The sequence below is a fragment of the Pantoea sp. RIT-PI-b genome (assembly GCF_001187905.1).
GTDB lineage: Bacteria > Pseudomonadota > Gammaproteobacteria > Enterobacterales > Enterobacteriaceae > Pantoea > Pantoea nemavictus.
Window position 1 is genome coordinate 57,672 of sequence record NZ_LGIS01000020.1, and the last position, 56,170, is coordinate 113,841.

Here is a 56,170-nt window from a genome sequence, read left to right on the forward strand (position 1 = left end):
CCGGCAACGCACACCCCGCGTGACCGTGCCATCAGCCTGCTGCAATCGGTTGGACTCGGCGCGGAACATCTTAACCAATGGCCGGCGCGCATGTCGGGCGGCCAGCGTCAGCGCGTGGCGATTGCCCGCGCCATCGCCACCCATCCGCAGGTCATCGTGCTGGATGAGGCGGTCTCGGCGTTGGACGTCACCATTCAGGCGCAGATTCTTGATCTGCTTAGCGATCTGCAGGCGCAGCTTGGCGTCAGCTATCTGTTTATCTCGCACGACCTCGGCGTCATTCATCACATGAGCGATCGCGTGCTGGTGATGCAAAACGGCCTGGCCGTCGAGCAGGGCGCCGCCGATGAGGTGTTCTATCGCCCGCGCCATCCCTATACCCAAAAGTTACTTGCCTCGCTGCCTCGTCTGGCCGCGCGGGAAATCGCCTAACTTTGCTACTGGAGCGAACATGTCACGCGAACTGATTTATAACGGATTTTTGCACCTCACGCCCAACCACCACAGCCACGGCTACTGGCGCACGCCGGAAGGCCAGGTGCAGTACGGGTACAACCAGCTTGATGCCTACGTGAAGACGGTGAAAACCCTGGAGAAAGGGCTGTTTGATACCTTGTTCATTGCCGATGTGGTGGGGGTGTATGACATCGAGTATGGCGATGGCAAAACCACCATCAGCGCTGGCACGCAGTTCCCCGAACCCGATCCAATCACCATCCTCTCGGCGCTGGGTCTGGCCACGGAGAACCTGGGACTGGTGGTGACCAGCAACGTGATTCAGGCGCATCCGTTCTCGTTTGCGCGCCAGATCTCCTCGCTGGATGAGTTTACCCGCGGGCGCATTGGCTGGAATATCGTCACTTCGTATCTCTCCAACGGCTTTCGCAACTACGGCTATCAAGACATTGTGCCGCACGACGAGCGCTACGAGTGGGCGCAAGAGTATCTGGATGTGGCGTACAAACTGTGGGAGCTGTCGTGGGAAGAGGGCGCGGTGCTGCACGATCCCGCCACTAATCGCTTTTTCGATGCCGATAAGATTCACAAAATTAACCACGTCGGTAAGCGCTATCGCGTGGAGGGGCCGCATATTGTTGAGCCGTCGCCGCAGCGCAGCCCGGTGTTCTTCCAGGCCGGCAACTCCGACGCTGGACGACGCTTTGCCGCACGCAATGCCGAAGTCACTTTCCTGCCGTCACAAACGCCGGATACCGCGCGCAAAGATATCGCCATCCTGAATCAGGATGTGGTGGATTACGGTCGCCAACCGGAAGATTTGAAAAAGCTGGTGATGCTGTCAACCGTAATCGGATCCACCGAGGAGGAGGCGAAGCGCAAGCAGCAATATCTGTTCGACAACATCGATATCAACGCGCTGCAAGGGTTCTACAGCGGCGGTTCCGGCATCGATCTGGCCAATATCGATCCCGACACGCCGCTGACTGAGCTCAGCCGTCGCGAGGCGTTCAGCCAGCATATGCGCTCTAAATTCCGTATCGCGGTAGATGCGGATTACGGCCAGGGCCGCGTACTGACGTGGCGTGAATACCTGATCCAGCACGCGTTGCTGCCGGGCCGTTTTGCCGGTACGCCCGAGCAGATTGCCGATCGCGTGCAGCAATTTGCGGACGCCGGTGTTGATGGCTTTAACGTGGTGCCCGTTACCACGCTCGGCTGGTGGGATGAGTGGGTCGAGCATGTGGTGCCGGTGCTGCAGAAGCGCGGTCTGGCGCAGACGGCGTATAAGCCAGGCACGCTGCGCGAGAAGATTTTCGGCAAAGAGAGCCGGCTGCCCGCGTCGCATCCGCAAAGGAAGTTGACGTTGGGTTGAGTGGTGGCTTTAGTCAAAATGTGCTGGCTATCCCCTCCTGTCCGTGCTGGCTGTCCCCCTCCTCGGTCCTCCCCCACAAGTGGGGGAGGAAGATGCTGCTATATGTGAGTTCTGTAGCTGCACGTGGCTGCGTCTCCTTCCCCCAGTTGTGGGGGAGTAAGATGCTGCTATATGTGAGTTCTGTAGCTGCACGTGGCGGCGTCTCCTTCCCCCCCCGGGGGGGGAAGGCCGGGATGGGGGACAGCCAGCACGGACCGAGGAGGGGGACAGCAGCACTATCCATTCATGGCGACCGCTAATTAATGAATCCTACTCATAGAGCCAATCCTCTTTCAGGCCATTATCTTCACTATCCCATCCGCTACTATGGGCGAATTCGATCTCTCTGGAATTCAACATGGATCACGCCTCAACGCGTTCGCAATCCTTCACCGTCAAATCAAGCGGTTTGCCCTTTATCCTTATTCTCAGTGCGTTGATGGCGATCACCTCGTTATCCACGGATATCTATCTGCCCGCCATGCCGCTGATGGCGCAAGAGCTGCACGGCGACGCTGAGCTGACCATTACCGGATTTCTCATCGGCTTCTGTATTGCCCAGCTCATCTGGGGACCGCTCAGCGATCATTTTGGCCGCAAAGTGCCGCTGTTTATCGGATTGGTGCTATTTGTGATGGGTTCTGTCGGCTGTGCGCTCTCCAGCGACATCACGCAGATTGTGTTCTGGCGGGTGTTTCAGGCGCTGGGTGCCTGTACCGGGCCGATGCTGGCACGCGCGATGATCCGCGATCTTTTTGCCCGCACCCGCGCTGCGCAGATGCTCTCCACGCTGATGGTGGTGATGGCGATTGCACCGATTGCCGGGCCGCTGCTGGGCGGGCAGATGATCAAAGTCACCTCGTGGCACACGATTTTTTGGCTGCTGGCGGCCATCGGCTGCGTCATGTTGGTGCTGATGTGCTGGTTGCCCGAAACCTTACCGGCGGACAAGCGGATAAAGGCGTCGCTTACCGGGGCGTTTAGCAACTATCTTGCCCTGCTGAAAAACCGCCATTTCATGCGCTTTACGCTGTGCGTGGCGTTCTACTACGTGGCGGCTTACGCCTTTATTACCGGCTCGCCGTTTGTCTACATCACCTATTTCGGCATTGATGCGCAGCATTATGGCTGGCTGTTCGCGCTGAATGTGGTGGGGTTAATGGCGGTAAGCATGGTGAACCGACGTTTGGTGCACCGCTATCCGCTGGAATCCCTGCTCAAAATGGCGGTGACCACCGCCACCCTCGCTGCGTTAATTTTGGCGCTGAGCGCCAAACTGGACTTCGGCGGCATCCTGATGATTATTCTGCCGGTGTTTGTGTTCTTCTCGATGAACGGCATTATCGCGGCAACTTCCACGGCGGCCGCCATGGATACCGTGCCCAATATGGCGGGTTCCGCCTCAGCGCTCATCGGCTCGCTGCAATACGGCAGCGGCATTATCTCGTCGTTGCTGCTGGCGCTACTCAGCGATGGCACGCCCTGGACCATGGCGTGGATTATCGCGCTGTTTACCGTGGCAAGCGCGGTGATGGCGCTCAGCGCCGCCACGGTAAAATCTCACGGTTAAATGTTTTGGTCGAAGAACGGATCGAGTTGGCCCATCGCCTGATCGACATAACGCGGTACCCAATACGTCTCGATGTGCGTTGCGCCTTCAATCAGATACAGCTTTTTGTTGGTGGTGCCGGTGGCTTTGCTAAACGCACTTTGCGTCATGTACAGCGAATCAGCTTTGCTGCCCGCCATCATCAGCACCGGCTGATTAATCAGGTCCATGTTGCTTTGAGCGTCAAAGCGCATCAAATCCAGCAGGCTGCTGGTGGTGTAGCGGAAGGTTGAATTCGGATGTGCATGGGTTTTCCAGTAGTACTCGTAGCCCTGGCGATAGAGATCGAACGGCAGTTTAGCGATCTGCTCATCTGTCAGATTGGCATCGCCGGAGTAGGTGACTTCACCAGTGGTGGCTTCTTTGCTGCGTGCCTCGGTTGCTGCCCGCAGGCGATCCTGAATCGTCGCGAGCTGTGAATCCTGATAGCCGTTACGCCGCACCTGGCCGGAATCAAACATGCTCAGGGTGGCCAACGCTTTAAAACGTTTATCGGTCTGCGCGGCTTTGAGGGCATAGCCGCCGCCACCGCAGATACCCAGTAAACCGATGCGTTTCGCATCCACGCCGGGATAGCGACTCAGGTAATCCGCCATGCCGTGAATATCTTCGATACGGTTAGCCGGTTTATCTACGCTGCGCGGCATGCCGCCACTGGCACCTTGATAGGCGGCATCGGCGGTGATGGTGATGTAACCGTGCTCGGCAAGACGCTGCGCGTAGAGGCCGGCAACTTGCTCTTTCACCCCGCCGTTAGGATGAGCGACCACGATGGCCGGATAGTGTTTCGCCGGGTCGTAATTGGCGGGCGTATAGACGTTGGCAGCGATTTGCAGCCCGTGCAGATCATACTTCACCGGATGGATGTTGACCTTGCCCGCCACGTTTTGCGTGATGGCGCCGTGATAAACCAGGGGGAAAGGGCTCTGTGGGTCGTTAGCGGCCTGTGCACTTACGGACATTGCTGCGATCAGCAGGGCATGGATAGCAGTGAGTTTCATCTTCGCTCCCGGAGAAAAGTCGCGGCCTGCAAAGTGGGCTCGCGAGAGTGATATCGTCGGGTGAGCTTAAGGCGCCCAGGCTGTCAGCATCATGACCAGAAAATAACAACCCTGTCAGTTTCACCGGTGCGTTGGCTGACAGCGTTGTCAGCAAATTGTCAGGTTACTGTTGGTAAGCTGCCGGCAAAATACCGTTCAAAGGTTTACATAAGGAAGCCCCCGCGATGCGCATATTGTTGGTTGAAGACGAAGAGAAGACCTCGACTTACCTGAGCCGGGCGTTGGGTGAATCGGGTTTTACCGTTGATGTCTCAGCCGACGGCGCAGAAGGCCTGCACTTTGCGCTGGAGTTCGATTATGACGCGGTGATTCTTGATGTGATGCTGCCGGGTATCGACGGTTACCGCGTGCTTGAAGGGATTCGTAGCAGCAAACAGACGCCGGTGCTGATGCTCTCGGCGCGCGGCTCGGTGGATGAGCGGGTAAAAGGGCTGCGGCTGGGGGCGGATGATTATCTGCCCAAACCCTTTTCGCTGATTGAGCTGGTGGCGCGCATTCAGGCGCTGGTGCGCCGTCGCAGCAGCGATGGCGCCGACATCACGCAACTGCAAATCCATGACCTGCATCTCGATCTGCTGGCGCGGCGGGTTTTTCGCCACGGCAATCGGCTTGAGCTGACGGCAAAAGAGTTCGCGCTGCTCAGCCTGCTGGCGCGGCATCAGGGGGAAATATTGTCGAAAATGATGATCGCCGAGCAGGTGTGGGACATGAATTTCGACAGCGATGCCAACGTGGTGGAGGTGGCCATTAAGCGGTTACGCGCCAAAATTGATGCACCTTTTACTATTAAGCTGCTGCACACCGTGCGCGGCATGGGTTACGTGCTGGAAGTGCGGGAGCCTCACCATGATTAAACGTTCCATTTCGGTACGTCTCGCACTGATGTTCGTGCTGAGCATTGTGCTGATCGTGTCGACCATCGGCTTGCTGCTGCGCTCTTCACTGCATGACTCATTGCAAAAGCAGATGCATAACGAACTGCTGTTTCGTGAATCCTTAATGAGTCCGTGGATCACGGCGCGCACCTCAGACGAAGGCTGGGCGACGTTGTCCCGTAAATTTACCGATTTAACCAGCGCCGAAGGCGAACGCGTGCGTTACTGGATTTTGAGCGATGATGCGCGTTTTAGCCTCGGCGGCGCGCCGCCGTTGGGCGTGGATTGGGCTTCCTTGCAGGAAGGGTTTAACAAAGTGCCTGGCGCAACGGATGCCGCCTGCTCACTGTTCCTGCTGGTCAAAACCCTTGCGGCTCGCGGTGAGCGACCCGCGTTGCGCTACGTGGTGGCCATCGACTCAACGCCTTACATGGGTACGCTTGATGCTTTCACGCGTACCTTGCTGATCGTTTCGTCCATCGGCGTATTTATCGTGGCGCTACTGGGCTATGCCGTATCCCGTATTGGTTTGCGTCCGGTTGGTGCACTGAGCCAGCAGGCGCATCAGTTGGCACCGGGCGATCATACGCAGCGACTGGATACCGCCAGGTTACCGGATGAGCTGCAGCCGCTGGCTGCCGCCTTTAATGGTGTGCTAGAGCGGCAGGCGATTGCCTGGCGGCAGCTGGAGAGTTTCAATGCTGATGTCGCACATGAATTGCGCACGCCGCTCACCAATTTGATTGGTCAGACGCAGCTCGGGCTAGCGCGCCGACGCTCGCCGGCGGAGTTGGAGGATCTACTTGGCTCCAACCTCGAAGAGCTGGAACGCATGACCTCTATCGTCAACGACATGCTATTCCTGTCGCATGCGCATGCCGGGGAACACGCCTCACAGCTGACGCGCGTTTCCCTGCGCGCAGAGACGGTGAAAACCGCCGAATATGTTGAACCCTCCTTCGCCGAAAAACAGTTGAAATTGCAGATCGAAGGCGATGTTTGGGTGCATATCGACCGCCGCTTATTCCACCGTTCGCTGGCGAACCTGCTGGAGAACAGTGCGCGACATGCGGCACCGCACAGCACCATTAACGTTAACTTCAGTGAAAACGCCGGTCAGGCGGTGGTTGCGGTCACCAATCCCGGCGCCGCCATCGCGCCCGAACATCTGCATCGACTGTTTGAACGTTTTTATCGGGTTGACTCTGCGCGCGCCAAAAGTACCACCCATCACGGGCTGGGGTTATCGATTGTGCGCGCGGTCGCCATCATGCATCGCGGTGATGTGTTCGCGCGCAGTGAAGGTGGAATGAATACCTTTGGGCTGACCTTTGCCTTAACGCCTGAGCGTAAGCCGCTGTCAGCTGCCGCTCGCGATGTCGCAGCGATCAAAACTGACAGCATTGTCAGCAACCCGTCAGCATGACGACATCTGCGCCTCGTTAGAATCGATGCCTCGCAGCATCCACGTTCAATAAATAAAGGACGCATTGCATGACAGCAAAATCGGGCTTTCTGGGGCTATTACTGCCCCTTGCTTTCTCATCTTTTGCTGCCGAGCCGGTAGTAAAGATTACACCTGCCGGCAGCCAAGCGGCGCTTTCGGGTCCGCCGCAACATTTTACCGGCCAGGTACGCGTTGATCCGCTGTTTATGGCGGATGACCAGATCAATGCTTCGGCTGCCTATGTCACCTTCGAACCGGGTGCGCGATCGGCCTGGCATACCCATCCCGCCGGTCAGCGCCTGATTGTCACCTCGGGCGTAGGGTTAACCCAGCAGGAGGGGCAGCCGGTGCGCACTATTCGCGTTGGCGATGTGGTGTCGTGCCCGCCGGGCATCAAGCACTGGCACGGTGCCAGCGCCGAGAGTGCCATGACGCACCTCGCGGTGACCGGCAGAGTGGATGGCAAAAGTGTGAGCTGGCTGGAGAAAGTGACTGATGAACAATACCGTGCCGATTAAGTCCTTCGCCTTCGCCATACTCATGCTTTTTGCCGGTAACCTGACAACCTATGCTGCAACTCACCAGGGAGTAAAACCTGCAATGAATGAGTCATCGAATCAGTCCGAAACCCTCTCCGCACGACAACAAGCCATTCCTCTGATGGCGGTATTTATGGCAACCAGCAATATGGAAAAACTGGATGCCGCGCTGAATCAGGGGCTGGATGCTGGCTTGACGGTCAGTGAAGCCAAAGAAATTCTGGTGCAGCTGTATGCCTATACCGGATTTCCGCGCAGTCTCAATGCGCTGAGCGCGTTGATGAAAGTGACCGAAGCGCGTAAGCAGCGCGGCATCAAGGATGAACCGGGTAAAGAGCCGGTGCAGCCCATTCCGGTGGGGGATGCGCTGCGTCAGCTAGGCACCGCTAACCAAACCAAAATTTCTGGCGCGCCAGTGCAAGGTCCGCTGTTTGATTTTGCGCCGGTGATCAACCAGTTCCTGCAAAGTCATCTATTTGGCGATATTTTTGCCCGTGACAACCTTGACTGGCAAAGCCGCGAACTGGCGACGGTAGGTGCCTTAGCCGCCACGCCGGGTATTGAAGCGCAGCTGCTATCGCATACCCGTGCCAGTTTGCGAGTAGGGCTAACGCGTGGGCAGCTGCAGCATCTGGCGCAAATTTTACGTGCCAGCGGGGAAGAGCAGGCCGCTGCGCGCGCGGAAGCCGCACTGCGCGCGGCACAAGATACGCCATAAATTTCATGTCAGAGGAGCGAAGTCATGTCAGATGCGCATGATGCTAACCGCAGAGTGCTACTCAGCGCGCTGGCGGGCGCGGCGTTTTCCGCTGCCGTGCTTAAGCCGGCGTTGGCTAACACCGTGCCCGGGCAAAATAACCGCGCGACGCTGGTGGCGTATTTCTCCCGCAGTGGCAACACGCGGGTACTGGCAGGTGTTATTCATCGTCAACTCAAAAGCGATATTTTTGCCATTGAACCGGCAGTGGCCTATCCCGAGGACTATTTTCAAACGGTTGAGCTGGCGAAAAATCAGCGCGATCGGCAGGTGAAACCGGCGTTAAAAAACCGCGTTGCGGACTTTGATCGCTACCACACGATTTACCTGGGCTTTCCGATTTGGGGCACCACGGTGCCGCCGGTGGTGCAATCGTTTCTCAGCAGCCATGATTGCCGTAATAAACGCATCATTCCGTTTATTACCCACGGTGGTTACGGCATCGGCGACAGTGAAGCGATTCTCGCTACGCTGGCTGCGGCGGCGCAACGAGAAAAACCGCTGGTGCTGGAGTGCGATCAGGAGAGAAGAACCACCGAGACCGTCACCCATTGGTTAGCGACGGTTGGCAGCTAATACACAACATAAAAGAGGGACAGCGTGTGAAGAGAACGGTAAAAATCTGGGGTGTAGGTTTGCTGGTGGCGGGGTTTATCGCTACCAGCCACGCCGAACCGTTAGTGATTCAGGCACAAGGCAGCTTCGCTGCGGGCGGCACGGTGGTGACAGCGCCGGGACAATTTGATGCCAAAAAACCACTGGATGCAGCGGGCCAAACCTATCATGGCGACCACGCCGCGGTGTTTTATCAGATTCCGCAACATCCGCATAAATACCCCATCGTGATGCTGCATGGTGCCGGACAGTTCTCGCGTACCTGGGAAAGTACCCCGGATGGACGCGAAGGTTTTCAAAACATTTTCCTGCGTCGCGGATTTGCCACCTATCTGGTTGATCAACCGCGCCGGGGTGCGGCTGGTCGTAGCACGGTAGCCACCACCGTCACGCCAAAACCGGATGAACAGCTGTGGTTTAACCAATTCCGCCTGGGCGTATGGCCCACCTTCTTTAAAGGCGTGCAGTTCTCTCAGGATAAAGAGGCGCTGAACCAATACTTCCGCCAAATGACCCCTAATACCGGGCCGTTTGACGTCAACGTCATCTCCGATGCGATGTCCGCGGTTATCGACAAAAGCGGTCCCGCCATTCTGTTTACCCATTCACAGGGCGGCGGGCCTGGCTGGTATACCGCGATGAAAAACAGCAAGGTTAAAGCCATTGTCGCCTTTGAACCGGGCAGCGGCTTTGTGTTTCCCGAAAACGAATTACCGGCCCCGATGCCCAGCGCGTTCGATACGCTGAAAGGCGAGCCGGTAGCGCTGGACAAGTTTATGGCGCTGACCAAAATTCCGATTCTGATTTTCTATGGCGACAACATTCCGGATAAAGCGAGCAGCATGCCGGCGCAGGACAGTTGGCGGGTAAGGCTGGCGATGGCGCGCCAGTGGCGAGATGTGGTCAATAAACACGGTGGCGATGTGCAAGTGATCCATCTGCCGGAGATTGGCATTAAAGGAAATACGCATTTCCCGTTCTCCGATCTGAATAATGTGCAAATTGCCGACCAGGTTAGCGCGTTTTTCCAACAGAAGAATCTGCAGTAGCTGACCAGCAGGGTTGATTGATTCATGAATTGAGTTAATAAACCCTAGCTGATTACCGGGTCTAATCAAAACAATCCTCAGGCGTTATGCTTTCGGAAACTAACGAAAGGATAACGCCATGCAAAACATAAAACTGAATAACGGTCTCGAGATGCCGCTGCTGGGCTTTGGTGTGTTTCAGATGACCGATGCCGCGGAGTGTGAGCGCGCGGTGATTGATGCCATCGAAACCGGCTATCGGCTGATTGATACCGCCGCCTCATATCAAAACGAAACTCAGGTTGGCAATGCCATCAAGCAGAGCGGTGTGGCACGTGACGCACTGTTTGTCACCACCAAGCTGTGGCTGCAGGACACCAGCTACGAAGGCGCCAAAGCGCAGTTTGAGCGTTCGCTTAATCGTCTGCAGATGGACTATGTCGATCTCTATTTGATTCACCAACCCTACGGCGATGTGCATGGCGCCTGGCGTGCCATGGAAGAGCTGCATGCAGCCGGCAAAATCAAAGCCATTGGTGTCAGTAACTTCCAGCCGGATCGTCTGGCGGACCTGGTTGCGTTTAATAAGATTGTGCCGGCGGTGAACCAGATTGAAGTTAATCCCTTCAACCAGCAACTGCACGCGGTGCCGTGGATGAAGAGCCGCAACATTCAACCTGAAGCCTGGGCACCGTTTGCCGAAGGCAGAAACGGGTTGTTCCAGCATCCTGTCCTGACGGCGATTGGCGAGAAATATGGCAAAAGCGTCGGGCAGGTGGTGCTGCGCTGGATCTTCCAACGCGGCATTGTTTCGCTGGCCAAATCGGTACGCAAAGCGCGCATGGCAGAAAACATTAATGTGCTGGACTTTGCACTCAGTGACGCCGAAATGATGCAAATCACCGCGCTGGATAGCGCGACCAGCGCCTTCTTCTCGCACCGCGATCCAGCCATGGTTGAGTGGCTCACCGGCCGCAAACTCGATGTTTAATTACGCACCCTAAAACCTAATGGAGTGACACATGCAAAATCGTTATCTCGGCAACGCCAAACTCGAAGTTTCCGCGCTGGGTCTGGGCTGCATGGGGCTCAGCCATGGCTACGGTCCGGCCACAGACCGGCAGCAGGCGATTAAGTTAATTCACGCGGCAGTAGAGCGCGGCGTGACTTTTTTCGATACCGCGGAAGTGTACGGGCCGTATTTAAATGAAGAGGTCGTGGGTGAAGCTTTGCAGCCTTACCGTGACCAGGTGGTGATCGCCACAAAATTTGGCTTCACCTTTGGTGACGATAATAAGCAGCAAATATTGAACAGCCGTCCCGAGCATATCCGTCTGGCGGTTGAAGGTTCACTGCGCCGTCTGAAAACTGACGTGATTGATCTGCTGTATCAGCATCGCGTAGATCCTAATGTGCCGATTGAAGATGTGGCCGGCACGGTTAAGGATCTGATCAATGAAGGTAAGGTTAAACATTTCGGTTTATCGGAAGCGGGTGCCAATACCATTCGTCGCGCCCACGCCGTGCAACCGGTCACTGCGCTGCAAAGCGAATACTCAATGTGGTGGCGCGAGCCGGAGCAGGAGATTCTGCCGCTGCTAAACGAATTGGGTATTGGTTTCGTGCCGTTTAGCCCGCTAGGCAAAGGCTTTTTAACCGGTGCAATTAAATCAGGTACCACGTTTGGCGAGGATGATTTCCGCAGCAAAGTGCCACGTTTTGCCGCTGAAGCGCTGGCCGCCAATGAACAACTGGTGACCTTAGTGGCGCAGCTGGCGGCGGAGAAAGGCGTGACGTCGGCGCAGATCGCGCTGGCCTGGCTGCTGGCGCAGGCGCCGTGGATTGTGCCGATTCCGGGCACTACCAAGCTGCATCGTCTGGAAGAAAACCTCGGCGCCGCTGACATCGCGCTCTCCTCTGCCGAGTTAGTCAAACTGACGCAGGCTTTGGAAACCATCAAGGTGATCGGTGAACGTTATCCTGCTGCGCTGCAGGCGCGGGTAGGCGGTTAACCTCAACCACTTTGCGGCGCGTTCCTCGCGCCGCAAGCCATTCTTATGATGTATTTTCGATTGCATCGACGCTTTTTTATATTTGATGTTTTTTACTCATTGGGTATGCTCTGCGCAGTCAGGATCCTCCGGCCAGGGTTGGTTTAGACGGTGACAGAGAGCCCATGAAAAACAGTAATGACAAACAGTTAAGTGACGTGGTGATCGGTGATGCGGTGATTGAGTTATTCACTCACGATGCCGCAATTTCGCGTACTACGCTGATCGCCCAGTTAGAGAAGATGATTCAGGCGGGTGGAACGCCAGAGCGTATTCGCGTTGCCAGATTAGCCTTAGCAGAGGTTAACCGCAGCAGCCAATGCGATGAAGAAGAGTCAGACGAGGGTGTGATCAACATGTTGGCCAAACGCGCGGTGGCGGACGACAGCACCAAACACTGATTGAGGCATGCCGGACAGGGGTTGTCCGGCACGTTCGAGCGGTTTACCAACGGTATTTATTGGAATCTTCCCACTCTTTTACTTCTTTTTCCGCGCGGTCTTTTTCATAACCATAGCGTTCCTGAATTTTACCGACCAGCTGATCGCGTTTCCCTTCGACCACGGTCATATCATCATCAGTCAGGTCGCCCCATTTTTCCTTCACTTTTCCCTTGAACTGCTTCCAGTTGCCGCTAATACGATCTTCGTTCATTGTCGATCTCCCTATTTAGTCGTTACCGGTTACTGAATGATCACCGTTTGGCCGCATGCCAACGGATGTATTAATTCTGGCACAGAATTTGCGGTTTGCTGCGCTGCGGTGTGAGCTGACTCAAATATCTGATATTGAATAGTAGGGTGATTGCATAACCCTCTGTGATATAAGGTGTTATTCTCGCCTGGGTATACAGACTTGTCTCTGCTGGTATATAGTGAACGCCGAGAAGATTTTCAGTCAATTTTTGGAAACCCGCACTGCCTGATGTATCCGCTATGAGCAAAAAGTTAGCCACAGAAACGAAAAACCGCGAACGGGGCCGCCCAAGAGAATTTGATATCGAACAGGCTCTGGACAAAGCCATGATTGTTTTTCGGCAAAAGGGTTTTCATGCCGCTTCGCTGAGTGATTTGGGGGAGGCGATGGGGCTAACCGCGGGTAGCATTTACAAGGCTTTTAAAGATAAGCGCAGCCTGTTTTTACTGGTATTTGAGCGCTATCTTTCGGTGCGTAATGCCGACTTGCGCCAGCGGCTGGCGCAGTTCACCACCGGGCGCGAAAAACTTACCGAACTGCTGCAGTTCTATCTCGATTCTGCCCGTGCGGTTGAAGGCCGTACCGGTTGTCTGGTGGTGGGCAGTACGGTGGAGTTGCAGGTGCTGGATGAAGATCTGTCGCAGTTAGTGAGTGAAGCGGTGATCCGCAATAAAAACTTTCTCGCTTCTCTGCTGAAACTCGGCCAGGAAGATGGATCGGTCACACAGCATCTGGATATTGACAGCGCAGCGGGCTTGATACTCTGTATCGCCTTTGGCATGCGCGTAGTAGGCAAGATCACCGATGTAAAAGATGAACCCGCGACAATCAAGCTGGTGATGAAGCTGCTGGACTAAAATTTGTCTAATTAGGAGGTGGATACTTCCTAAATAAGCGAAGCGTGAAGCCGGAGGGCAAGTGAAAGACGAAGATTCAGACATTACGGAAGAGATTCGCGCATTGGTGGGGAGAGTGGTGACACGCATTCTCCGTCCTGATGAAGCGCTTACCGTTCAGGAACTGATTGGCGCGCTGTATCGCCTGAGTTTGCGCTCAACAGACAGCAAAACCAAAAGTGCCTGCGAGAAAGCCATTCGTATCCTGGCGAAAAAAATGCATTAATCCGGTCGCGCGTGCCGCGCCGTATTACTCCTCTCTGCGAAAGTCTGGCAATCCCTCGCCAAACAAAACCCGGGTGATTACAGCGGTCGATGCGCGGTTTCTTTCGCTTTCCACAGCGCGAACAGCGTAATCAGTAACGCCAGGCTGACGTACAGTGACACCCACAGCGTGCTACCCATCTCTTTGTAGAGCGAAGTAATGATCAGCGGAGCAAAACCGCCACCGATAATCCCCGCCAGCGTATAAGCCAGCGACGATCCGGCATAGCGCACATGGCTGGGGAACTGCTCCGTGACAAACGCCGCCTGCGGTCCGTACATCACCGCATGAATCAACAGCCCGCCAATCACCGCCAGCACAATCAGAATCGGCTGCGAGCTATCAAGCAATACAAAGAACACAAACGACCAGACGATGGCCAGCAGCGCACCGGCGATATACACCGGCCGACGGCCTAGCTTGTCGGAGAGCGCACCAAACATCGGTACGGTAATCGCATTGCCGATCGCGCCCAGCATGGTGGCCATTAACGCCAGCGGACGCGGCAGCTGCAGCACCGTGGTGACGTAAGTCAGGGTAAAAACCACCACCAGCGCATACAGCACATCCGAACCGATGCGTGAGCCGCCAGCAATCAACAGCTCGCGCGGATAGCGCACAAACACCTCTTTCAGCGGCGTATGGGTGGTTTTCTCTGCCTGCTGCATCGCCACAAAGGTCGGTGTCTCTTCAACGCCGCGACGCAGCCAGAGGCCAAACATCACCAGCAGCAAACTCAGCAGGAACGGAATGCGCCATCCCCATGCCTGGAACTGCTCGCCGCTCAAAGCCACCGTCACCAGCGTGATGAAGCCGGTGCCAATCAAGGTACCGCAAGATGGACCCACCTGGGCAAACGAAGCATTGCGACCGCGCTTATCCGCGTCGCCGTGCTCCATCGACAGCAGCACCGCGCCGGCCCATTCGCCGCCGAGGGCAATGCCCTGAATAAAGCGCAGCGCCACCAGCAGCACCGGACTCCAGATGCCCCACACCGCATAGCCCGGCAGCAAGCCCATTAGCGCGGTGGTCACACCCATAATCACCAGCGTGGTGATCAGCACCGCTTTTCGTCCGGCGATATCGCCAAGATGGCCGAAGATCAGGCCGCCCACCGGACGCGAAACGTAACCGACCGCATAGGTGGAAAACGCCAGAATAGTGCCGACCAGCGGATCGAAACTGGGGAAAAACACATGGTTAAACACCAGCGCCGCCATGATGTTGTAGACCGTAAAGTCATACCACTCCAGCGCCGTGCCAATCGAGCTGGCCGCTGCGAGGCGACCGGTTTTGGTGTGGCTGGCTGGCTCGCCAGTGGCGTGCTGCAATGTCGAATCGGTATTAGCCATGAGCCATCTCCTGTTTCGTTAACTGCCAGCTGAGGGCATAAAGTTGTACATCCGCGTTGAGGGTGGCAGCGGCAGCGGCAGCCAGCGTTTTGCACACCTGCGCATCGCGACAGGTCAGCAGCAGCATCGGCTGCATCGGGCGGCTTTCGCGGTTTTCGCGCGGCAGCGGTGAGCTCAGCGTGGTGTCGGGCGTCAGCAAACGTGAGGCGATGTAGCCCGGCGCGTGCTGCACGCTGTTTTGCCAATCGCCCAGCAATGCAACATCCGTACCGGCTGGCAACGTCAGCACCGCCAGATGGCTGCCGCTGCCTTGACCATGCTGGTGAGAGATGGCGCATACCCGGCGCATCGGGTTGATCATCTTGTTGAGGTTTTTCACCGACCATTCGGTCTGGCGCGTGAAGGCAGCGTGATAATCGGCGCTGGTAAAGGCTTCCAGCGATGCGGTCTCATACAGGCCGAGATACTTACGCTCGGCATCGATCGACTGATAGCGCGTGCCGCTGAGAAATCCAGCGATCGCCACGCGCTCTTCAACGTGCTCATGGTCATACCATTGGTTGAAATCCGCTTCATCTGCAGCATCGATATTGGTGGCGACAAACAGCATGCCGTGGGGTTGAGTCATGATCAGCTACTCCGTTTCAGGGTGGTTTCAAGCGCGGCAGCCCAGCTGAGTAATGCAGCATCGTTGCCATGGGTTGAGGACAGCATCAGGCCAACCGGCGCAGCGCCGGGTTGATGACAAGGCAGAGAAATTGAGCAGCCATCGAGCATGTTGATCACGCTGGTGTTGCGCAGCATCAGCATGTTGACCTGCATGTAACGCGCGGGGTCGTCGAGTTCGGCAAGGGTAGGGGCGATCAGCGGCACCGTCGGCATTAAGATGCCGTCGAACGGCGCCACGGCGTTTTCCACACGCTGCTGCCAGTCGGCGCGCAGCTGATAAAGCTCGGCGGCATCCGCGGCATTCAGCAAGCTGCCGCGTTTGATGCGCGTCAGAACCTGCGGATCGTAGGCGTCAGGCTGGGACAGCGCGTACGCCTGATGCCACTGCCAGGCTTCCCAGGCGGTAATGCCGCCGCGCGCGTTCATCGTATCCAGCTCCGCCAGCTCATCGAGCGGCAGTTCGGTTAGCTGCACACCCTGGGCGCGCAGCACCTCGAGCGCGCGTAGCCAGGCCGCACTGACGTGCTGGTCGAGCCCCGCCAGCACGCGCGTTTGTGGAATGACGAAATGCGCATCAGAGAGTTCACGCTGATCCATCACCAGCGGCTGCTCGGCAATTACGCTATCGAGCAGCCAGCAGCTGCGCACGTCGTGCGCAATCACGCCGATGCTGTCGAGCGACGCCGCCAGCGGCAGGGTACCGCGCTGGTCAATGCGGCTGGCGCTGGGTTTAAAGCCGGTTAATCCGCACAGCGCCGCAGGAATACGCACCGAACCGCCGGTATCGGTGCCGACCGCCGCCCGTCCCTTGCCTCCGGCCCCCGCCACCGCCGCGCCCGACGAGGATCCGCCCGGAATACGCTTCTCAGCACGCTGCCACGGATTGGCGGGCGTGCCGTAGTGCGGATTGATGCCGAGGCCGGGAAAGGCGAACTCGGTCATGTTGGTTTTGCCGCCGAGGGCCGCGCCGGCCTGTTGCAGCCGTTCAACCATGCTGGCGTTGGCTGCGGCCGGAGTGCCGTTGCTGAGTAAATGTGAGCCGGCGAGCGTCACTTCTCCGGCAACATCAAACAGATCTTTGATGCTGATCGGCAGGCCATCAATCGGGCTGCGCGCCTGACGCTGCTGCCAGCGCGCGCTGGCCTGTTCCGCCTGCTGCTGCGCCTCGGTGGCATATACGCGGGTAAAAACCCGCTGACCTTCGCCAGGTTCGGCGGCGATGGCACTCAGCGCATCCTGCGTCAGTTCTGCGGCAGAACCTTGTCCGGCGAGCAGCTGCTGGCTCGCTTGCCATAACGTCGTCATAAAGAATCCTTATCAGGCGATGACCGGCAACGCGCCGGTAATGTAGGTGTGTTCCAGCGTGCGATTCAGCACCGGATCGTGCAGTGCCATGCGGAATTCACTCGCTGGACGAATGCCGCCGATGGCGCTCAGCGTGCCGCACGACATGGCAAAGCCTTCCTCCACCTGGCGATCGGCGAAATAGCGCTGCAACAGATCGATTGGCGTGAGCAGCGATGACAGCGCACCCTGTTGATAGGTGACCCAATCGCCGTTCACTCTGATCCAGGCGCGCAGTTCCAGCTGGTCCCAATGCGCTTTCACCTCGGACATGCGCCAGGCATGACCGGCAACCGGCTTGATACACGCCTGTTTGGAAAGCGCCACGCTGAAGGTTTCCAGATGGCGATCGGTGTGATCGGAAATCAGCGAAACCCAGTATTCGCCGCGGTGGAAAAACACAAAGGGTTCGGCTTCGCCAGAGGTCTGTTCGCCGACCACTTCCAGCCGGGTTTGCTGAGTGAGCTGGTTAGTGGCGACGCGGTAAAACAGCGGCACTGCACCAGGAGCGGGCACGCCAAGTGCCTCCAGCTCCCTGATATGGTGCAGCACCGCAGCCTGATCGCGGCCAACCCAGCCGGCAATCACCAGCGCATTAACCTCTACATCCAGCACTGCGGCGTCTGCGTAATCAGTCGTGAAGCGTAATTGCATGGCTAAATCTCCAGAGTTGAAATGCGTGTGAAATTTCACAGTAATTTCAATCTAGCCATTTTCATGCCAGGTTTTTGTGTAAGATGTCTCAGTTACCTAATAAGGATGCGCGTGATGAGTAATGATATTGCTGAAAATGTGAGCTCGCCGACCCAGCCGAAGAGCCTTTCTCTCAACGAACGGGCGTATCTGGCGTTTAAGCACCGGCTGATCACGCTGCGTTACAAGCCCGGTGACTATCTGAATATCGCGCAGGTGATGGATGACCTTGAGATGGGCAGAACGCCGGTGAATCAGGCGGTGCATCGGCTGGAAACGGAAGGGTTACTGCAAATTATTCCACGCAAAGGGGTGATGGTTTCACCGCTATCGATTGATGATGCGCTGGAGTTAATTGAGGTGCGTTTAGTCAACGAGGCGCTGTGTTTGCGTTTGGCCTCGCAGCGCGTTAATCCGACGCAGATTGCTTATTTGCGCGCAATGAATCAGCGCATTGCCGACGCCAGCGCGGCGCGCGACCGGGAACAGATGATGTTGCTGGACCGCGAATTCCACCAGCTGCTGGCGGACATCGCTGCCAATGGACGCCTGGCCGATATCCTCAGCATCATCCATGCGCAGGCGCAGCGTTTCTGGGCGACAACGCTCTCCAGCGCTGCGCATATGAATGAAGTGATCGCCGAACATGAAGCGATTATCGCCGCGCTGGAGCAGGGCGATGCCGAGCTGGCCGAAGCCGCCGCGCGGGTGCACATCTATTCGTTTAAGCAGGCGCTGCTGAATAATTGACGGTGTTTGTGCGCGGATTATCGTTGAGATCAATACTCTGCCGCTTCTCCTGGCAAAGGCACTGAGAGTTCCATGCCCGCAACGCCGGCATAGAAAATAATCAGCTCGGCACTCTCATCGGTAGTGAATCCGCGATGCGCGATATCGATGGATTCATTAAATGCCTCGCCGGCACGGAAGGTTTTACTCTCACCGTTGTCTTTGTCCTCAATGGTGAGCGATCCCGACAAAATATAAGCGCTGTTAGGCATCGGATGGGTATGCCACGGTAACTCAGAGTGTGCAGGAATGGTCATCTTCATCACGGTAATTTCCGGCTTACCCGTCGGATAATTTTCTAATCGCTGACCATTCCAGGCATGCCCGCTCTGGAGCAAGATTTCCGCTGTATTGTGGTCGTAATTGTCAGAACGGCTCATTGGCGCTCCCGCGCATAAGTGAGTGCTAAATTTCTTATGCACAGGATAGTGGAAATTGGCGAGGCCGCTTATTCAGTCAAAAAGTGATTAATCGCTACGCGTTACCCGCAATCCTGCGGGTTAACTGTTGCTCGCTCAGTGAGCATCCCCACTGATCGCCTTACAGATTTGTCAGCGGGATTCAGGAATAGCTGAGATTTGATGAAATAAAAAAATCCACGCAATTGCGTGGATTTAAGGGTGTTTGTCAGCCAGAAGGAGATTCAATGAAATCTCATGCGACTGCTGCGGCCATTTAGACGTTGAACAGGAAGTTCATCACATCGCCATCTTTAACGATGTACTCTTTACCTTCTGAACGCATCTTGCCGGCTTCTTTCGCGCCTTGTTCGCCTTTAAAGGCAACAAAGTCATCAAAGGCGATGGTCTGCGCACGAATAAAGCCTTTCTCGAAGTCGGTATGGATTTTACCGGCTGCCTGCGGCGCAGTTGCACCAACCGGGATGGTCCATGCACGCACTTCTTTCACGCCAGCGGTGAAGTAAGTTTGCAGGTTCAGCAGTGCATAACCGGCGCGAATCACGCGGTTCAGGCCCGGCTCTTCCAGACCCAGTTCAGCCATGAACTCGTCGCGCTCGTCATCTTCCAGCTCGGCGATGTCCGACTCAACCGCAGCACACACCGGAACGACGACAGAACCTTCGGCTTCGGCAATGGCACGTACCTGATCGAGGTACGGATTGTTTTCGAAACCGTCTTCGTTGACGTTAGCGATGTACATGGTCGGTTTCAGCGTCAGGAAGCTGAGGTAGCGAATCGCCGCTTTCTCGTCAGCATCCAGCTTCAGTGCGCGCAGCATGCCGGCTTCAGACAGATGCGGCAGGCATTTTTCCAGCGCAGCCAGCTCAGCTTTAGCATCTTTGTCGCCGCCTTTGGCTTTCTTCTGGCAACGCTGAATAGCACGTTCGCAGGTGTCGAGATCCGACAGCGCCAGCTCGGTATTGATGACATCAATATCTTCCGCCGGGTTAACTTTGCCGGCAACGTGGATGATGTTGTCGTTCTCGAAGCAGCGCACCACGTGGCCGATGGCTTCGGTTTCACGGATGTTGGTCAGGAACTGGTTACCCAGGCCTTCACCTTTGGATGCGCCTTTTACCAAACCGGCGATATCGACGAATTCCATGGTGGTTGGCACCACGCGCTGTGGTTTAACAATCTCGCTCAGCTGATCGAGGCGCAGATCGGGCATTGGCACCACACCGGTGTTTGGCTCGATGGTGCAGAACGGAAAGTTGGCTGCTTCGATACCCGCTTTAGTCAGCGCGTTGAACAGGGTGGATTTACCGACGTTCGGCAGGCCCACAATACCGCATTTAAATCCCATGGTCTGATTACCTTTCTCACTGAGTGCGCAGCGCTGCAGAGCAGCGCCGACAGATTCAAAAAATTTCGCGCATTATACACAGAATTGCCCTGCGCGGCGCGGGAATTGGCCTTAGCCAGCCTTGAAGGCGTGCAGGCGGTTCATCGCCTTAATCTTGTCTTCTTTCAGCCACAGCTCGGTGCAGCGCACCGCTTCATCCACGGCATCGTCGATCAGCTTTTGTTCGCTGGCCGACGGTTTGCCCAGTACAAAACCGGTCACTTTATTGCGATCGCCCGGATGGCCGATACCGACGCGCAAACGGTGAAAATTATTGTTATTGCCCAGTTTGCTGATGATATCTTTCAGGCCGTTGTGACCGCCATGGCCGCCGCCTTGTTTGAACTTTGCCACGCCCGGCGGCAAATCCAGCTCATCGTGCGCCACCAGAATCTCCTCCGGCGCAATGCGATAAAACGTCGCCATCGCCGCTACGGCTTTGCCACTCAAATTCATAAAGGTGGTGGGCACCAGCAGGCGCACATCTTCGCCCGCCAATGACAAGCGCGCGGTATAGCCGAAGAATTTGGGTTCATCTTTTAACGACTGATTGTTACGGCTTGCCAGCAAATCCACATACCAGGCTCCGGCGTTATGGCGCGTTGCGGCGTACTCGGCGCCCGGATTGGCCAACCCTACAATCAGTTTAATGCTGCTCACGATGTTTATCCTGCCTTGCTGCGGAAAGGGCGATAGTTTACTGCCTGACGACACGGATGACAAAGGCCACAAACAGCAGATGATGCCGCTGTGTGACTAATCAATTTCTATCGAAATCAAGGCGCTGGCAGTAAAGATTTGTCAAAGGTTGTGAAGGATCTGTGATCCTGTACGCAACTTAACCGGTAGGTATTGCCTAAGCTTATGGCTAGTTAACCATATGTGCTGTTTTGCTTTTTATAAGGATGGAGGTGGATCATGAAACGTCAAAAATGCCGCGTGGTAGGTAATGGTTTGATGTGTCTGGGTTTACTGACGATGGTGCTCGGTGTCGGTTATTCCATTATTAATCAGCTCCCTTCACTTAACCTACCTCAATTTCTCGCGCACGGCGCCATGTTCAGCATCTTTGTTGGCGCGTTGCTGTGGCTGGTGGGTGCCCGCGTCAGCGGACGCGAAAGAGTTGAAGATCGTTATTACTGGTTGCGTCACTACGGCGACAAACGCTGCCGTCGCAATCACACTTCACACTAAGTGAGAGCGGTTTCCTGGCGTGGCTGTAACTGTGCAAGATAACGTTCGATACGGTTACGGCCGCTGGCTTTAGCGTGATACAGCGCTTCATCAGCCAGCGCCAGCAGCGGTGGAAAAGGTTGGCCGGGCTGCACAGCAGTGGCGAAACCAATACTTACGGTGTAGCGCACATCGTTAGGTTGCGATAGCTGCGTTGCCAATCGAATACGTTCACACACCCGCTGCGCCTGCTCGGCATCGCCTGGAATAATTGCCGCAAATTCCTCACCGCCCAGACGGGCAAAATGACCTTCCTCCGGCAATAACGCCTGTACCACCTGACAAAAATCGACTAAAACCTGGTCGCCTTGCTGATGCCCAAAGCGATCGTTGATGCTTTTGAAATGGTCCAGATCGAAGAGCACCGCGCTGTAAATAAATGGCTGTGACTGACGCGCGCTGCGCAGCACCATTTTATCGGCCTGTTCGAACAGCGCGCGGCGGTTCCACACGCTGGTGAGCGGATCGTGCATCGAGGCCAGCTTATGGGCGATTTGCGTGCGTTCATTGACCATCGCCAGAATGGTGAAGGTGAGGCCGATGACAAACAAAATCGATTCAAGAATCACATACACCGAGAAGCTGGAGCCGCCAATGGCGCCGCGTACCGGTGAAGCCACCGCATCATCGAGAAAGATGCGCGCCACGTGAAACAGCAGATGAATCCACAGCAGAATTTGCGCTGGCCAGAAGGTAACGGTTAACGACGCGCGTACGCGCCACAGCAAGCGGATTAGCGCTCCGGTATAGATGATGCACAACAGGCACACCACCAGCACGCGCTTCGGCTGGCTGTAATAAAACTCGGGGAACAGGCACAGAATGGCCCACAGCAATCCGCCGCCTAACCAGCTGAGTCCAAGGGGTTTTGCACAAAAAATACGGAAGGCATTCAGTAAATTACCGTAGGCAAGCAGTAGCATCACATTGCCAAGCGCCACCGGCAAAAAATGCAGACCAGCGCTGCGTAAACTGCTGAGAAGCACCGCGGCAAAGGTTAAAACCAGCGCCAGCGTGGTGCAGCCCAGCACGCGATCGTATTGCGCACCGACCCAGGCAAAAATCAAAATGATACTTAAAAACCCCAGCACATAGAGCTCGCAAACAAACAGTGTGTAAATGTCGAGAGTCATAGTGGTCGGAGCTCTTAGCTAAAGTGTGGAGAAAAATACCATTAATCATTGGACCGCTAAAGGGCAGCAATGCGCGTAGGCAGAAAAGAGTGGATGGCAGCGAGAATAGCGGATTTTAACGAAATTTATCGCGGAAATATCAGCGGGGAAAGTGGCTTAATCGGTGAGTAAAATGATGGCGGGCAGGCAAAGAAAAACCGGGCACAGGGCCCGGTTTCACACGATGAATTAATGCTCAAACATCGCGGAGATGGATTCTTCGTTGCTGATACGACGAATCGCTTCGGCCAACATGCCAGACAGCGTCAAAGTACGCACGTTTGGCAGTGATTTCATCTCTTCCGACAGCGGAATGGTATCGCAGACAATCACCTGGTCGATCACCGATTTACGCAGGTTTTCTACTGCATTACCGGAGAAGATGGGGTGAGTGGCATAAGCGAATACGCGTTTCGCGCCGCGCTCTTTCAGCGCTTCAGCCGCTTTGCACAGCGTACCGCCGGTGTCGATCATATCGTCGACCAGTACACAGTCACGGCCGGCAACGTCGCCGATGATGTGCATCACCTGAGAAACGTTCGCACGCGGGCGGCGTTTGTCGATGATAGCCATATCGGTGTCGTTGAGCAGTTTGGCGATAGCGCGAGCGCGCACTACGCCACCAATGTCTGGGGAAACGACAATCGGATTTTCCAGACCAATCTGCAGCATATCTTCCAGCAGAATTGGGCTACCAAATACGTTATCCACCGGAACATCAAAGAAGCCCTGGATCTGTTCAGCATGCAGGTCAACGGTGAGAACACGGTCAACGCCCACGCTTGAAAGGAAATCGGCAACCACTTTGGCGGTGATCGGCACACGAGCAGAACGCACACGGCGATCCTGACGCGCATAGCCAAAGTAAGGAATTACAGCAGTAATACGACCAGCAGAAGCCCGACGCAATGCGTCGACCATCACAACCAGCTCCATCAGATTATCATTGGTGGGGGCACAGGTGGACTGGATGATGAAAATATCACCACCGCGTACATTTTCGTTGATCTGTACACTTACTTCACCATCACTGAAACGGCCAACAGCGGCGTCTCCGAGGCTAGTGTAAAGGCGGTTGGCAATACGTTGTGCTAGTTCCGGGGTGGCGTTACCAGCAAATAGCTTCATATCAGGCACGAGAAGAACCTCAGGCTTGGCGTCCAGAGAATGAACGGCTCTAGAGTAACCGGCGAATACCAAAGAGCATGTTCATACGGGTGTGTTAATGCGCAACGTGCAGTATCTGGAACGTGTGACACTGTCACGGAAACGCTTATAGCCCAGAAAGTGTGCGCTGCAACGGCGAGATATTAAGCCCGCGCGCCACAAATCCGCAAATCCATTTCGGGGCAAGCTCCAGCACCTGACGTGCGGCGGACTCGGTGTCAAATTCAGCAAACACACAAGCTCCGGTCCCAGTCAGGCGCGACGGCGCGTATTCTAGCAGCCAGGAAAGCAGCTCATCAACCTTACGAAAACGTTTTCTTGCCACAGCCTCACAATCATTGTGAAAAGGACGCTGCAACAGTTCATCTAATGTGCGGATTGGTGAATCACGCGTCAGATCGGGATCGCGAAACAGATCGGGCGTGGCGATGCTAACGCCGGGATGCGCCACCAGATACCATTTTTCTTCAGGTGTCGCGGGTTGTAACTGTTCCCCAACGCCCTCGGCAAAGGCGGCGTGTCCGCGCACAAACACTGGCACATCCGCGCCCAGTTTGATGCCAATCGTTGCTAAGTCATCTACGCTCAACTGGGTGTGCCACAAATGGTTAAGCGCTACCAGCACCGTGGCGGCATCGGAAGAGCCACCCCCTAAACCGCCGCCCATTGGCAGCACTTTCTCCAGCGCAATGGTTGCACCGGCATGCACTGGCATGGTGCCGCGGGCGGCAGCGAACTGTTTCAGCGCCTGGGCGGCACGTACAATCAGGTTCTCTTCATCCGGCACGCCATCCAGCGGCGTCAGCAGCGTAATCTTGTCGCTGCTATCGGCTGCAATCTGTAACGTGTCGCCGTAATCAAGAAACTGAAACAGCGTTTGCAGGTTGTGATAGCCGTCTGGACGACGGCCGGTGATGTATAAAAACAGGTTCAGTTTTGCTGGCGCAGGCCACGTGGTGATCATTGGATGATCCAGCTATCCATGCGCAGTTTGATACGCTGACCGCCTTCAGTCAGCTCCAGATTCGCCGGCAGTGGCGGGTTAACCTTGCTGTCGTAATCCGAGATATTCACCTTCCACTGCTGGCCATTGCGGCTGTAGTTCAGGCTTTGCAGCTGATAGTGGCTGTTGAGCTGATAATCGCTGGCATCGCCGGGCAAGCCCATCATCCACTGACGCAGATTGGCGAGTGGGATATCCATGCCGGTAAGCTGAGAAATCATCTTCTCAGCATCGTTGCTCACGTAACGCTTGCCTTTATTATCGACGATCTGCACTACCGAGCCCTGCGCATCAAGCTGCAGTTCGGTGCTGCCGAGCGGATTGGTCAGCAGTAGGCGATAGCGATCGGCGGCGGTTTGCTGCCAGTTAAAGCGCGCATACACTTTTTGTTTATCCGAAAGATAAGCGAACGCACCGCGCGTCTGATATTGGCTGATTTTGGTTACAGCCTGCTGGTGCTGCTGCCATTGGGGTGACGTGGTGCTTGGGCCCGGACCTTGTGGTTTGTTAATGGTACATGCAGCCAGTAACACGCTGGCAAGGGGTAAAAGGCGCAGTAACTTGCGCGGGGGCAAATGCATCACGTGGTCATCTCCTCAGACACGTTTTTACTTCGTAACCGGTAACGCTAACCATCCGCAGGTAAGCCGTCAATGCTGTTATGGCAATAATTGCGCACGATCAGTTTAATCTTATTACAGTCATAGGCTTTGTATGGCTTTTCTTGACCTGTGGCATCTTGTAGAATGCGCAGCACAAAACCCTGACAACTATTGGGATATCCCAACCCGAATCACATGACGCTGCTTGCACTCGGAATCAACCACAAAACTGCACCTGTTGCGCTACGCGAACGCGTTGCGTTTACACCAGACACGCTGGAACTGGCGCTGAATAGCCTGCTGTCCCAGCCGATGGTGCAGAGCGGTGTGGTCCTTTCGACCTGCAACCGTACTGAACTCTACCTCAGTGTAGAGCAGCAAGCCGACCTGCAGGAGAAGCTGGTGCGTTGGCTGTGTGACTATCACGATCTGCGTGAAGAGGATGTGCGTAACAGCCTCTACTGGCATCAGGATAACGCGGCGGTCAGCCATCTGATGCGCGTTGCCAGCGGGCTGGATTCGTTGGTGTTAGGTGAACCGCAGATTTTGGGTCAGGTAAAGAAAGCCTTTGTTGACTCGTCACGTGATCATGCGTTGAGCAGTGAACTGGAGCGCATGTTCCAGAAAACCTTCTCCGTGGCCAAACGCGTGCGTACCGAAACCGAAATCGGCGCCAGCGCGGTGTCCGTGGCCTTCGCCGCCTGTTCACTGGCACGCCAAATCTTTGAATCGCTCAGCACCGTTAACGTGCTGCTGGTCGGCGCCGGTGAAACCATCGAGCTGGTGGCGCGTCACTTGCGCGAACATCACGTGAAAAAGTTGATGATTGCCAACCGCACCCGCGAACGTGCGCAGCTGCTGGCCGATGAGGTTGGCGCGGAAGTGATTGGTCTGGCCGATATCGAAACGCGCCTGGCCGATGCCGACATTATTATCTCTTCTACCGCCAGCCCGCTGCCGATTATCGGTAAAGGGATGGTGGAGCGCGCGCTGAAGGCGCGTCGCAATCAGCCAATGCTGCTGGTCGATATTGCCGTACCGCGCGATGTCGAGCCTGAAGTCGGCAAGCTGGCGAATGCCTATTTGTACAGCGTTGATGATCTGCAGGCGATCATCGAGCAGAACATGGCGCAGCGCAAAGCGGCTGCCGTGCAGGCTGAAAGCATTGTGGTGCAGGAGAGTGGCGAATTCATGGCCTGGCTGCGCGCACAAAGCGCGGTAGAAACCATCCGCGAATATCGTTCACAAGCCGATGAAGTGCGTGCCGAACTGCATGAGCGCGCCTTGATGGCGTTGCGTCAGGGCGCTGACGCGGAAAAAGTATTGCAGGAACTGGCCCACAAGCTGACCAACCGTTTAATTCATGCACCAACCAAATCACTGCAGCAGGCCGCGCGCGACGGCGACAGCGAACGCCTGCAGATCTTACGTGACAGCCTCGGTTTAGAGTAATCTGGTCAGTCACGACCTATCACTGGGATACCCGCTATTACATGAAGAGCTCTATTGTTGCCAAGCTGGAAGCGCTCCAGGAACGCCACGAGGAAGTGGAAGCGTTGCTGGGCGATGCCGGCGTGATTGCCGATCAGGATCGTTTCCGCGCGTTGTCACGCGAATATGCCCAGCTTAGCGACGTCACCCGCTGTTTCCGCGAGTGGCAGCAGGTGCAGGAAGACGTTGAAACCGCCGAAATGCTGCTGGAAGATCCGGAAATGCGCGAAATGGCGCAGGAAGAATTGAAAACGTCACGCGAGAAGCGTGAAGAGTTAGAGCAGCAGCTACAAGTGCTGCTGCTGCCGAAAGATCCCGACGATGAACGTTCGTGCTTTGTCGAAGTGCGCGCCGGCACCGGCGGTGATGAAGCCGCGATTTTCGCTGGCGATCTGTTCCGCATGTATAGTCGTTACGCAGAAGCGCGTCGCTGGCAGGTGGAGATCATTAGCGCCAACGAAGGCGAACACGGCGGCTATAAAGAGGTGATCGCCCGTATCAGCGGCGACGGCGCTTATGGCCGCTTTAAGTTTGAATCGGGCGGCCACCGCGTGCAGCGCGTACCGGAAACCGAATCGCAGGGGCGTATTCACACCTCAGCCTGTACCGTTGCGGTGATGCCGGAACTACCAGAAGCTGAAATGCCGGAAATCAACGCGGGCGATTTGAAAATCGACACCTTCCGTTCTTCCGGTGCCGGTGGACAGCACGTTAACACCACCGATTCCGCGATTCGTATCACCCACTTGCCAACCGGTATTGTGGTGGAGTGTCAGGATGAGCGCTCACAGCATAAAAACAAAGCCAAAGCGTTGGCGGTGCTGGGCGCGCGTATTCATGCCGCTGAAACCGCCAAGCGTAATGCCGCTGAAGCCTCCACGCGTCGTAACCTGCTGGGCAGCGGCGATCGTTCAGATCGCAACCGTACCTATAACTTCCCGCAGGGCCGCGTCACCGATCACCGCATCAACCTTACCGTTTATCGCCTCGACGAAGTGATGGAAGGCAAGCTGGATGCGCTGATTGAGCCGATTGTGCAGGAGTATCAAGCCGATCAGCTGGCGGCACTGGCTGGTCAGGACTAATGATCATTCGTCGCTGGCTACAGCAGGCTGTGGTAGCGCTCTGTGGCGGCGACAGCCCGAAGCGCGATGCGGAAATTTTGCTGGGTTTCGTCACGGGCAAGACCCGCAGCTGGCTGGTGGCGTTTGATGATGCGGAACTGGATACGGCGCAGCAACAACTGCTGAATACGCTGCTGGCGCGGCGTGTTAACGGTGAGCCAATTGCGCATCTGGTGGGCGAACGTGAGTTCTGGTCGCTACCGCTGCGCGTCAGCGATGCCACGCTGATCCCGCGTCCGGATACCGAAGTGCTGGTGGAGCAGGCGCTGGCGCATCTGCCAACCACCGGCCGCTCCGTGCTGGATTTGGGCACCGGAACCGGTGCGATTGCGCTAGCCTTAGCCAGCGAGCGGCCAGCGTGTCAGGTTATCGGCTGCGATCGCATTGCAGCGGCGGTGGAACTGGCGCAGGACAACGCGCAGCGCCTGCACATCAATAACGCCACCTTTATTCTCAGCCACTGGTTTGACTCACTTCCCGCCCAACGTTTTGACCTGATTGTCAGCAATCCGCCCTACATTGATGCCGCCGATGAACATCTGCAGCAGGGTGACGTACGCTTTGAGCCGCTCAGCGCGCTGGTGGCGGACGATCAGGGTTTAGCCGATTTACGATTCATTATTCACACCGCACCGGGCTGGCTGCAGTCTGGCGGCTGGCTGCTGTTGGAACATGGCTGGCAGCAAGGCGCAGCCGTTCGTGCCATTATGCTGCAGCAGGGTTACCAGGCGGTGAGTACCGTTGACGATTACGGCGGAAATCCGCGCGTCACGCTAGGACAATTTTTAATTAAGGAATAACGATGGCGAGCTGGTATCCCCTGATCAAACAATTTCATCTGCTAACCGTGGCCCTGACCATCAGCCTGTTTTTGCTGCGTTTTTACTGGCAGTGCAACGGCTCAGCCATGCTACAGCGCCGCTGGGTGCGGATTGCGCCGCACGTTAACGACACGTTTTTGCTGTTAAGCGGTGCGCTGTTAGTGATGATTACCCACTTTTATCCGTTCACCCCGCAAGGAAGCTGGCTGACGGAGAAGCTGTTAGCGGTTATTATCTACATCGCCTTAGGTTCCGTGGCATTGAGCCGTCGCCCACGTAAAATGGGGACACGTTGGATCGCCTGCCTGATTGCAATCGTAGCTTTACTGTTTGTGATTAAGCTGGCGATGACCAAAATGCCGTTATTGGGGATTGTATGACCTCGCCAGAGCAACTCGATTACAGTGAAACACCGTTGAGTGAAGCGGTGATTGGCGCCACATGCGCCATACGCAATGATTTTTCTGCGCCTTCTGTGCAACAACAGTTGGCCGCGCTGGTTGATGAAGCCCGTGAATTCGTTAGCAGTGAACAGGACGCCGATCTGCAGCTGGGTAAGCTGTTGGAACTGTTCTATCGCCAGTGGGGATTTGGCGGCGCCAGCGGCGTCTACAATCTCTCCGATGCGCTGTGGATCGACAAAGTATTGAAGAGCCGCCAGGGCACCGCGGTATCGTTAGGCGTGATTCTGCTGCATATCGCCGATGAGCTGGAGCTGCCGCTGATGCCGGTGATTTTTCCCACTCAGCTGATTCTGCGTGCCGACTGGCTCGACGGCGAAATGTGGCTGATCAATCCGTTCAACGGCGAGACGCTGGATACGCATACCTTAGAAGTGTGGCTAAAGGGCAACATCAGCCCAACCGCCAAGCTGTATAACGACGATCTCGATGAAGCCAAGACCATTAACGTGATGCGCAAGATGCTCGACACCTTGAAATCCGCGCTGATGGAAGAGAAGCAGATGGAACTGGCGCTGAACGTCAGCCAGGTGCTGCTGCAGATCGATCCGGACGATCCTTATGAAATCCGCGATCGCGGGCTGATTTACGCGCAGTTAGAGTGTGAACACATCGCCCTGACCGACTTGACCTATTTCGTTGAGCAATGTCCTGAAGATCCGGTCAGCGAAATGATTAAAGTGCAGATTCACGCAATCGAACAGAAACAGGTGACGCTTCACTAAGCGTCACAAGATATAAGGAAAGATCATGACACAGAAAGTAGTGAATATTGGCGATATCAAGGTCGCAAACGATCTGCCATTCGTTCTCTTCGGCGGCATGAACGTGCTGGAATCGCGCGATCTCGCCATGCGCATCTGCGAACATTACGTTAAGGTCACCGATAAACTCGGTATCCCCTACGTGTTCAAAGGCTCTTTTGATAAAGCAAATCGCTCTTCCATCAAGTCTTATCGCGGTCCAGGCCTGGAAGAGGGCATGAAGATTTTCCAGGAGCTGAAGCAGGCTTTCGGCGTGAAAATCATCACCGATGTGCACGAAGCTTCACAGGCGCAGCCGGTGGCTGACGTGGTTGATGTCATCCAGCTGCCCGCTTTCCTCGCACGCCAGACCGATCTGGTGGAAGCGATGGCGAAAACCGGCGCAGTTATCAACGTGAAGAAGCCACAGTTTGTCAGCCCTGGCCAGATGGGCAACATCTATGACAAATTCGTCGAAGGCGGCAACGATCAGGTTATTCTGTGCGACCGTGGCAGCAACTTTGGTTACGACAACCTGGTGGTCGACATGCTCGGCTTCAACGTGATGAAAAATGTCACCCACAACAGCCCGGTGATCTTCGACGTTACCCATGCGCTGCAGACCCGTGACCCGTTCGGTGCAGCGTCCGGTGGACGTCGTGCGCAGGTTGCTGAGCTGGCGCGTGCCGGTATGGCGGTTGGCATCGCGGGTCTGTTCATTGAAGCGCACCCAGAGCCAAACAGCGCCAAATGCGATGGCCCATCCGCGCTGCCGCTGGACAAACTGGAGCCATTCCTGGCGCAGATGAAAGCGATCGACGATCTGGTGAAGCGTTTCCCAGAGCTGGATACCAGCAACTGATTGTTATCAGATGTGAAAAAGGCGCCGATGGCGCCTTTTTTATTGCCTGATCGCCAGCAAGGGCGATCGGTCACTTACAGCATAATCGTCAACAAATACCCGGCAAACAGCGCCAGATGCGCGGCCCCGTTCAGCACGTTGGTGCGTCCGGTTGAGAACGAAATATGGCACAGAATCAGTACGGCGCTCATGATCACCATTTGTGGCGGCTCAAGGCCGAACACCAATTGCTGGTCGGTCAGGGTGGCAATAATGGTAACCGCCGGAACGGTAAGAGAAATGGTCGCCAGCACCGAACCGAAGAACAGATTCATCGCGCGCTGCACCTGGTTCATCAGCACGGCTCTAATCGCGCCTAAACCTTCCGGCGACAGAATCAGCAGCGCCACCAGGAACCCGGTAAACTGCGCCGGTGCGTTCAACTCGGTCAGCAGGCTTTCCAGCGGGTTAGCGTTCATCTTGGTGACGGTGATTACCGCAATCAGATGCACAATCAGCCACGCGGTATGCCACAGCGAACTGTGCGCTGACGGCTTGCCGTGGTGCGGATCGTCACCATCATCTTCGTGTTCATATACAAACAGACTTTGGTGGGTTTTGGTTTGAATCAGCAGGAACACGCCATACATCGCCGCAGAGATGGCAGCAATAATCAACGCCTGCGTGGTGGTGAAATTACCGCCTGGTAACGCATTGGGAAACACCAGCACCAGAATTGCCAGCGGGAAAATGGCGATCATGTACTGCTTAACGCCCGCCAGGTTGACGTACTGGGTAGCAAACTTGCGGCCTCCCAGCAGCAGGGCGAAGCCGACTAAACCGGCGGTCACTATCATGATGATGGAGTAGAGCGTATCGCGCATCAGCGCAGGCGCGGCATCGCCGGTGGCCATTAGCGCGGAGATAAGGCTAACTTCAAGAATCACGACCGAAAGGCTGAGAATCAGCGAGCCGTAGGGTTCACCTAAACGGTGCGCCAGTACGTCGGCATGACGTACAACGCTAAAAGCGCTAAAGAGGATGGCGACCAGCGCCAGCAGGTTGATGCCGATCACCGGCAGAAGCGCTGTCTGGTTGCCGAAGAAGCTCAGCACCGCCAGCGCAGCAACGGGGAAAATCAGTGAGTACTCTGTGTGACGGGTTTTCTCATGTGCAGGCATTTACCATCCTCTCCGGAAAAAAGAACCAAGCAGGCAATCATTGCCTGATAAATATAATGAGTTTTCTGACGCAACGCAGTGTAACTTTTCATCAGCTGTGCTGCTGTGACTTTACGCGATTTTACTAAAAGCGGTTATCAACCATAACACGACAAAAGAGTGAGTTATTGCAGGATTACGTCACATATTCATTGTGTTGCGATAGTGACAAACTCACTTATTAACGATATTCATCCCGTTAATTCTCCTTCATGCTCTGTTTTATAGTGGTTTAACCCTCTTTTATCGTTGTTGCCAGTAAAAGTGTGGGTTTGCGTTTTAGCGCATATGTTCCAGGCTTAACGCTTAGGGTTGAAACAGGAGGAACTATGCCTTATTCAGCAAACCGTGAGCTGCCGGTCAGCGTGCGTCATGTCTTGCCGAGCCACGCGCGAAGAGGTTGCCCATAAAGTCGCCTGGTCAGCGGTCAAGCAAGAGTACGCTAAAGGTGAAGACGACAAGTGGCACCCTAAACATTAATTTCCCCTGCGGGCTAATGCGGCCCGCCGCGCCATTTCCCCTCATCATTCAAGTTCCCCGCCAGGCAGCCGATGCTATTTACACAGAATTTCCCTTTTGTGATCGGGGTCAATCTTGAAATTTTTGTTAAAAATGAATTAATGTCTTCTCTTAAGTCGATGCAACGCGCATCGCCTGTAGACATCAGTTTTCAGCAAACACACCGGCAAGATGTCAGTGCAGCAGAGGAGGTACAGTGTTAACGCGGGAATTTTTATTAAAAGCAGATTGTAAAACATCATTTGGCGATATTGATGAAGCACTGTTCTGGAGTTGCGAAAAGCGTGCGGCATCGCTCTCTGCCACGCTTGCCTGTCGCCCTGACCAAAGTCCGGTGTGGATTTTTGGCTACGGTTCGCTGATGTGGAATCCGATTTTTGAAGCGGCCGAAGTCGCACCGGGCCGTTTAGAAGGCTGGCATCGCGCCTTTTGTCTGCGTCTGATTGCCGGACGCGGCACCGTTACCGCACCCGGCCGCATGCTGGCGTTGAAAGAGGGCGGCTCAACCAGCGGGCTGGCGTTCCGTTTGCCGGAATCGCGTCTGCACGATGAACTGGAGCTGCTGTGGAAGCGTGAGATGATCACCGGCTGCTATCTGCCCACCTGGTGCGAACTGCAGCTGGAGGATGGTCGCAACGTTACCGCGCTGGTGTTCATCATGGACCCGCGTCATCCGCTGTATGAAACCGACTCCTGCCGCCGCACCATCGCACCGCTTATCGCGCAAGCCAGTGGCCCGCTGGGCACCAACGCACAGTATCTGTACGCGCTGGAGCAGGAGCTGGGTAATCGCGGTATGCAGGAAGAGGCGTTGACGCGCCTGGCGGCAGAAGTCAGAGCGCTGCAGAGTTCCGCAGCGCGCTAAGACTTATTACTGTGCTGGGTTGATCAGCCAGGTTCCAGGCTGATCGATGGTCAGTGATTGGCTATAAACCTGGTTGCCGTTACGCACTTCGATGCGATAGTTACCGGCAGCCAGATTCAGCGAGGCAAATCCGCTGCTCGAGGGTTTCACATCTTTGGCTTCCCCATTCAGCATCACATTCTCGCCCGCCTGCAAGCGCAGATAAACCGTTGCCACCGTGGGCGAACTGCTCACCGCGCTACTGCCTTGCGCAGCAGGCGCTGCCGGAGCGGTGGTAGCCGCGACGGGCGGCGCTTCGCTGTGACGATTCGCTTTCCATACCACCACCACCACCGCCAGAATGGCAATCGCGGCGGCTGCCACTAATCCAGGCGATAAGCGGCGCACGTTGCGCGGGGTTAAGGGCTCAACGGCTGCTGCAGCGTGATTGACCGCCAAAACCTGCGGTTCCGTTGTGACCATGACCGGCTCTGCTGGCGCAGGAGGCTCAGCCACCGTCGGTAAAGTTGTCGAGAGCGCTTCGACATCGCTGACCGGCAGGTCGATCAAACTGGCAAAGGCATCAATGCTTTGCGGACGATCCTCGGGCTTCATCGCTAACGCGCAGTCAATGGCGTGCAGCAACGGCAGCGAATAGCCTTCCGGCTGGCGCTCTACCAGCGGTTGATAGTTATCTTCGATACAGCGCACCACGCTGACCGGCGGCGCATGACCGGTGATCAGATTGTGCAGCACCGCACCGAGGGCATAAATATCGGTCCACGGACCTTGCTCGATTTCGCCTTCTTCACTGTATTGTTCAATCGGGGCAAAGCCGGGCTTCAGCATGATCTCGGTTTCGTCGGAAAGGTTGCCAATCTCTTTGCGCGCCGAACCGAAGTCGAGCAGCACCGGCAGCTGGTTCTCCTGAATCTGGATGTTATCCAGCGAGATATCACGATGCAGATAACCGGCGGTATGGATGGTATCAATCGCCCCAAACAGCGGCGGCAGCAGACGACGGATCCAGCTTTCATCAATGCTGTCCGGGCTGGTGATCTGCCACTCTTTCAACGTCATGCCGCTGTAATAGAGCGTGCCCATATAGGCGGTACCGTTCTCTTCCCAGAAGCGCAATACGTGCAGCAAGCCGGGATGATTGAAGCGTGCCAGCAGGCGCGCCTCCTGAATAAAGCTGTTGCGTCCTGCGGTAAATAACTTATGGAAACGCTCACCGCGCAGTTCCAGCGACATATCCGCCGCGCGTACCGCCAGCGACACCGGCATGTACTCTTTAATGGCGATAGTGCGCTCCAGCTGATGATCCCAGGCACGGTAAACAATGCCAAAGCCGCCGCCGCCAATCACTTCCTTGATTTCAAATTCATTAAACCGGTAGCCCGCAGGAAGGGCGTTAGGTGTATGGTTTTCGTTTGCCGACATAGTGAACTCTCTGAACACGTCCTGAAGCGCCCCGTCATACGATTGACGGCAGGCAACGACCGCTAATTAATTAATGTTACGCCAGGCACCAATCGCCGGATCGGCGAGATCCGCATGCAGGGTGTCAATCAGTAACACAGTCACTTTTTGCTGTGGCATAAACTGCGGCGACCAAACGCCGCGTAATGTTTCAACCCGCTTCTTCAGAACATCGTTATCCTGGTCAGCGGTTTTGTCCATCTTCACTAATAGCGTGCCGCTAAAGCGCCACACATGTTGTTGGGCATCAAAGGGCAGCACCAGCCAGCTATCATCGGCATCCGGACGCGTAACAATCATGCGCTGGTTATTGACCGAAACCACTTCCAGCGGCGGACCGCTCATTTTCAGGTCAGCAATGGGATAGCCCTGATAGAAGTTGAGCGCCACTTTGTGCGCTTTGCCTGCGCTCATCAGCGTCATGTCGCTTGGGCCTTCCAGCCAGCCTTCCGTAGAGCAGTGCTGTTGTGGATTATCCGGAATAAACAGCGATTCGCCTTTATCGTCCCACCAGGTACGGAAGTGGCAGCCGCCGGGCAGCGCAAAATGCTGCAGCGGTGTGCTATCCGCCGGGCGCGACAAATCGAGTGGCGCCGCATTAGTACTGGTGGCGCTGACGGTGGCATCGTTTAACACGATCGGCCGCCAGTTCTGCAGTTTGGCCGCGCTGCCGTTTGCCAGCACGCTGCCCTCTTTGTTGGTCATCTGCCACGGCAGCTCATCCAGCAAACCGCACTGATTTGCCAGCAGCGTACCGACGCGCGGCAGGAAGCTGGTTAAAATGCTGGAGTCGGTGCTTTTGCCGGAAACGATGCGCAGCGGCAGCGTCTCTTTACACCAGTCATTGGGCGCCTTACTGGCCACGTCATCGATATAGACTTCCAATGACAGGCTCGGGGAATACACCACGCGATAATCTTCTGCCTGCGCATTTAAGGCCAGCAACAGGGTTGCGAAGCCCGTCAACCACACTTTCATAAGAATCCTTGGATCAATAACGTGACGGCAGAAAACGTGCCGCATCAGCCTGGGAGTAAAGCAGCGTCGCTTCCTGCGGTTCGCCAATCCAGACTGCCAGAGCGCTGAGATTGTCGCTTTTCACACTGCGGTTAACGGCTTGTTCCATCAAAGTCAGCCACTCTTCGCAGGCATTTACCATGCGCAGTGCCAGTTCCATTTCGTGGGTGGTGAGATTGAGCCAGAATCCGTCGCTGCAGACGAGAAACGCGTCGCCATCGGTGAGTGAAATAACCTCACTAAACGTGGCCGGGCGTGCAGGCTCCACACCGAGCGCATTATAGAGTAAATTACTGTTAATGCCGGTATTTTCATAGCCCGCCTCACGTAACTGCTGGGCCAGACTGTGGTCACGCGTCACCTGATTCAGCACTCCATGACGGAAGTGATAAACCCGGCTATCCCCGGCGTGCGCCCACCATGCGCGCTGTTTTTCGCGGTCGATAAACAGCGCGGCGAGGGTGGTGCTCATGCGTGAAAAATTCGGATTTTTTCCCTGTGCCTCAATCAGCACCTGCTGGCAGTGTTCGATGGCGGCGCGCGTGCTTTCCGGGGTAAAGGTCTCGCTGTGCTGTAACTGCGTCAGTAAGGTATCGCGCACCAGCTGAGCGGCGATATCACCGCCAGGCAGACCGGCAACGCCGTCACACACCAGAAAACAGGCTTTGTGATCGTCCAGTTCGGCGCCGGTGCGGTCCTGATTTTCGTCGCGCATACCTTGCTGGCAGCGGCTGGCAAACATCATCTTCATGCGTCTTCGGTCCGCGTCTGAGAATCTTTGTACTGATTCACTTCCATATCATAGGCATGCAGGAAGGCTTCGCCGAACAGCGTGTGGAAGTCATCTTCAATTTCACCGGCGGTGCGCTGATAGTGGCGCGAGAAATAATCCCACATTGCCGCTTTGCGACCGCTGCTGAACCCAAGCTTTGGCAACACGCCATCTTTACGCGCCTCCTCTTCAAGGCGCTGCGGGCTAAACGATTGCAACATCGCGGCGATAATGGCGCGGATACCGGCAATCATGCCAAGCTGATGCGCCTGTAAATCCACCAGCGCATCACGCACCGCCGGTTCCGGCGGCATAAAGCCGGGCATCTGGCTTTGATACATCTGCATCAGCACGGTTTTACCCGATGGCAGAATTTTAAACGGGTTATTGGCTTCATTGAGGATCATCGTCATGTCGGCTTTCACGCCGCGCTTCAGAATCGAGCGCGAGGAGAGCAGGGCGACGGTGCCTTGCGAGAACAGACTTAGCATGCGGCCGGTCACGCGCATCTGCTCTTCGGTGATGGTGGTTTGCTGGCCGTTGTTCAGCCCCATGCCTTCCAGCAGCGCGGCGATCAGCTTGTCCTGGCTGGCACCAGGTAACACGTTCGGTAACGTCGGCGCATCGCTTTGTGGGTCGATAGCCAGACGCGGATCGTTGCGGCGCTCAGCGCGGGCGACAGGTTCGGGGATGGCCTCCGGCTGCTGTAACATGCCAAGCGGATCGTCGGTGTTGTCGGCAAAAAAAGCCAGCGGATCGCCCCGACTCGCGTTGAGGTTATTGGGATCGCGCACCTCAAGCCCGTACTCACCAATTTGTAGCGTATCACCATCTTGCAACGCCACTTGCGAACCGCGTTGCAGCGCGACGCCATTCAGCACCACCGAGGTGACGCTGCCTTGATTGGTTAAACGGCACTCGCCTTCCGGCGAAAGGTGTACCAGCGCCTGCAGACGCGATATCGCACGCGATTCGTCGGGCAGTACCAGATCGTTATCCTGACTGCGGCCGATGGTGCCGCCGGGCGGTTTGAAATCAACCGTTTTTGCCGGCACATCCGTATTGCACTGCACAATGGTAAATTGCATGAGTCTTCCCGTTAACAAGGCAAACGCTGCGGCCTATTCAAACATCGGTGGATAGAGGCCGTTGCGGCCCGGCTGTGCACCAGACGCCGGGTTAAACAATAACGTAAACAGTTGCGCAGTAAGCGGGCCACTGTGCTTATGCGTGGCATGGCTAAAACCGTCACTGCGATTACTCCACCAGTAGCTGATGTGCTGCTGCGGATCGAACCTGTCGGCCACTTCACGCCAGCTTAGCGTGCAGGGCAAATCCTCAAAACCAATCACGTCCATAATGTCGCTGCGCTGGGTATCCGGCACCATCAGCGGCGACAAATGCTGCATTTGCTGCTCCAGTGCATCGGGGTTGAGCCGATCGCGTACCGCGTGCAGCAGCAGCGCGCCAAGCTCCTGAAACCAGTCGCCGGACATCGCCAGCTGCGCACTGTGCCAGTGGCTCAGTGGAAAACTACGCAGCGCCAGCAGCGGCCAGGCACGGCCCACGCGATCGCTCGAGGGCAGCAGACAGCCCATCTGCACCTGCTGGCGCAGCGGCGAAAGCGGTAACACAAAATTCCACACCGGCGCCTGCAAAAACTGCGCGGTGCTGGCACCCGGCTGCTGATGCCAGTGCATCAATCCTTGTTGAAACCAGTGGCTCCATGGCGTCACGGTATGTTCGCTCAGACGCTGGCGCAAAAAATCGCCGGTAGCCGGTAACTTGCCGTACCAGCCCGGCGCAGTGTGTGTCGGCATCGTTACCTCACCATTACTCACTGTGTCTGGTCAATCGCTGCGCAGCGGCATGCGGCGCAATCGCCAGCGTATTGCTACTTTCACCGGCATTTTTCAGATTCTCCGCAAGCTTGCGCATCATTAATGCGTTATCGCGTGCATACGGCGAAGATTGAATCTGCTGATCCAGCAGCTGGCTAAGATGCCAGTCGAGCTGCTGCAAATCACGCGCGCTGACATCACTGGGCAGCGTACGCTGCAGGTTTTGCATCAGCCAGCCACGCAGAAACTCGCCGTCATAATTGCGCGGCTGATACAGCATCTGATAGGCACGCAGCGCATTGCGACTGTATTCGTTATCGTTGCCCGGATCGTCACGCAGCAAATTAGTGATCTGCTGGGCCACGCGTGGCAACAGGAGAGACTTAAGCGCATTTTGATAAAGCGCCCACGCCGCATCGCTTACCTGGGTACCACGATACAAACCCACGCGCATGGTAAGCGGTGGATTGTCGAGGGAAAAACGCTCAGACAACGGCAGTTTTACCAGGTTATTTAAGAAGGGTAGCAGATCAAAAATATTATCGGCGGGCTGATGAATCACCTGCTGACTTTGCACGGTGATCGGCGCAATGCGCTCAGCTACCTGATCAAGATAACGCTGATTCTGCACGTAGCTGGTGAGCCACAAACAGGAGAGTAGCAGCAGGGCGCCGGTGAGCACGCCATAGCCAATCCAGTGGAACAGGCGGTTACGGTATTCCCAGTGGCGATTGCTGCCTGCTAAACCGCTTTCGCGAAACACCAGGTCACTCAGCAAATCACGGATAAAGAAACTCTGGCCTTTATTGCCGGGAATCGGGCTGCTGCGATTGACGCTATCCCAGGCTGCCAGGCTGCTTTCACCAGTATGCGGCAGCTGCAATTTGCGGTTCAGCTCACCCATGATGCGGTCAAACGGCAAACCTTCCTGGGTGCCGCTGGTAAAGAACAAACCGCGCGCCGACCAGGCAATTGGCTCCTGATGGCTGGAGAACACCACGTCGAGGTACTCATTCAGCAGCGGACGCAGCGAGCTGAACTCCTGTGGGAACAGGAAGCTATCAGCGCGCTGCGTCAAATCGCGTTCGCTGGCCATCACGTTGGCCAACTGCTGCTGCAAACGCTGCTCTAAGTGCTGATATTGCTGGCTAAAGCTGCGGTGCCAATCATCTTTATGCGGTTTGCCCGGTTCCCACGGAAAGGTAAAGCCCCAGATGGCATCGCGCTGCGGCTTGCTCTGGCTGCCGTAAAAGCTCATAAAACCTTTCAGCAGATCGGTTTTGGTTACCATCACGTAAACCGGGAAATGGATGCCGGTGTGCTGATGCAGTTCCGCCATGCGCTCACGCAGCGCGCTGGCCTGCGCATGGCGCGCCTCCGCCGAATCGGTGAGCAGATCGGAGACGCTGATAGTCATGATCACACCGTTGATTGGCTGGCGAGTGCGATAGCGTTTCAGCAGGTTGATAAAGCTTTGCCATTCAGCGCCGTCGCGCGCGCGCTGACTCTCCTGCAAGGCGTAACGGCCAGCGGTGTCGATCAGCACCGCGCTGTCGGTAAACCACCAGTCGCAATGTCGCGTACCGCCGACGCCGCGGATGGCCGCTTTGCCGAGGCTGTCGGTCAGCGGAAACTCTAATCCGGCGTTGAGCAGCGCCGTGGTTTTACCGGCACCCGGTGCGCCAATCATCACGTACCACGGCAACTGATAAAGGTAGTGACTCTGAAAGCGTGCCAGCCAGCTCTTCTGATGACGACGACCAAATTGCGTGCGCTTGAGGCGCAGTGCTGCTTCGCTGAAGCGCTGCGCCAGCAGCGTTTCGGTAGCCTGACGATCGGATAACTCTTCCTGGCTCATCTGCTGCAAGCGATTGAGCAGCTTGCTGTTGAACCAGCCGCGCCACAGCGCCGGAATAAACTGGAACAGCAGCCACAGCAAGAACAGCAGACCCACCACCAGCTGACGCGGCAATACCGGCTCGAGCGGCCGCGTATCGCCCCAGCTCCACAGCGGGCCGAGCATCCACAGCACGCAGCTGAGCGCGGTGACGCCAATCAGGCTCCACAGTAAGCGATGGGTTAAGAGATGTTGCAGTGATGCGCGCATCATTGGCCTCCCTGATGATTGCCGAGGGTTTCCGGTGTCGCAAACAAGGTGATTTCCACCCGGCGATTGCGCGCGCGGTTTTCATTGCTGTCATTCGGCAGCAGCGGATTACTGTCGCCGCGACCTTCCGCTTTCACGCTGTGGCCTTCAGCTAACTGCGGATTAAGCAGCTGCGTCACCGCGCGTGCGCGGGCAAAAGAGAATTCATAGCTTGAGGCGAAACGGCCGTCGACCGGGCTGTTATCGGTGTAGACCGAAACCAGCACCGTGCCTTTCACCGTCTTCATCGCGCTGGCAACGTGGGCCAAAAGCGCGCGACCCACCTGATTCACCACGGTGCCATCACTGGAAAACAGTTTATCGGCGGGAATGATCACTTTGCTGCCGAATGCGCCGTCGCTCACTTCCAGCTGACCAGCGGCAATCACATCATTAAGGCGTTGATGGAGATCGAGCAGCGCCTGCGGCGAAGTAGGGCGACGGCCGGGCGTGATTTGGGGCAAGGGAGTTTGATAGATAGTACGTAACAGCGGTTCGGCCGCGTTGCCCAGTCGCCAGTTCAGCCCGCTATAAATCAGGCTGGCCACCAGGGTCGCTAAGGTCACGCAGGCCCATAGCGGCACCATCGGACGCGTTAAGGTGCTCACCAGCGGATGCACTTCCACCAGCGGTACCGCGGCATTCGCGCTCGACGGGCGGTTTTCAGCAATCAGTTGCGCCAGACGTTTCCGGATGGCTTCGCACTGCACGCGGCCATTCTCACTGCCGCGATAGCGCCCTTCATAGCCGAGCAGCAGGCAATAGTGGATCAGTTCCAGCAGCCAAAGATGCTGCTGTGGACTTTGTGACACGCGCGAAAGCAGCTGGAAAAACTTCTCGCCGCCCCAGCTTTCATTATGAAAAGTCACTAACATGCCGTTACCAGACCACACGCCGCGCGTGCCCCACGGCGTTTGCGCCGCGGCTTCATCCAGCACGCTGCACAGGCAGTAGCGCGCGCCGATGATCATCTCAAACGGCAGCCCCGCTTGTTTACAGCGCTGCTCAAACTGACGGATCTCTTCGATCAGTAACTGACGCAAACCGGCAGGATCGTCATGCGTGGCGGCCTGCCGTATGCGGACGACGGCATTCAGAATCGGTGCTGCGGCATTAAGCAAAAGGTTATCATTGCCCGCGACAATGCCATCGCGAGCAAGGGAATCCTGAGTCATTAAATCTTGGTTATCCAGGCAAGGGCGAAAATCACAGCCATATCGACAAGCACTGTGCGCCGGATTGCATTATCAGTCTAAGATCCAGGTCGCGGTATCGTTAGTGCGACAAGCTTTACTGGCGCCCCCAACGGCCACACAGACCTGTTTGCTGTTACGGCGAGGACGTGGACGATCGCTACGGATGGTCGCGTCATAACGGCTGCTCTCCACGCCGGCTTTTGGCGGAATATAGCCGATAAGCTGACCATTCGGTTCATCAGCCACCGCAAGCCAGCTGTGTTCAACACGACCCAGAACTTCAAACGGTTTGGCGTTATCGAGATAGCGCACCACCTTGCCACCAAAATCAGGCGTGGTCATCACGGAAGCCGCATACAGTGCGCGATAGCTCTCATTAACCGGCGTGAACTCAGCAGGTGCTGCCACCGCATGACGATGGACCAGTTGCACGCCATTTACTTCGCTGGTTACCAGTGTGTCATCAGTAACGGGCGGCGGTGGCGCTTTACAAGCAGCCAGACTTAACACCGCGAGTAAGACAAGCACGAGACTCTTATTCACCATGATCCTCAAATTTCATCAGATTAGCTGCAGAGTAATCTGCGGCACGGGCCGGTTAGGCAGGCAGATTAGGCAGCAAGAAAGCCATCAAAAAAACAGACAGATTACAGAAAGATAGTGCTGAACTAAGTCTACCTAAGACTTTTGAGAATTCAAACCATTGCACCACTCGAAATCCCGTGCTAGCGGGCGAAAAAGCAGCGCAGGCCGATGATATAAAACACATAGTCACGGTGATAGATAAGCTCAGTTAATTTATTCGGTGCGGTAAGCGATACACGTTGGCGTAACGGCTTTTGGTGGCTGCTAGTGCCAATCATAAATGGTAAATAAGATTAATCTATTTATGTGAAATAAAAAAGATTGCCCAGGGAAACAATTTTCTTAATTTCGGAATTTCCGCGCCCGATTCTGCCGTTATTTATCCTGGTACGGCACGGGTTTTGCTTAATCTCTCATTTCAACGCCAACGTCAGTTTGCACAATTTATGTGCATCCTGCGCCTTCAGACAGTGCAAATTGGCGGCTTACTGCCCGTTTTAGCCGTGATCCGGCGGAAAGATAAGGCAAAATCATTGGCACACCGTTTGCAATATCCCACTTACATTGCGCATTTGCTTCACGTTGCTGCAGAGGCGAGTGCTTTGGATAAAGGCGTCCTACCCATGTTGAACTCATGGCACAGGACGCCTTTTTTTATGCCTTTATCACTACGTCTGCTGGCGATGGCTGCACACAATTTCACTTATGGCTAAATAAACTCACATTTCTCCCCTTTAATCCGCGCTTTAGCCTGAGCGGGTTTTGGCATTCTATGCTCAGAATTCCTGCCAGCTGAGGTGCGTTGTGGCTGAAGAGAGTAACGAGGACAAAACAGAATCGCCCACACCCCACCGACTTGAAAAAGCGCGTGAGGAGGGGCAGATTCCGCGTTCGCGCGAGCTGACTTCAGTGATGATGCTGTTGATTGGGCTGCTGATTTTGTGGGTCGGCGGTAACAGCATGGCGGAGCGCCTGGCGAGCATGGTGGCCACCGGTTTTCGTTTTGATCACGGCATGGTAAGCGATGACAAGGTGATTATTGGCCACATCGGCAGCCTGATTAAACAAGCGGTGATTGCGCTGCTGCCGCTGATGGGCGGTTTAGTGGTGGTGGCCCTTGCCGGACCGATGGCGTTGGGTGGTCTCAACTTCAGCGGTAAATCCATCAAGTTCGATCTCAAGAAGCTCAATCCGTTAACCGGCATCGGCCGCATGTTCTCCGGACAAACCGCGGCCGAGTTGGTGAAGTCGATCATGAAAGCGGTACTGGTTGGCGTGGTCGCCGGTTGGTACATCTGGAGCCATTGGGAAGAGATGCTGCGCCTGATGAGCGAATCGCCGGTCAACGCGCTGCACCACGGTCTAACGCTGATGGCCGCCTGCTGCGGGCTGATCATGCTGGGATTGTTCCCGATGGTCGGTTTTGACGTGTTCTGGCAGCTCTACAGCTACTTCAAAAAACTGAAGATGACGCGTCAGGAAATCCGCGACGAACACAAGCAAAACGAGGGCGATCCGCACGTCAAAGGGCGTATTCGTCAGGCGATGCGGGCCGCCGCACGTCGCCGCATGATGGCCGATGTGCCCACAGCGGATGTCATCGTCACCAACCCGACGCACTACTCGGTGGCGCTGAAATATCAGGAAGGCAAGATGAACGCGCCAAAAGTGGTAGCGAAAGGCGCGGGCGATATTGCACTGAAAATTCGTGAATTAGCCAAAGAGCACCGCATCCCGATTCTGGAAGCGCCGCCGCTGGCGCGTGCGCTGTATCGACACACGGAAATAGGCCAGTTCATTCCCGGCGCGCTGTATGGCGCAGTGGCAGAAGTGCTGGCCTGGGTTTGGCAGCTACGACGCTGGAAGCGTGAAGGCGGCCTGATTCCAAACAAACCAAAAAACCTGCCGGTTCCGGCAGACATGGACTTTGCAGGAGAGAACAGAAACGATGGCTAATTTAGCCGAGAAGCTGCGTTTACCGGGCAACTTTAAAGACACGCAATGGCAGGTGCTGGCGGGGCCGGTACTGATCATGTTGATCCTGTCGATGATGGTGCTGCCGTTACCCGCATTCATTCTTGACCTGCTGTTCACCTTTAACATTGCGCTGTCGATCATGGTGCTGCTGGTGGCGATGTTTACCCAGCGCACGCTGGAGTTCGCCGCATTCCCAACCATTCTGCTGTTCTCGACGCTGCTGCGTCTGGCACTGAACGTCGCTTCCACGCGTATCATCCTGCTGGAAGGTCACACCGGCGCCGATGCCGCCGGACGCGTGGTGGAAGCCTTTGGTCACTTCCTCGTCGGCGGCAACTTCGCTATCGGTATCGTGGTGTTCATCATCCTCGTTATCATCAACTTCATGGTCATCACCAAAGGTGCTGGACGTATCGCCGAAGTCGGCGCGCGTTTCGTGCTGGATGGTATGCCAGGTAAGCAGATGGCGATCGATGCCGACCTCAATGCCGGTTTGATTGGTGAACAAGAAGCCAAACAACGCCGTACCGAAGTGACGCAGGAAGCCGATTTCTACGGCTCGATGGACGGTGCGAGTAAGTTCGTGCGCGGTGATGCCATCGCCGGCATCCTGATCATGGTGATTAACATCATCGGCGGCCTGCTGGTCGGCGTGGTGCAGCACGGTATGGATCTCGGTCACGCCGGTGAAACCTACACGCTGTTAACCATCGGTGACGGCCTGGTAGCGCAGATCCCCGCGCTGGTGATTTCCACCGCGGCAGGTGTCATCGTGACGCGCGTGGGCACCGATCAGGATGTCGGCGAGCAGATGGTGACCCAGCTGTTCAAAAATCCGCGCGTGCTGATGTTGAGCGGCGGCGTGATTGGTTTGCTCGGTCTGGTGCCGGGTATGCCGAACCTGGTGTTCCTGCTGTTCACCGCTGCGCTGTTGGGCCTGGCCTGGTGGTTGCGCGGTCGTGAAATGCAGCCGAAGAAACCCGCAGAATCCTCAGGTTTGGTGAAACCTCAGGAGACGCCAGCCACTGTGGAGGCGTCATGGACCGATGTGCAGCTGGAAGATTCGCTGGGGATGGAAGTGGGCTATCGTCTGATTCCGATGGTCGATCACCTGCAAAACGGCGAACTGCTGGGCCGCATCCGCAGTATTCGTAAGAAGGTGGCGCAGGAGGTCGGTTTCCTGCCGCCGGTGGTGCATATCCGTGACAACATGGAGCTGCCGCCCGCGCGTTATCGCATCCTGATGAAAGGGGTGGAGATTGGCAGCGGTGATGCCTATCCGGGCCGCTGGATGGCGATCAACCCAGGCACCGCCGCCGGTTCGTTGCCAGGTGAGCCGACCGTCGATCCGGCCTTTGGTCTGGCGGCGATCTGGATCGATAGCGCATTGAAAGAGCAGGCGCAGATTCAGGGCTTTACCGTGGTTGAAGCCAGCACTGTGGTAGCAACCCACCTTAATCATCTGATTGGCCAATACGCCAGCGAGCTGTTTGGTCGTCAGGAAGCGCAGCAGCTGTTGGATCGCGTCACCCAGGAGATGCCGAAGCTGACCGAAGATCTGGTACCGAGCGTCATTACCCTGACCACGCTACACAAAGTGCTGCAAAACCTGCTGACCGAACGCGTATCGATTCGCGACATGCGCACCATTATTGAGACGCTGGCAGAACATGCGCCGGTGCAGAACGATCCGCAGGAGTTGACCAGCGTGGTCCGCGTGGCGCTGGGACGTGCCATCACCCAGCAGTGGTTCCCGGGCAATGGCGAAGTGCAGGTGATTGGCCTCGATGCCACGCTGGAGCGTCTGCTGCTGCAGGCATTACAGGGCGGCGGTGGACTCGAGCCGGGTCTGGCCGATCGCTTACTGGTGCAGGCGCAAGGTGCGCTGCAGCAGCAAGAGATGGCGGGCGCGCCGCCGGTATTGCTGGTGAATCATCCGCTGCGTGCGCTGCTGGCGCGCTTCCTGCGCCGCAATCTGCCGCAGCTGATCGTGCTGTCGAATATGGAACTGACCGATAACCGTCAGATCCGCATGACCGCCACCATTGGAGGCAAGTAATGCGCCGCTGGTGCTGGGCATTAATGATGTTGCCGATAATGGCGATGCCGCTCACGGCCAACGCGGCCAGCGGTGCCTGGACCGCCAACGCCAGCGGCCCCAGCCTCGGCGTGCGCGGTAACTGGCTGAAGACGCCGGCGCTGCGTGCGCCGTCATCCGCACCGGGCACTATTTCTGTGGTGAACTGGCGCTATCAGCTCAGCCGTCCTGCGCCGTCGGGTTTGCTGGTGCGCTTATGTGCCGCCGATCGCTGTGTCGAAATCGAAGGGGCCAGCGGCAGTACGCGGGGTTTAGCCAACGTCGCCGCAGAAGAGACGCTGCATCTGGCCTTTGGTTTTCAGGGCAAGGGCGCATTGCCGCCGGGCTTGCGCGTGGTGAGCAGTGAAGTGACGGTGAATTATCAGTAACCATGAAACTATCGGCGACGCTTATGGCGCCGCCGATAGTCTCAATTAAGGTTTATCCCCCTGACTGAAGAGGGGTGGCGAAGCCAGCTTTGCATCCTGCCTTAATTCCTTAACCTGCTTCGCACTCACCTTAGCCGCTGCCGGATTACCAAACTGCTGACTGACAAAGTTACTGACGTCAGCCACCTGCTGATCGCTCAGCTCCGGCGCAAAGGCGGGCATAAACACGTCGCCTTCCGTCATGTGACGATGCACACCGTTGAGGATCACTGACACCACGTTGGGTGCATCTGTCGCACCGGTGCTGGTGTGGTGGAACAGCGATGGATAAGCATGGAAGCCCGTGCCCGATCCCGCACCTTCCGCACCGTGACAGCTGGCGCAGTTACCGGCAAACAGCACCGCACCGGGCTGCGCGTTGCGCGTTGCGTCATCTGCGCCGCGCAGTGCAATCAACGCGGTTGACGCTTGTCCCCAGCTATCACGCGGCCTGGTTTGCTGCTTATCCGCCTGTGGCTTGACGCTGCGCAGATAGGTAGCGATATCTTGCAAGTCACTGTCCGGCAGATATTGCAGGCTGTGCTCAATCGCTTCGGCCATCGGGCCGGAGGCGCTGGCTTTGTTAGCGACAAACCCGGTTTTCAGGTAGGTCACCAGCTGCTGCTGGCTCCAGTTGCCAATGCCCGCCTGCTTGTCCGGTGTAATGTTGTACGCCGTCCAGCCACCGAGATCGCCACCGGCCAGCGCGTGATCGCTGTCCATGCCCATGGTCAAATTACGTGGTGTGTGACAGGTGCCGCAATGCGCCAGCGCTTCGACCAGATAGCGACCGTTATTCCACTGCGCGCTCTGCTGCGCATCGTTCTGTAATTCGCCCTTATCAAAGTTAAACCACTTCCAGAAGCGCATGCCCCAACGCTGGTTGAACGGGAACGGCAGGTCGGTTTGGGGTGAGGCCTGATGTACCGGCGGCATCGAGAGTAAATAGGCTTTAATCGCCAGCACATCGTCGCGCTTCATTTTGGTGAAGGAGTCATACGGCATTGCCGGATAGAGCTGCTCACCGTTTTTGCCAATGCCGTCGCGTACCGCGGCAACAAACTGATCGTCACTCCAGCTACCAATACCGAACTGCTTATCGGCGGAGATATTGCTGCCCCAGATCTGACCGAAAGGCGTACTGACGGCAAAGCCGCCGCCAAACAGCGGACCGTTGGTGGCGGTATGGCAAGCGGTACAGTCGCTGGCGCGTGCCAGATATTCACCGCGTTTAATCTGCGCGGCGTTGTCTGCCGCCTGAGCCACGGCACACTGCATCAGGACCAGCGCGATAGCGGCCTGAAGTAATACAGGTTTCATCGGGTAATCCTTATAAGCTTGCCAGCACGCTGTCGGCCATGCGTAGCGCCAGCGCGGTGCCGGTCAGGGTGGAGTTCACCGTCGACGCTGAGGGCATAATGCCGGTGCCGGCGATAAACAGGTTCGGGTGGTCGTGAGTGCGGCAGTGGCCATCCACCACCGAATCCTGCGGATTGCTGCCCATGATCATGGTGCCGGTGATGTGCTGATTGTTGTCGTAAACCCCGCGTGGGCTATAAATCGCCTCCGTTCCGCCCATCTGTTTAACCATGCGCTGGAAGTCGGCCATTGACTGGTCATAGCCGCGATGCACGTATTCCGGGAAGCTGTAATGAACCTCGAGACGAGGAATGCCCCAGGCATCCTTTTCCGTTTTGCTCAGGGTGACGCGGTTCTGCGGTTCCGGCAGCATCTCCAGCAGGCACTTCAGCTGGACAAAACGCTCGGCCTGGAAAGCCAGCTTGTCATTGAGCGCCTGGCCGTAATAACCCTGACGCACCAGGCGTTCGGTGAGATAGCGCACCGGCGAGGTGTTGGAGAGGTCGATACGCAGCGCCGAACGTTCAGCGCGGAAATCACCGTCACGCAGATTATTGATACTGCCGGGACGCATTGGGCCACGACCAAACCACACCGGCTCATCGGCGTAAAACTCTACCGACGATCCAGGATGATCCATCAGATTACGCCCCACCATACCGGAACGATTGGCGATGCCGTCCGGATAGCGTTCGCTGGCGGAGAGCAGCAGGATTTTCGGGCTCTCAATGCCGTTCGCCGTCAGGACAAACTGTTTGCCGGTGACGCGATGGCGCACTTTGTTTTGGTCGAGATAATGCACCGCCTGAATGGTGCCTTTATCGTCGGCTTCAATGCGAAACACCACCGCGTTGGTGACAATTTTCACCCCGGCATCCAGCGCCTTGCGTGCCGCTATGCCGCCGTGATACTGCGCATCAATCGGGCACACTGGCATGCAGTTATTATTGCCGCAGCAGGCTGGACGACCGTCATAGGCGATGCTGTTGCGCGCCTGTGGACCAATGCCAACCTCATAACCCAGCGGACCGAGACGCTGCTTCAGGCGATCAAAACCGTACGGCAGCGGAATGCCTGGCAGTGGGTAAGGGCGTGAGCGTGGAGAAGCCAGATCGCTATCGCCGGATACGCCCATCTGATACTCGGCGTCACAGTAATAAGGCTCCAGCTCGGCATAGCTGATCGGCCAGTCACGACCAACGCCGTACAGCGACTGAATACGCATATCGTTGGGTAACAGGCGGAAAGCCTGGCCAGCCCAGTGCCACGTGGTGCCACCGGTACCGCGCAGATACTGGGCGCGATAGGGATCCGGGCCTTTCTGGATCAGATAGTTATTATCACTGGGAATAAATTTCGGCTGCGGTGCCCACGGCTGCGGCGGATAGGGTTCAGTGAAGTCGCCTTTAAACGGCGAGTTGCGGAAATATTCCACCGCGCGATCGCGTTTGATCTCCGGCCCGGACTCCAGTATCAGCACCGACGCGCCGGCGTTAGCCATCTTCAGTGCCGCCAGTGAACCGGCAATACCGGCACCAATCACCACCACATCGGCGCTTAATGAATCAGACATGTGCTCTCCTTGCTGGCGGTTGCGTCCAGAAGTTAGGTTGCCCCGGCGCGTAGCTCGGTGGTAACAGCCAATCGCGTACCCGCTGATAGCTGACAATATTTTCGAAGGCGATGCATTGCGGCCGTGGCAGCGGGCCGACGACGCCCAGATACCAACCGGAAACCAGCGCCTGATAAAGGTCGTTCAATGCATTGGGCTGGGAGCTCAACAGCGTCAATAGCGTGCTGCCGTTGGCGGCGGGCTGCTGCTGCAATAGCGTGCTGAGCGTATCGAGTTGGCTATCAAGCTGCGGGACATGCTCGTGCAGCCAGCTGTACAGGCGCTGGGCCAGTAGAGTATCCGGCTGTGCCAGCCCGGTGAGGGTGATGGAAATTGCGCGAAAACTGGCGGAGGGCGCAACCGCGGCGGCCAGCGGGGGTGCCGCCAAAGCGAGGTTGCCGGGCAGCACCTGCGCCAGGACGCCAGCCACCAGCAGGCCCGCCGTGCCGGTCAATAGCCGGCGGCGTGAAAGAGTCATCAGAAAAGATTCCTTGAAGTTACTTCAGCGCCTGAGCGGCAGCCTCTGAAGCCTGATTATCCAGTTCCTGTTTGGGGGTGCTGACGCCGACGGCGCCGACCACTTCACTCTGCAGCTGGAGCGGGAAGCCCCCGCCGAGTGCGACGGCATGCGGGATGGCGAGAACGGTGGTTTCACCGCTCTGCAAACGCTGCATAAATTTCAGTGAGGGGGCGTGATACAGCGCCGAGGTGCGGGCTTTACCTATTGCGGCATCCACGCAACCCGGCGACGCGCCGTCAAGGCGCTGGAAGGCCAGCAGCGTGCCGCTGGCATCGACCACCGCCACGCAGCCGGTACTGTGCTGGGCGCTGATGCTATTTTTCACACTGGTCATGACCTGGTTGGTGTGGCTGGCGTCCAGCTCGGCGGCGCTGGCCTGGCCGATACCCGCTGCCAGCAGCAGGGAAAGGGCGACAGATGCTCTACTCTTCATTTTTTGCTTCCGATATTTATTGTTTTAAACGTGCTTCTCGTCTCGCTTACGCTACGCTGTTGCAAAAATGTAAACAATTGCCGATAAACAAAACGCATACCTCTATCCGTATAACTCATTGAGGTGGATAGATCTTATCCAGCGTCTCTTGCCAGATGAACGGTGTCAGTTGTTGATAGCGCAAGGAATGTGCGTTTAACGCATCAATCAGCCCTTGCTGTGTCGCAACAATTGCTGCGCTCATCGCGGCCGGTACGTTGACGTCTTGCAGCGTTTTCACGACTTCCTGCATCTCTTCAGCGCGGCGCTGGCCGTGTTCCGCCACGCGGCCAATCAGGTAGTGCGGCAGCTGATCGTTCCAGCCAAGCGAAGGAAAACTGGCGTGCAGCGAGTCGAGCACCGCTTCTTCAACGCCGTACTGCCGCGCCGCACTCAGACATTCGGTGGTCAGTGCCTCCAGTCCTTTAATCATGACGCTGCGGCACATCTTAATCGCCGAGGCTTCACCCACTTCGCAACCCAGCAGGCGGCTGTTGCAACCGAGTTGTTGCAGCAGCGGCTGCACTTGAGCAGCCTGAACACCGCCAATCAGCAGCGGCGTGGCCAGGCGCTTTGGCGGCACCGGCGCCATCACCGCCACGTCGACGTAGCTGGCACCGCTGGCGCTAATCACCTCCGCCGCAGCGCGTTTGGTATGCGGTGCCACGGAATTGAGATCGAGAAAATGCTGGCCATTGTGTAATAGCGCTGCGGCCTGCCGCGCCACGTTCAGTGCCTGCGATGCGGTGACCGTGGAGAACACCAGTACGGCATCCTGCAGCGCTTCAGCCAGCGAGTCGGCCAACCGCACGCCGCTGTGCTGCGCTTTTTGCCGCAACGCGGGCAGGTTCTCCGCCTCAAGGGCTTTGCGATCCCATACCGTCACCGCATTGCCCTGCGCCTGTAAGTCATGGGCCAGAATGCCGCCCGCTTCACCAAAACCGATAAACGTGATGTTCATCCATTACTCCTTGCTGAATGGCCAAATCGCCGCCGCAATCAACACCTCACCGGCAAAAATGGCACGTGCGGTGCGCAGCAGACCGCAGCCCGCCAGCGGGTTATCGCCGCTACGCTGCAGCAGCACGCTGAACTCACCGCTCGGATGTTCCACGCTCAGGCGCTGCTGAGGCGCATCGCTGATACGTGCCAGACCGTCAGCGACGCTACCCGGAATCAAACAGGCGCTGGCGACGCTCACCGCGCCGAGCACGCCAATCGAGGCGTGGCAGCGGTGGGGAATAAAGGTGCGTGAGCTGATCGCACCGCCGTGACGTGCCTCAGCCAGCAGGGTCACTTTCGGCACAGTGCGCTGGCTGACATCACCCAGATTCATGCGCGGCCCGGCCTGCAGGCGAATCGACTCCAGCCGCTGTTTCAGCTCGCTGTCGTTGTCTAATTCGTCGCGGCTTTCATAGCCGCTGCGATTAACATCCGCAGCTCGCACCAGGATCACCGGCATACCGTTGTCGATGCAGGTGACGTCGATGCCGTCAAAGCGATCGCGCGGTTGACCGGTCGGCAGCAGGGCGCCACAGCTCGATCCCGCAATATCGTTGAAGGTGAGGGCGATCTCGCCCGCCGTGCCCGGTACGCCGTCAATGCGCAGTTCGCCGTCATAGTCGACTTCCCCGCCGGGCGTGGCGAACGTTGCTTCGGCAATTTGCCCGGTGTTGTGCATAAAAATGCGCACCGTGGTGCATTCACGGCCCGCCGCAACCAGCCCGCGCTCGACCGCGAAGGGGCCGACGGCAGCGAGAATATTGCCGCAGTTTTGTCCGTAATCGACGCTGGGGCGATCGACGTTGACCTGGGCAAACAGATAATCGACATCGGCATCGTCGCGGCTGGACGCGCTGACGATCGCCACTTTGCTGGTCAGCGGATCGGCGCCCCCCAGGCCATCTATCTGACGGATATCGGGCGATCCCATCACCGCTAGCAGCACCCGGTCACGCGCCGTGGGATCGGCTGGCAGATCCTGGGCCAGAAAGCAGGCGGCTTTTGAGGTGCCGCCGCGCATCAACAAGCAGGGAATGCGACGCTGGCGCATGGCTTACTCCTTCAGTTGATCAAGCGTGTCGAGATAGCGCAGGCCCTTTTCCGCCAGGCGCGGGCGCATCTGGTAAATATCCAGCCCCAGTTCACCGTCTGCCAGGCGGGCACGTTTGCTCTCCTCCAGCGCTTCACGCTGACGCGCTTTTTCTGCCACGCTGGCGGCGTCACTGCGCGGCACCACTAACACGCCGTCGTCATCGGCCACGATCACGTCGCCGGGCCAGACCAGCTGTCCGGCGCACACGAGCGGGACATTGACCGAACCGAGCGTCTCTTTCACGGTGCCTTGCGCATACACCGCACGCGACCAGACCGCGAAACCCATTGCGCGCAAGGTGCGGCTATCACGCACCCCAACATCCGCCACCAGTCCGCGTACACCGCGCGACTGAAGCGAGGTTGCCAGCAGATCGCCGAAAAAGCCGTCGCTGCACGGTGAGGTGGGCGCTACCACCAGCACATCGCCCGGCTGGCACAATTCCACTGCCACGTGGAACATCCAGTTATCGCCTGGCGCCACCAGCACGGTGATTGCACTGCCAGCAATGCCACAATCCTGCTGAATGGGGCGAATGGCGGGATCGAGCAAGCCTGTGCGCCCCTGCGCTTCATGCACGGTGGCGACACCTGAACGGGCCAGGGCATCAATATCCACCGCAGCAGCACGTTGAATATGGCGTACCGCCACGCCTTTTTTACCGATGAGGCTCATGCCAGATCCTCCGTTACGCGCGGGAAGATGCTTTGATAACCTTCGCCATAAACGATATCGCGCTGACTGGTGATCCCGACGTTACGCTTGGCCTGCACGCCACGCTGCTGCGCCACGCGCGTGTAGTATTCCCACAGATGTTCCTGCCCGGCCATGCACTGAATCGCCTGATATTTTTTATCCCACACCGAGGTGATATCCAGCAGCACGTCCGGTTTCCAGCTGCACTGCTCTGGCTGGTGCGGTTCGAAGCAGTAGACCGGCGGTGCACCAATGATTTTTTCGCCCGGACGATAGCCTTCAGCCTGGGCAATAATGCGTGCTTCCTGCGCCAGATGCGTGGCCATCGGATGATCGTAGTTGTAGGGATCCTGCAACGAGTGCGTCAGGACAAAGTGCGGCTGCACCCGGCGGTAAACGTCGGCCAGACGGAACAGGGTTTCTTTGTCGGCACGCAGCGGATAATCGCCGAGGTCAAAAAATTCGATGCTGGCACCCAGAATGTCGGCCGCCGCCTGCGCCTCGCTGCGCCGGGCCGCTTTCACTTTCGCCTCACTCATCTCACCTTTACGCCACAGCTTGGCCGATTCACCGCGCTCGCCAAATGAGAGACAGACAACGTGAACCTCATAGCCCTGCGCATGATGAAGCGCGATGGCGCCACCCGCGCGCCAGACGAAATCCGCTGAGTGAGCGCTGACCACCAGCGCGGTTTTTTTTGGGGTGTTATCAGTCATGGCATACTCCTCCGCTGTTTTTTCCATGCTGTCACTGCCGGCGCGGTGCGGATAATTCATTTGATTGCAGCGGGTATGCGTTTTATTTATATTGCGACATCGATCAGTGGAGAAAGTGGGCAGGGAAAGATGGCGGAAAATGCGACTCAGGAACTGACAAACCTGATGCAAATCAGAGCCTTTTGTCAGGTGGTAGCCCAGGGCAGTGTCTCTCGTGCGGCAGATGAATTATTTCGCACCCAGTCGGCGATTACGCGTGCCATTCGCGACCTGGAACTCACGTTAGGCGTCACGCTGTTTGAGCGCCACGCTGGCGGCATGATGCTAACTGACTTTGGCAAATGTGTGCTGCCGCGCGCCTTACGCGCGATTGAGGAGTTGCATCAGGTACCGCAGCGCCTGGCAAAACTACAGGGGCGCGGCGCACAACGTAACGATGCGGAACCGCTGTGGCTGTTTAACGTGCGTCGCCTGCAAATTTTTATCACCTTGTGTCAAACGCGGCATATGCAGACGGTGGCGGCGCGTCTCGGACTCAGTCAACCGGCGGTGAGCGCTGCGCTGCGCGTGCTGGAGAATGGCGCCGGCCTCGCGCTGCTGGAGCGTACGCCACATGGCATGATGCCCTCGCTGGCCGGGCGTGAAATTGAGCCTTACGTACGGCGGGCTCTGAATGAACTGCGCCATATTCCGGCCGATATTGCCGCGCGTAGCGGGATTCTGGAGGGGACCGTACGCGTCGGTGCGCTGCCGCTGGGACGTACGCGCATTCTGCCGCAGGCGATCGTGATGCTGACGGCGCGTTATCCGGGCGTGCGCGTGGTGACCAGTGAAAGTGCCTTTGGCGTACTGGCCGCAGAAATGCGCTCTGGTGATATTGATTTTATCTTTGGTGCGCTGCGCCGTGATGAAGACGCGCTGGACGTCACGCGCGAAACGCTGTTCTCCGAGCGTATGGTGTTGCTGGCGCGCCACGATCATCCGCTGGTGGGACGCGAGATTGCTACCGACGATCTGCGCGCTGCGCGTTGGGTTCTGCCGCGTTCGGCAACGCCAGCGCGCTATCTGCTGAATAACAGTTTCCAGGCGATGGGCATTCCGGCGCCCGATCCGCTGGTGGAAACCGGCGATCTGGCACTGGTGCGAGGCTTGCTAATGCAGTCGGATATGCTGGCGGCGGTCTCCGCTCATCAGCTGGAAGTTGAGCTGGCATCCGGCGCGCTGGTGGCGTTGCCGGTGCCTTTACCGGATACCGAACGCGCCATCGGGCTGACGGTGCGCGCGGGCTGCCTGCACTCTCCGGCAGCGGATGCGTTGATCCGCTGCCTGCGTGAAGTGTGCGGGCAGGGCGAATAATTAGCCTGCGCGTGCTGCTTCCATCAACGCATAGCGATAGCCGCGAATGCCGTAGCCGCAGATGACACCCTGCGCGACATCCGAAAGATAGGAGTGGTGACGGAAGGGCTCACGTTTATGCACGTTCGTGATGTGCACTTCCCATAGCGGCAGCGCTACCCCGGTGACCGCATCACGGATCGCCACCGAGGTGTGCGTCCATGCCGCCGGGTTGATCACC

General features: G+C 56.8%; 58 protein-coding genes and 1 pseudogene (2 of these 59 only partly in view). 28 read left to right on the plus strand and 31 right to left on the minus strand.

Annotated features, from left to right (window positions below; all coding sequences use genetic code 11):
• The 3 genes from AC790_RS12785 to AC790_RS12800 all read left to right on the plus strand — a co-directional run.
• Positions 1-432, plus strand: the 3' end of a protein-coding gene (locus AC790_RS12785; RefSeq protein ID WP_049852026.1) for an ABC transporter ATP-binding protein. It extends 1,191 nt beyond the left edge of the window; the window shows 432 of its 1,623 coding nt (coding positions 1,192-1,623); the start codon falls outside the window, past its left edge; it ends in the stop codon at positions 430-432.
• Positions 433-451: 19 nt separating this feature from the next.
• Positions 452-1,831 (plus strand): NtaA/DmoA family FMN-dependent monooxygenase, encoded by a 1,380-nt coding sequence (locus tag AC790_RS12790; RefSeq protein WP_049852027.1) that lies wholly within the window; start codon positions 452-454, stop codon positions 1,829-1,831.
• Between the two features lie 397 nt (positions 1,832-2,228).
• The gene (locus tag AC790_RS12800) at positions 2,229-3,440 is read left to right on the plus strand and encodes a multidrug effflux MFS transporter (protein WP_049852029.1); all 1,212 of its coding nucleotides are present in this window, start codon (positions 2,229-2,231) and stop codon (positions 3,438-3,440) included.
• On the opposite strand, the gene AC790_RS12805 is transcribed toward AC790_RS12800, so the two are convergent.
• Entirely contained in the window at positions 3,437-4,480 is a 1,044-nt protein-coding gene (locus AC790_RS12805) for an alpha/beta hydrolase (RefSeq protein ID WP_049852030.1), read from the minus strand. The two genes, AC790_RS12800 and AC790_RS12805, sit on opposite strands and share 4 nt — an antisense overlap.
• A gap of 224 nt (positions 4,481-4,704) precedes the next feature.
• Between AC790_RS12805 and AC790_RS12810 the strand changes: the two genes are divergently transcribed.
• From AC790_RS12810 to AC790_RS12850, 9 genes are all read left to right on the plus strand, one after another.
• On the plus strand, positions 4,705-5,394 hold the full coding sequence (locus tag AC790_RS12810; RefSeq protein ID WP_049852031.1) for a heavy metal response regulator transcription factor: 690 nt from the start codon (positions 4,705-4,707) through the stop codon (positions 5,392-5,394).
• Positions 5,387-6,841 carry a heavy metal sensor histidine kinase gene (locus AC790_RS12815; protein ID WP_049852032.1) on the plus strand — a complete coding sequence of 485 codons (1,455 nt, stop codon included), beginning with the start codon at positions 5,387-5,389 and terminating at the stop codon, positions 6,839-6,841. Before AC790_RS12810 ends, AC790_RS12815 begins: the two co-directional genes overlap by 8 nt.
• 68 nt (positions 6,842-6,909) lie before the next feature.
• Complete coding sequence (locus AC790_RS12820) at positions 6,910-7,380, plus strand: cupin domain-containing protein (protein WP_049852033.1); 471 nt, start codon at positions 6,910-6,912, stop codon at positions 7,378-7,380.
• On the plus strand, positions 7,358-8,119 hold the full coding sequence (locus tag AC790_RS12825) for a carboxymuconolactone decarboxylase family protein (protein WP_049852034.1): 762 nt from the start codon (positions 7,358-7,360) through the stop codon (positions 8,117-8,119). The genes AC790_RS12820 and AC790_RS12825 overlap by 23 nt, the downstream gene beginning before the upstream one ends.
• Before the next feature lie 24 nt (positions 8,120-8,143).
• Complete coding sequence (locus AC790_RS12830) at positions 8,144-8,734, plus strand: flavodoxin (protein WP_049852035.1); 591 nt, start codon at positions 8,144-8,146, stop codon at positions 8,732-8,734.
• Between the two features lie 44 nt (positions 8,735-8,778).
• Complete coding sequence (locus AC790_RS12835) at positions 8,779-9,822, plus strand: alpha/beta fold hydrolase (protein WP_235440740.1); 1,044 nt, start codon at positions 8,779-8,781, stop codon at positions 9,820-9,822.
• Between the two features lie 118 nt (positions 9,823-9,940).
• On the plus strand, positions 9,941-10,792 hold the full coding sequence (locus AC790_RS12840; protein WP_049852037.1) for an aldo/keto reductase: 852 nt from the start codon (positions 9,941-9,943) through the stop codon (positions 10,790-10,792).
• 31 nt (positions 10,793-10,823) lie between these two features.
• Positions 10,824-11,813: an aldo/keto reductase gene (locus AC790_RS12845; RefSeq protein WP_049852038.1), complete on the plus strand. Its 990-nt coding sequence runs from the start codon at positions 10,824-10,826 to the stop codon at positions 11,811-11,813.
• A gap of 164 nt (positions 11,814-11,977) precedes the next feature.
• A complete protein-coding gene (locus AC790_RS12850; protein WP_049852039.1) occupies positions 11,978-12,253 on the plus strand; it encodes a hypothetical protein in 276 nt (91 codons plus the stop codon).
• 43 nt (positions 12,254-12,296) lie between these two features.
• Here the strand turns inward: AC790_RS12850 and AC790_RS12855 are convergent, their stop codons facing one another.
• Entirely contained in the window at positions 12,297-12,506 is a 210-nt protein-coding gene (locus AC790_RS12855; protein ID WP_007892931.1) for a CsbD family protein, read from the minus strand.
• A 281-nt stretch (positions 12,507-12,787) separates the two neighbouring features.
• Between AC790_RS12855 and AC790_RS12860 the strand changes: the two genes are divergently transcribed.
• Both AC790_RS12860 and AC790_RS12865 read left to right on the plus strand, forming a co-directional pair.
• Complete coding sequence (locus AC790_RS12860) at positions 12,788-13,405, plus strand: TetR/AcrR family transcriptional regulator (RefSeq protein WP_049852040.1); 618 nt, start codon at positions 12,788-12,790, stop codon at positions 13,403-13,405.
• 61 nt (positions 13,406-13,466) lie between these two features.
• Complete coding sequence (locus AC790_RS12865) at positions 13,467-13,670, plus strand: hypothetical protein (protein ID WP_007892927.1); 204 nt, start codon at positions 13,467-13,469, stop codon at positions 13,668-13,670.
• Between the two features lie 77 nt (positions 13,671-13,747).
• On the opposite strand, the gene AC790_RS12870 is transcribed toward AC790_RS12865, so the two are convergent.
• From AC790_RS12870 to AC790_RS12885, 4 genes are read right to left on the minus strand one after another with little or no spacing between them, the layout of a single operon-like run.
• On the minus strand, positions 13,748-15,061 hold the full coding sequence (locus AC790_RS12870; protein WP_007892925.1) for an MFS transporter: 1,314 nt from the start codon (positions 15,059-15,061) through the stop codon (positions 13,748-13,750).
• The gene (locus AC790_RS12875) at positions 15,054-15,689 is read right to left on the minus strand and encodes a DUF4286 family protein (protein ID WP_049852041.1); all 636 of its coding nucleotides are present in this window, start codon (positions 15,687-15,689) and stop codon (positions 15,054-15,056) included. Before AC790_RS12875 ends, AC790_RS12870 begins: the two co-directional genes overlap by 8 nt.
• A gap of 2 nt (positions 15,690-15,691) precedes the next feature.
• Positions 15,692-17,035, minus strand: coding sequence for an amidase (locus AC790_RS12880; protein WP_049852042.1), 1,344 nt, complete (start codon positions 17,033-17,035; stop codon positions 15,692-15,694).
• Positions 17,036-17,047: 12 nt separating this feature from the next.
• Positions 17,048-17,728, minus strand: a complete 681-nt coding sequence (locus AC790_RS12885) for a DUF2848 domain-containing protein (protein WP_007892919.1) — start codon at positions 17,726-17,728, stop codon at positions 17,048-17,050.
• Positions 17,729-17,842: 114 nt separating this feature from the next.
• On the opposite strand from AC790_RS12885, the gene AC790_RS12890 reads away from it, so the two are divergent.
• Positions 17,843-18,517, plus strand: coding sequence for a GntR family transcriptional regulator (locus tag AC790_RS12890; protein ID WP_007892918.1), 675 nt, complete (start codon positions 17,843-17,845; stop codon positions 18,515-18,517).
• Positions 18,518-18,546: 29 nt separating this feature from the next.
• Here AC790_RS12890 and AC790_RS12895 read toward each other — a convergent pair whose 3' ends face one another.
• The 3 genes from AC790_RS12895 to pth all read right to left on the minus strand — a co-directional run bounded on the left by AC790_RS12895 (position 18,547) and on the right by pth (position 21,022).
• Positions 18,547-18,936: a cupin domain-containing protein gene (locus AC790_RS12895; RefSeq protein ID WP_049852043.1), complete on the minus strand. Its 390-nt coding sequence runs from the start codon at positions 18,934-18,936 to the stop codon at positions 18,547-18,549.
• 295 nt (positions 18,937-19,231) lie between these two features.
• The gene (gene ychF, locus AC790_RS12900; RefSeq protein WP_007892915.1) at positions 19,232-20,323 is read right to left on the minus strand and encodes a redox-regulated ATPase YchF; all 1,092 of its coding nucleotides are present in this window, start codon (positions 20,321-20,323) and stop codon (positions 19,232-19,234) included.
• A 111-nt stretch (positions 20,324-20,434) separates the two neighbouring features.
• The gene (gene pth / locus AC790_RS12905) at positions 20,435-21,022 is read right to left on the minus strand and encodes an aminoacyl-tRNA hydrolase (RefSeq protein ID WP_049852044.1); all 588 of its coding nucleotides are present in this window, start codon (positions 21,020-21,022) and stop codon (positions 20,435-20,437) included.
• A gap of 258 nt (positions 21,023-21,280) precedes the next feature.
• Between pth and ychH the strand changes: the two genes are divergently transcribed.
• Entirely contained in the window at positions 21,281-21,556 is a 276-nt protein-coding gene (gene ychH / locus AC790_RS12910) for a stress-induced protein YchH (RefSeq protein ID WP_007892909.1), read from the plus strand.
• On the opposite strand, the gene AC790_RS12915 is transcribed toward ychH, so the two are convergent.
• The 4 genes from AC790_RS12915 to lolB all read right to left on the minus strand — a co-directional run bounded on the left by AC790_RS12915 (position 21,553) and on the right by lolB (position 25,518).
• Positions 21,553-22,728, minus strand: a complete 1,176-nt coding sequence (locus tag AC790_RS12915; protein ID WP_007892906.1) for a GGDEF domain-containing protein — start codon at positions 22,726-22,728, stop codon at positions 21,553-21,555. The genes ychH and AC790_RS12915 overlap by 4 nt on opposite strands.
• Positions 22,729-22,956: 228 nt before the next feature.
• Positions 22,957-23,904 carry a ribose-phosphate diphosphokinase gene (gene prs / locus AC790_RS12920; protein WP_006118899.1) on the minus strand — a complete coding sequence of 316 codons (948 nt, stop codon included), beginning with the start codon at positions 23,902-23,904 and terminating at the stop codon, positions 22,957-22,959.
• A 136-nt stretch (positions 23,905-24,040) separates the two neighbouring features.
• Positions 24,041-24,898 carry a 4-(cytidine 5'-diphospho)-2-C-methyl-D-erythritol kinase gene (ispE, locus tag AC790_RS12925; RefSeq protein WP_049852045.1) on the minus strand — a complete coding sequence of 286 codons (858 nt, stop codon included), beginning with the start codon at positions 24,896-24,898 and terminating at the stop codon, positions 24,041-24,043.
• Positions 24,895-25,518 carry a lipoprotein insertase outer membrane protein LolB gene (lolB, locus tag AC790_RS12930; protein WP_049852046.1) on the minus strand — a complete coding sequence of 208 codons (624 nt, stop codon included), beginning with the start codon at positions 25,516-25,518 and terminating at the stop codon, positions 24,895-24,897. Before lolB ends, ispE begins: the two co-directional genes overlap by 4 nt.
• Before the next feature lie 216 nt (positions 25,519-25,734).
• On the opposite strand from lolB, the gene hemA reads away from it, so the two are divergent.
• Genes hemA through kdsA form a run of 6 tightly spaced genes read left to right on the plus strand, consistent with a single transcriptional unit; the run spans position 25,735 to position 31,041 of the window.
• Positions 25,735-26,991, plus strand: coding sequence for a glutamyl-tRNA reductase (hemA, locus tag AC790_RS12935; RefSeq protein ID WP_007892893.1), 1,257 nt, complete (start codon positions 25,735-25,737; stop codon positions 26,989-26,991).
• Positions 26,992-27,032: 41 nt separating this feature from the next.
• The gene (gene prfA, locus AC790_RS12940; RefSeq protein WP_007892891.1) at positions 27,033-28,115 is read left to right on the plus strand and encodes a peptide chain release factor 1; all 1,083 of its coding nucleotides are present in this window, start codon (positions 27,033-27,035) and stop codon (positions 28,113-28,115) included.
• Complete coding sequence (gene prmC / locus AC790_RS12945) at positions 28,115-28,954, plus strand: peptide chain release factor N(5)-glutamine methyltransferase (RefSeq protein WP_049852047.1); 840 nt, start codon at positions 28,115-28,117, stop codon at positions 28,952-28,954. Before prfA ends, prmC begins: the two co-directional genes overlap by 1 nt.
• Before the next feature lie 2 nt (positions 28,955-28,956).
• Positions 28,957-29,355: a SirB2 family protein gene (locus AC790_RS12950; RefSeq protein WP_049852048.1), complete on the plus strand. Its 399-nt coding sequence runs from the start codon at positions 28,957-28,959 to the stop codon at positions 29,353-29,355.
• Positions 29,352-30,161, plus strand: a complete 810-nt coding sequence (sirB1, locus tag AC790_RS12955; RefSeq protein ID WP_007892883.1) for an invasion regulator SirB1 — start codon at positions 29,352-29,354, stop codon at positions 30,159-30,161. Before AC790_RS12950 ends, sirB1 begins: the two co-directional genes overlap by 4 nt.
• Positions 30,162-30,186: 25 nt before the next feature.
• The gene (kdsA, locus tag AC790_RS12960; protein ID WP_049852049.1) at positions 30,187-31,041 is read left to right on the plus strand and encodes a 3-deoxy-8-phosphooctulonate synthase; all 855 of its coding nucleotides are present in this window, start codon (positions 30,187-30,189) and stop codon (positions 31,039-31,041) included.
• A 74-nt stretch (positions 31,042-31,115) separates the two neighbouring features.
• On the opposite strand, the gene chaA is transcribed toward kdsA, so the two are convergent.
• On the minus strand, positions 31,116-32,201 hold the full coding sequence (gene chaA, locus AC790_RS12965) for a sodium-potassium/proton antiporter ChaA (protein ID WP_007892878.1): 1,086 nt from the start codon (positions 32,199-32,201) through the stop codon (positions 31,116-31,118).
• 368 nt (positions 32,202-32,569) lie between these two features.
• Between chaA and AC790_RS24235 the strand changes: the two are divergent.
• Together AC790_RS24235 and AC790_RS12970 are read left to right on the plus strand one after the other, a co-directional pair.
• Positions 32,570-32,720, plus strand: a pseudogene (locus AC790_RS24235) (ChaB family protein).
• 235 nt (positions 32,721-32,955) lie between these two features.
• Positions 32,956-33,624, plus strand: coding sequence for a gamma-glutamylcyclotransferase (locus tag AC790_RS12970; RefSeq protein WP_007892873.1), 669 nt, complete (start codon positions 32,956-32,958; stop codon positions 33,622-33,624).
• Positions 33,625-33,630: 6 nt separating this feature from the next.
• Here AC790_RS12970 and AC790_RS12975 read toward each other — a convergent pair whose 3' ends face one another.
• The 8 genes from AC790_RS12975 to AC790_RS13010 all read right to left on the minus strand — a co-directional run bounded on the left by AC790_RS12975 (position 33,631) and on the right by AC790_RS13010 (position 42,603).
• The gene (locus tag AC790_RS12975) at positions 33,631-35,046 is read right to left on the minus strand and encodes a serine/threonine-protein kinase (protein WP_007892872.1); all 1,416 of its coding nucleotides are present in this window, start codon (positions 35,044-35,046) and stop codon (positions 33,631-33,633) included.
• Positions 35,047-35,112: 66 nt separating this feature from the next.
• The gene (locus tag AC790_RS12980; RefSeq protein WP_007892870.1) at positions 35,113-36,063 is read right to left on the minus strand and encodes a hypothetical protein; all 951 of its coding nucleotides are present in this window, start codon (positions 36,061-36,063) and stop codon (positions 35,113-35,115) included.
• 13 nt (positions 36,064-36,076) lie between these two features.
• Positions 36,077-36,853: a PP2C family serine/threonine-protein phosphatase gene (locus AC790_RS12985; protein ID WP_049852050.1), complete on the minus strand. Its 777-nt coding sequence runs from the start codon at positions 36,851-36,853 to the stop codon at positions 36,077-36,079.
• Positions 36,850-37,962: a type VI secretion system-associated FHA domain protein TagH gene (gene tagH, locus AC790_RS12990; RefSeq protein WP_007892865.1), complete on the minus strand. Its 1,113-nt coding sequence runs from the start codon at positions 37,960-37,962 to the stop codon at positions 36,850-36,852. The genes AC790_RS12985 and tagH overlap by 4 nt, the downstream gene beginning before the upstream one ends.
• 33 nt (positions 37,963-37,995) lie before the next feature.
• On the minus strand, positions 37,996-38,694 hold the full coding sequence (gene tagF, locus AC790_RS12995) for a type VI secretion system-associated protein TagF (protein ID WP_007892859.1): 699 nt from the start codon (positions 38,692-38,694) through the stop codon (positions 37,996-37,998).
• 13 nt (positions 38,695-38,707) lie between these two features.
• Positions 38,708-40,822 (minus strand): type VI secretion system membrane subunit TssM, encoded by a 2,115-nt coding sequence (tssM, locus tag AC790_RS13000; protein WP_007892857.1) that lies wholly within the window; start codon positions 40,820-40,822, stop codon positions 38,708-38,710.
• Positions 40,822-42,036, minus strand: coding sequence for a type IVB secretion system protein IcmH/DotU (icmH, locus tag AC790_RS13005; RefSeq protein ID WP_007892855.1), 1,215 nt, complete (start codon positions 42,034-42,036; stop codon positions 40,822-40,824). The genes tssM and icmH overlap by 1 nt, the downstream gene beginning before the upstream one ends.
• 72 nt (positions 42,037-42,108) lie before the next feature.
• Entirely contained in the window at positions 42,109-42,603 is a 495-nt protein-coding gene (locus tag AC790_RS13010) for an SH3 domain-containing protein (RefSeq protein WP_180821976.1), read from the minus strand.
• An 843-nt stretch (positions 42,604-43,446) separates the two neighbouring features.
• On the opposite strand from AC790_RS13010, the gene flhB reads away from it, so the two are divergent.
• Genes flhB through AC790_RS13025 form a run of 3 tightly spaced genes read left to right on the plus strand, consistent with a single transcriptional unit; the run spans position 43,447 to position 47,085 of the window.
• Positions 43,447-44,598 carry a flagellar biosynthesis protein FlhB gene (gene flhB / locus AC790_RS13015; protein ID WP_049852051.1) on the plus strand — a complete coding sequence of 384 codons (1,152 nt, stop codon included), beginning with the start codon at positions 43,447-43,449 and terminating at the stop codon, positions 44,596-44,598.
• Positions 44,591-46,678 carry a flagellar biosynthesis protein FlhA gene (gene flhA, locus AC790_RS13020; protein WP_049852052.1) on the plus strand — a complete coding sequence of 696 codons (2,088 nt, stop codon included), beginning with the start codon at positions 44,591-44,593 and terminating at the stop codon, positions 46,676-46,678. Before flhB ends, flhA begins: the two co-directional genes overlap by 8 nt.
• Complete coding sequence (locus AC790_RS13025; protein ID WP_049852053.1) at positions 46,678-47,085, plus strand: flagellar protein FlhE; 408 nt, start codon at positions 46,678-46,680, stop codon at positions 47,083-47,085. The genes flhA and AC790_RS13025 overlap by 1 nt, the downstream gene beginning before the upstream one ends.
• A 45-nt stretch (positions 47,086-47,130) precedes the next feature.
• On the opposite strand, the gene AC790_RS13030 is transcribed toward AC790_RS13025, so the two are convergent.
• From AC790_RS13030 to galB, 8 genes are all read right to left on the minus strand, one after another.
• Positions 47,131-48,444: a cytochrome c gene (locus AC790_RS13030; protein WP_049852054.1), complete on the minus strand. Its 1,314-nt coding sequence runs from the start codon at positions 48,442-48,444 to the stop codon at positions 47,131-47,133.
• A gap of 10 nt (positions 48,445-48,454) precedes the next feature.
• Positions 48,455-50,056 (minus strand): GMC family oxidoreductase, encoded by a 1,602-nt coding sequence (locus tag AC790_RS13035; protein ID WP_049852055.1) that lies wholly within the window; start codon positions 50,054-50,056, stop codon positions 48,455-48,457.
• The gene (locus AC790_RS13040) at positions 50,049-50,576 is read right to left on the minus strand and encodes a sugar dehydrogenase complex small subunit (RefSeq protein ID WP_049852056.1); all 528 of its coding nucleotides are present in this window, start codon (positions 50,574-50,576) and stop codon (positions 50,049-50,051) included. The genes AC790_RS13035 and AC790_RS13040 overlap by 8 nt, the downstream gene beginning before the upstream one ends.
• A 16-nt stretch (positions 50,577-50,592) precedes the next feature.
• Complete coding sequence (locus AC790_RS13045) at positions 50,593-51,048, minus strand: heme-binding protein (RefSeq protein ID WP_049852057.1); 456 nt, start codon at positions 51,046-51,048, stop codon at positions 50,593-50,595.
• A 115-nt stretch (positions 51,049-51,163) separates the two neighbouring features.
• The gene (locus tag AC790_RS13050; protein WP_049852058.1) at positions 51,164-52,048 is read right to left on the minus strand and encodes an NAD(P)-dependent oxidoreductase; all 885 of its coding nucleotides are present in this window, start codon (positions 52,046-52,048) and stop codon (positions 51,164-51,166) included.
• Between the two features lie 3 nt (positions 52,049-52,051).
• On the minus strand, positions 52,052-53,140 hold the full coding sequence (locus AC790_RS13055; protein WP_049852059.1) for a 4-oxalomesaconate tautomerase: 1,089 nt from the start codon (positions 53,138-53,140) through the stop codon (positions 52,052-52,054).
• Between the two features lie 3 nt (positions 53,141-53,143).
• Positions 53,144-53,857, minus strand: coding sequence for a 4-carboxy-4-hydroxy-2-oxoadipate aldolase/oxaloacetate decarboxylase (locus AC790_RS13060; RefSeq protein ID WP_049852060.1), 714 nt, complete (start codon positions 53,855-53,857; stop codon positions 53,144-53,146).
• Entirely contained in the window at positions 53,854-54,594 is a 741-nt protein-coding gene (gene galB, locus AC790_RS13065; RefSeq protein ID WP_007892824.1) for a 4-oxalmesaconate hydratase, read from the minus strand. The genes AC790_RS13060 and galB overlap by 4 nt, the downstream gene beginning before the upstream one ends.
• Positions 54,595-54,723: 129 nt before the next feature.
• Here galB and AC790_RS13070 point away from each other — a divergent pair, with 129 nt between their 5' ends.
• A complete protein-coding gene (locus AC790_RS13070) occupies positions 54,724-55,950 on the plus strand; it encodes a LysR family transcriptional regulator (protein ID WP_049852061.1) in 1,227 nt (408 codons plus the stop codon).
• Here AC790_RS13070 and aroQ read toward each other — a convergent pair whose 3' ends face one another.
• Positions 55,951-56,170, minus strand: the 3' portion of a protein-coding gene (gene aroQ / locus AC790_RS13075; protein WP_049852062.1) for a type II 3-dehydroquinate dehydratase. 212 nt of this gene lie beyond the right edge of the window; only the last 220 of its 432 coding nucleotides appear in the window; its start codon lies beyond the right edge, outside the window; it ends in the stop codon at positions 55,951-55,953.

Bases quoted from the DNA above. Each gene is read 5' to 3' on its own strand.
- sirB1 (WP_007892883.1), top strand. From the start codon at position 29,352: ATGACCTCGCCAGAGCAACTCGATTACAGTGAAACACCGTTGAGTGAA.
- AC790_RS12825 (WP_049852034.1), top strand. From the start codon at position 7,358: ATGAACAATACCGTGCCGATTAAGTCCTTCGCCTTCGCCATACTCATG.
- tagH (WP_007892865.1), bottom strand. From the start codon at position 37,962: ATGCAATTTACCATTGTGCAGTGCAATACGGATGTGCCGGCAAAAACG.
- AC790_RS12830 (WP_049852035.1), top strand. From the start codon at position 8,144: ATGTCAGATGCGCATGATGCTAACCGCAGAGTGCTACTCAGCGCGCTG.
- AC790_RS13050 (WP_049852058.1), bottom strand. From the start codon at position 52,048: ATGAACATCACGTTTATCGGTTTTGGTGAAGCGGGCGGCATTCTGGCC.
- AC790_RS12890 (WP_007892918.1), top strand. From the start codon at position 17,843: ATGAGTAATGATATTGCTGAAAATGTGAGCTCGCCGACCCAGCCGAAG.
- AC790_RS13030 (WP_049852054.1), bottom strand. From the start codon at position 48,444: ATGAAACCTGTATTACTTCAGGCCGCTATCGCGCTGGTCCTGATGCAG.
- hemA (WP_007892893.1), top strand. From the start codon at position 25,735: ATGACGCTGCTTGCACTCGGAATCAACCACAAAACTGCACCTGTTGCG.
- AC790_RS12895 (WP_049852043.1), bottom strand. From the start codon at position 18,936: ATGAGCCGTTCTGACAATTACGACCACAATACAGCGGAAATCTTGCTC.
- prfA (WP_007892891.1), top strand. From the start codon at position 27,033: ATGAAGAGCTCTATTGTTGCCAAGCTGGAAGCGCTCCAGGAACGCCAC.
- tssM (WP_007892857.1), bottom strand. From the start codon at position 40,822: ATGCGCGCATCACTGCAACATCTCTTAACCCATCGCTTACTGTGGAGC.
- icmH (WP_007892855.1), bottom strand. From the start codon at position 42,036: ATGACTCAGGATTCCCTTGCTCGCGATGGCATTGTCGCGGGCAATGAT.
- AC790_RS13025 (WP_049852053.1), top strand. From the start codon at position 46,678: ATGCGCCGCTGGTGCTGGGCATTAATGATGTTGCCGATAATGGCGATG.
- AC790_RS12855 (WP_007892931.1), bottom strand. From the start codon at position 12,506: ATGAACGAAGATCGTATTAGCGGCAACTGGAAGCAGTTCAAGGGAAAA.
- ychF (WP_007892915.1), bottom strand. From the start codon at position 20,323: ATGGGATTTAAATGCGGTATTGTGGGCCTGCCGAACGTCGGTAAATCC.
- AC790_RS12915 (WP_007892906.1), bottom strand. From the start codon at position 22,728: ATGACTCTCGACATTTACACACTGTTTGTTTGCGAGCTCTATGTGCTG.
- kdsA (WP_049852049.1), top strand. From the start codon at position 30,187: ATGACACAGAAAGTAGTGAATATTGGCGATATCAAGGTCGCAAACGAT.
- ispE (WP_049852045.1), bottom strand. From the start codon at position 24,898: ATGATCACCACGTGGCCTGCGCCAGCAAAACTGAACCTGTTTTTATAC.
- tagF (WP_007892859.1), bottom strand. From the start codon at position 38,694: ATGCCGACACACACTGCGCCGGGCTGGTACGGCAAGTTACCGGCTACC.
- AC790_RS12950 (WP_049852048.1), top strand. From the start codon at position 28,957: ATGGCGAGCTGGTATCCCCTGATCAAACAATTTCATCTGCTAACCGTG.
- AC790_RS12815 (WP_049852032.1), top strand. From the start codon at position 5,387: ATGATTAAACGTTCCATTTCGGTACGTCTCGCACTGATGTTCGTGCTG.
- lolB (WP_049852046.1), bottom strand. From the start codon at position 25,518: ATGCATTTGCCCCCGCGCAAGTTACTGCGCCTTTTACCCCTTGCCAGC.
- AC790_RS12870 (WP_007892925.1), bottom strand. From the start codon at position 15,061: ATGGCTAATACCGATTCGACATTGCAGCACGCCACTGGCGAGCCAGCC.
- AC790_RS12980 (WP_007892870.1), bottom strand. From the start codon at position 36,063: ATGAAAGTGTGGTTGACGGGCTTCGCAACCCTGTTGCTGGCCTTAAAT.
- AC790_RS13010 (WP_180821976.1), bottom strand. From the start codon at position 42,603: ATGGTGAATAAGAGTCTCGTGCTTGTCTTACTCGCGGTGTTAAGTCTG.
- AC790_RS13070 (WP_049852061.1), top strand. From the start codon at position 54,724: ATGGCGGAAAATGCGACTCAGGAACTGACAAACCTGATGCAAATCAGA.
- flhA (WP_049852052.1), top strand. From the start codon at position 44,591: ATGGCTAATTTAGCCGAGAAGCTGCGTTTACCGGGCAACTTTAAAGAC.
- AC790_RS12850 (WP_049852039.1), top strand. From the start codon at position 11,978: ATGAAAAACAGTAATGACAAACAGTTAAGTGACGTGGTGATCGGTGAT.
- ychH (WP_007892909.1), top strand. From the start codon at position 21,281: ATGAAACGTCAAAAATGCCGCGTGGTAGGTAATGGTTTGATGTGTCTG.
- AC790_RS13060 (WP_049852060.1), bottom strand. From the start codon at position 53,857: ATGAGCCTCATCGGTAAAAAAGGCGTGGCGGTACGCCATATTCAACGT.
- AC790_RS12790 (WP_049852027.1), top strand. From the start codon at position 452: ATGTCACGCGAACTGATTTATAACGGATTTTTGCACCTCACGCCCAAC.
- AC790_RS12805 (WP_049852030.1), bottom strand. From the start codon at position 4,480: ATGAAACTCACTGCTATCCATGCCCTGCTGATCGCAGCAATGTCCGTA.
- AC790_RS13045 (WP_049852057.1), bottom strand. From the start codon at position 51,048: ATGAAGAGTAGAGCATCTGTCGCCCTTTCCCTGCTGCTGGCAGCGGGT.
- AC790_RS12975 (WP_007892872.1), bottom strand. From the start codon at position 35,046: ATGTCGGCAAACGAAAACCATACACCTAACGCCCTTCCTGCGGGCTAC.
- AC790_RS12840 (WP_049852037.1), top strand. From the start codon at position 9,941: ATGCAAAACATAAAACTGAATAACGGTCTCGAGATGCCGCTGCTGGGC.
- AC790_RS13055 (WP_049852059.1), bottom strand. From the start codon at position 53,140: ATGCGCCAGCGTCGCATTCCCTGCTTGTTGATGCGCGGCGGCACCTCA.
- galB (WP_007892824.1), bottom strand. From the start codon at position 54,594: ATGACTGATAACACCCCAAAAAAAACCGCGCTGGTGGTCAGCGCTCAC.
- AC790_RS12810 (WP_049852031.1), top strand. From the start codon at position 4,705: ATGCGCATATTGTTGGTTGAAGACGAAGAGAAGACCTCGACTTACCTG.
- AC790_RS12985 (WP_049852050.1), bottom strand. From the start codon at position 36,853: ATGAAGATGATGTTTGCCAGCCGCTGCCAGCAAGGTATGCGCGACGAA.
- AC790_RS12845 (WP_049852038.1), top strand. From the start codon at position 10,824: ATGCAAAATCGTTATCTCGGCAACGCCAAACTCGAAGTTTCCGCGCTG.
- AC790_RS12875 (WP_049852041.1), bottom strand. From the start codon at position 15,689: ATGACTCAACCCCACGGCATGCTGTTTGTCGCCACCAATATCGATGCT.
- prmC (WP_049852047.1), top strand. From the start codon at position 28,115: ATGATCATTCGTCGCTGGCTACAGCAGGCTGTGGTAGCGCTCTGTGGC.
- AC790_RS12885 (WP_007892919.1), bottom strand. From the start codon at position 17,728: ATGCAATTACGCTTCACGACTGATTACGCAGACGCCGCAGTGCTGGAT.
- AC790_RS13035 (WP_049852055.1), bottom strand. From the start codon at position 50,056: ATGTCTGATTCATTAAGCGCCGATGTGGTGGTGATTGGTGCCGGTATT.
- AC790_RS12820 (WP_049852033.1), top strand. From the start codon at position 6,910: ATGACAGCAAAATCGGGCTTTCTGGGGCTATTACTGCCCCTTGCTTTC.
- AC790_RS12800 (WP_049852029.1), top strand. From the start codon at position 2,229: ATGGATCACGCCTCAACGCGTTCGCAATCCTTCACCGTCAAATCAAGC.
- AC790_RS12860 (WP_049852040.1), top strand. From the start codon at position 12,788: ATGAGCAAAAAGTTAGCCACAGAAACGAAAAACCGCGAACGGGGCCGC.
- AC790_RS12880 (WP_049852042.1), bottom strand. From the start codon at position 17,035: ATGACGACGTTATGGCAAGCGAGCCAGCAGCTGCTCGCCGGACAAGGT.
- chaA (WP_007892878.1), bottom strand. From the start codon at position 32,201: ATGCCTGCACATGAGAAAACCCGTCACACAGAGTACTCACTGATTTTC.